This is a genomic window from Nonomuraea insulae, from assembly GCF_042656245.1.
The window spans coordinates 82,920-139,206 of record NZ_JBHSPA010000023.1; the positions used below are offsets into that span (position 1 = coordinate 82,920).

Below are 56,287 nucleotides of genomic sequence, written 5' to 3' on the forward strand. Positions count from 1 at the left end.
CTCGGTGTGCTGGCCAGGGTGCCTTAACAGCCGGGTCATGTGGGTCCTCTAGCATCTCCCCGGAGCTGGGAGGAGTCATCGTGCTCGAAGTGCTGGGGGTCGATCACTGGGGTGAGGAGGCGTATCTGGCGCTGGTCGGCGGCAGTCCGCTCACGGAGAACGAGCTGGCCACGCTGACCACCGTCGAGCCTGACGTGCTCGGCAAGGTGTTACAACGGCTGGAGGACCGCGGGCTGATCAGCCGCGTGCCCGGCCAGCCGGTACGCTACGCCGCCCTGCCCCCCGAACCCGCCATCGAGGTGTTGCTGCTGGCCCGCGAACGCGACATCGAACGCGTCCGCGCGCTGGCGCAGCACCTGGGCGAGCGGCATCGCAGGGAACCTTCCGGGCGGGACGCGGCCGAACTGGTCGAGGTGATCTCGGGGCCCGACGCCGTGGCCCGGTGCGGCCGGCAGTTGTTGCGGCGGGCCAAGGACGCCATCCGGGGCATCGACGCGCCACCCTACTCGCACACCAACGAGGGCGGCCGGATCTCCTCCGCCGCCAACATCACCGACCGCGACATCAGGCGGCGCTTCATCCACGAGCGCGGCATGTTGCGGATGGACGGGAAGGCCGAACTGCTCGAGCACGGCGTGGCCGACGGGGAGGAGGTGCGGATCTTCCCGAACGTGCCGATGAAGATGATCCTCTCCGACGACGACCTCGGGCTGATCCCGCTGCGGGCGACGCCCAGGGTGCTCGACTCGTGCATCCTGGTGCATCCCTCCTCCCTGCTGGACGCCTTGTCCACGCTGTTCGAGATGTTGTGGGCGCAGGCGCAGCCCTTCGCGGTCGTCTCCGCCCTCTCCGAGGAGCCGGGCGACGACCCGCCGCTCAGCGATGTCGAGCGGCGGATCGTCTCCCTGCTCGCGCACGGGCTGTCGGACGAGGCGATCGCCCGGCAGCTCGGCATCGGCTACCGGACCGTGCAGCGCCGGATTCAGGAGCTGATGGCCCGGTTGTCCGCGACGAGCCGGTTCCAGGCGGGTGTGCTGGCGGCTCGCCGCAGATGGTGGTCCTAGTCCTTGGTCAGCAGGACGTCCTTGACCGCCGTTGTCGCCGCCGCTGACGCGGGCGGACGCGGTGACCGGGCGGTAGCCCTCCATGATCACCGCGATCTTCACCGGGCCGTGATCTTCACCGGACCGCGCTCCAGCCAGGCCTCGTACCGGCCGTCGGCCCCCGTCACGACCGTCTGCCCGCCGCGGCCGTACTCCACTCGCACCGACATCCCCGCCAGCGGCCCACCGGGGCCGTACTCCACTCGTACCGACGCCCCCGCCAGCGGCCCGCCGGGGCCGCTCACCGTGCCGGTGACGCGGGCCCAGGACCTGGGCGGCCGCACCTTCATCGTCACCGGCACGGGCTCGGCCTGGTGCGGGGAGTCCGTCACGAGCGTCACCGCCCCCGTGTACGCGCTGAGCATGCTCGTCGTACGCCGCCCCGCGTCGAGAGTCACGGTGACCTTGGCGCTCTGCCCGGCCCGCAACTCCGTCTTGGACGCCCTGGCCGACCGGCTCGCAGCTCCGTCCTGGACGCCCTGTCCGACAACCACGGCACGTCGGCGTACGGCTGGTCGTAGCCGGGCAGCCACCTGGCCGTGACGACCGGCACCCCCGTCGTCGCGACCATGCCGGTCGTAGCCGGACAGCCACCTGACCGTGACGACCGGCACCCCGTCGTCGCGACCATGCCGGTCGTAGCCGGACAGCCACCTGGCCGTGACGACCGGCACCTCCGTCGTCGCGACCGTGCCGCCGACCACGGAGAAGCCGGTGGCCCCCGCCGCGCCCGTCAGCGCGACGTCGGCGTTGGGCAGCGGGCTCCAGGAGTTCGACGCCGGGTCGCAGGCGAAGCACTCGTTGGTGACGCTCCGAGGCCGAGACTGAAGCCGGCCGAGACCAGCAACTTGCCGTTGGCCACCGCGTACGCGGAGCCCACCAGGTCCAGCGGCAGGTCGGCGACCAGGCGTTGACCTTCGGGTCGCAGGGCGTTGGCCTTCGGGTCGCAGGCGTTGGCCTTCAGGTCGCAGGCGTAGGCGCCGGTCGAGGTGGCGGCCCCGTCCGTGCCGCCCGCGCAGTAGAGCCTGCCGTCGATCCCGCCGCAGGACACCCGGGAGACACCATCAGACCCACGCCACCGGGACCCACGCCATGGAACAGCAACGACCCCATGGCGCATCAGCACCATGGGGTCACCGCCTACACAGCACGCGACGCATCACGGGAGCTCGAACCCCTCGAACCCGCGGCGCGCGTACAGCACGGCACACCACTTCCGGGCATGCCCGAACCACGGCATCACCGCCCCATGGCACACTCACCACGGGGCCGGGACACCCACACCATGAACGCCGGGATCAGTCCCGGTGCAGCTTGCGGTAGGTCACCCGGTGCGGACGCGCCGCATCGGCCCCCAGCCGCTCGATCTTGTTCTTCTCGTAGTCGGCGAAGTTGCCCTCGAACCAGAACCAGTTCGACCCTTCCTCCCACGCCAGGATGTGCGTGGCGATGCGGTCGAGGAACCACCGGTCGTGCGAGGTGATCACCGCGCAGCCCGGGAAGTCGAGCAGCGCGTTCTCCAGCGACGACAGCGTCTCGGTGTCGAGGTCGTTGGTCGGCTCGTCCAGCAGCAGCACGTTGCCGCCCTGCTTGAGCGTGAGCGCCAGGTTGAGCCGGTTGCGCTCGCCGCCCGACAACACCCCGGCCTTCTTCTGCTGGTCGGGCCCCTTGAACCCGAACGCCGCGATGTACGCCCGCGACGGCATCTCCACGTTGCCGACCTTGATGTGGTCGAGCCCGTCGGAGACGACCTCCCAGACGTTCTTCTTGGGGTCGATGCCGCCACGGCTCTGGTCCGCGTAGGAGATCTTGACCGTGTCACCGACCGTGATCGAACCGGTGTCGGGTGTCTCGCTACCAGTGATCATGCGGAACAGTGTGGTCTTGCCGACGCCGTTGGGGCCGATGATGCCGACGATGCCGTTGCGCGGCAGGTCGAACGTCAGCCCCTCCATCAGCAGCCGGTCTCCGAACCCCTTGGTCAACACCTCGGACCTGATCACCGTGGTGCCCAGACGCGGGCCCGGCGGGATCTGGATCTCGTCGAAGTCGAGCTTGCGATGCTTGTCGGCCTCGGCCGCCATCTCCTCATAACGCTGGAGGCGAGCCTTGCTCTTGGTCTGGCGGGCCTTCGGATTGGACCGGACCCACTCCAACTCGTCCTCGAGGCGCCGCTTCCGCTTGACGTCCTTCTGCCCGTCGACCTTGAGGCGCTGCGCCTTGGCCTCCAGGTAGGTGGAGTAGTTGCCCTCGTACGCGTATGCCCGGCCCCGGTCGAGCTCCAGGATCCAGCCGGCGACGTTGTCAAGGAAGTAGCGGTCGTGGGTGACGGCCAGGACCGTGCCGGCGTACTTCTCCAGGTACTGCTCCAGCCACTGCACGCTCTCCGCGTCGAGGTGGTTGGTGGGCTCGTCGAGGAGCAACAGGTCAGGCCCCTCAAGCAGCAGCTTGCACAACGCGACCCGGCGGCGCTCACCACCGGACAACGTGGTCACGTCGGCGTCGGGCGGGGGGCAACGCAGGGCGTCCATGGCCTGCTCAAGCTGACTGTCAAGCTCCCAGGCGTTGCGGTGCTCCAACTGGTCCTGCAGCTTGCCCATCTCCTCCAGCAAATCATCGCTGTAGTCGGTGGCCATCTGCTCGGCGATGTCGTTGTAGCGCTGGAGCATCGCCATCGTCTCGGCGACACCCTCCTGCACGTTGCCGAGGACGGTCTTCTCCTCGTTGAGCGGCGGCTCCTGCTGGAGCATGCCGACCGAGAAGCCCGGCATGAGCTTGGCCTCACCATTGGACGGCTGGTCCAGGCCGGCCATCATCCGAAGCAGCGTCGACTTCCCGGTGCCGTTCGGCCCCAGGACACCGATCTTGGCTCCGGGCAGGAACGACAGCGTGACGTCGTCAAGGACAACCTTGTCGCCATGCGCCTTGCGCACGCGCTGCAGCGTGTAGATGTACTCCGGCATGCCTCTAGCTTAGGGGCTCCCAACCCAGGCTTCCGCCGCTCTCCGCGAGTACGCCCTGGGACCCGACGTCTGCGCACACCAGACACGCCCCCCTCTGCGGGCCTCACAACACCCCCACCAGCAGCCCAACAGCAGCGACCCCACAACCACCCGATCTCCTCGGCAAACCCGCCCACCTCCCCCTGAACCTCCACCCGAGCTCAGCGCACACCACCGGGAGCTCAGCACCACCACCGGAGCTCAGCACCACCACCGGAGCTCAGCGCACACCACCGGGAGCTCAGCACCACCGGAGCTCAGCGCACACCATCCGAGCTCAGCGCACTCACGCCGGCCCGACACACTCCACTTCACACAGGCCCGCCACACTTCATCCGAGCTCAACACGTTCCACGCGGACTCGACGCACTCACGCTTGCCCGACACACTCCACTTCACACGAGCCCAACACACTCCACGCGGACTCGACCCACTCACACTGGCCCTGTTTACTCATGCCAGCCCGACACAACTCCACGCAGGCCCTGCGCACTCCACGCGAGCCCGACGCGGAGACGGAAGATGGGAGAGGGGAGAGGGGAGGCTCAGGCGGTGGTGTCGTTTGGGAGGGAGGGGGGCGGCGGCTGGACGGCGGGAATGCACACACGGTCCCGCCCCAGTTCTTTCGCCCGATAAAGCGCCAGATCCGCAGCCGTCAGCAAATCAATCAGATCGTCACCATGCACGTTCATCAACGCCACACCAGCCGAGATGGTGACCCTGACCAGGGTGTCATCAACAGGGACAGCCATGTGCCCGATGCGGACGCGCAGCCGTTCGGCCACCCGCCGGGCCTCGTCGATATCGGCTCCCGGCAGCAGGACGACGAACTCCTCACCTCCGAACCGCCCCACCACGTCGTAGTCACGTAGCTGGCTGCGCAACATCGACGCCACCCCGACCAGTACCTGATCACCGACCAGATGGCCGTGAGCGTCGTTGACGCGTTTGAAGTGGTCGATGTCGATGATCAGCAACGCCAGCGTGTCACCGGTGCGGCGGGCCCGGACGATCTCGGTGTCGGCCTCGCGCTGCCAGGCGGCCGCGTTGAGCAACCCGGTCTTGGCATCGGTACGGGCCGCGGCTTGGAGCTGAGCATGCAGAAGGCTGCGCTGCAGCAGCACCACGGGCGGCAACGTGAGAACCAGCAGGCCCAGGTTGAGACCGCAGCAGATGGACACCGTGATGCCGAGGCACAGTTCGACGATGTCCAGCAGCACGCTCTCCCTGTCCCACAGAACTCCCCGCCAGGTGATGTCGGGATCGGCGGTGTGGGCGGCGATGGCGATGAGCGCGATGTTGAGCAGGGAGAACAGTACGGCGGCCGCCACCGCGATGAGGATCGGCGGACCGCTCCCCCGAGACAAAACCCCAGGATCGTCCACAAACCGGTGAAACACCACCGAAGCCGTGCAACCAGCCAGCCCAATAGCGGCCGAGCTGAACACCCGGCGATACAGCACCGTCGCCCGTACACGTACCTGAAGCAGAAACTGCAGCACAATGGGTGCGAAAAGGGCATAAACCGGCGGCAAGAGCAACGCCACCGGCAACCACCAAGCCGACAACAGGTCTCGCGACACTCCGGCGGGCATGCCCAGGCGCCTGCTCGCCTCGATGCACACCGCACCACACCCCATGAGGGCGCCGAACGTCAGCACGTCCCGCCACTGAAGAACGGTGGACGCCCCGAACATGATGATCGCAACAACGTCAAGAGCGACAATCGCGCACAAGTAGACCACGAGTGGACGACGTTGCCCTAGCAATGGCCAGCGATCGGCCAGAGTTGACACACCGTCGCGTGACTTGATCAGGACGTGACTGGTCACCGCCATCTCGTCTCCTCCCTGACTAACGATGTGTAACACAATAATTGCGGAGTGTGCGTTGCGCGATGGGAACCGATACGTTGGCAATGACCACACCTGCTCACTCCACGAGCGGGCCGTCATGAAGCCGTGCTGGAAAGGAGCAGCCATGGTGCGGGGCGTGACCTGGACCTGACAGATGCTCTAGCCATCTGACGCGGGCAACACACCATCGGCCGCCCCTCGGGGTGTCAACGGGACCCGGCCGATGCCCCCTCCCCCCTCTCCCCCATCCCAACCGTCCCCTGCGCCTTTCCCCCCACCACACACCCCACCCCCACCGCTGCTGCGCAGACATCCACCAGCCCGACATCCACCGGGCCGATATCCACCGGACACGCATTCACTGAGCAGGCGTCGCAACCGGCACAGCGTCCACCAGGCAGGCATTCACCGGGCAGCATTCACCGGGCAAGCGCCGCACCAGGCACGCATCCACCAGGCACCCATTCACCGGGCAAGCGTGCAATCGGCACGGCGTCCACCAGGCACCCCTTCACAGGGCAGGCATTCACCGGGCAGGCGTCGGCAGCCAACTCGGCAGGCTTCGCCACCGCGCCGGATGGCCTGTCTCGGTTAGGGTCGCCTCTCCGCCAGAGCCCCCCCTCCATATGGACCGCCCGTCCCCGCCAGAGCCACCCCCCTCCGCTAGGGTCGCCTCTCTCCGCCAGACCCCCACCTCCACATGGACCACCCCTCCCCGCCAGAACCCCCTCTCCGCTACGGCCACCCCTCTTCGCCGGGGGCGCCTCTCTCCGCTACGGCGACCCCCTCCGCTCGGGTCGCCTCTCTCCTGCGATGACGGCATCGCCACGGACAGGCGAAGCCCCTCGCCAGCGCCACCAGGGCGCATCGCCAAACGCCTGCAACCATCCGTCCAGCCAGCGAAGCTGACCCGGCCCCACCCACGTGACGGCCCCACGCCATGCAGCCGGAGATGCCGTATCTGCGGCCGGCGAAGCGGCCACGCCGATGCACGCGCACCTGCTTGACCTGGCCTGCCATGCGGCCAGCGAAGTCGGCCCGGCCTCACCCACGTGATGGCCTACGCCCGGACGATGTGCACGTTACTGGGATCGGGGATGTGGAAGCGCGCGGAGGGCACCGCATTAGTGGTCGGTGCCCCCTGCGGCCAGGGCCGTCTACATCTGCCCGTTGCTACGCTGCGGCGAACTCCTCCATCCTCGACTGCTCTCCGTCGCCGCCCTCTTCATCGGCACCCGCCTCGCGTCCCTTGCCATCGTCCTCGGCACCCAGGATGCGAACCGTGTCATCGCCTGACCTGAATGTGCGCACGGCGCCGGCCCCTGACTCCAACGTGCGCCGGGCACCGTCCCCCGGCCTCGACCCTGACGCACGCGCGGTGCCGCCCTCCGACCCCGATGCACGCACCGCGCCGCCCTCCGACCCCGATGCACGCACCGCGCCGCCCTCCGACTCCGACGCACGCACCGCGCCACCGCCCGACCCCAGCGAGCGGGTGGCTCCCTCGTCTGACCAGGGTGTGTGGGCAGCGTCCTCGTCCATCCCCGAGGTGCGCACCGTTTCGGACTCGGATCCCAGCGCGCCTACGGCCTCCTCCTCCGGCCCTGATGTGCGGGCCCCGCCTCCCGAGCTCAGCGTGCGTACGGCGCCGTCCGACCCCAACGTGCGTACGGCGCCGTCGTCCGGTCCCAGCGTGCGTACGGCGCCGTCGTGCGGTCCCAGCGTGCGGACGGCGCCGTCGTCCGGTCCCTGAACTCGGACGGCGCCGTCGTCCGAGTTCAGGGGGCGTACGGTGCTCTCGTCCAGGCCCAGAGGGCGCATCGGGTCGGGGTCGGCGGCGAAGGGGTGGAGGGTGCTTTCGTCGCCGCGTCCCGGGCGGCCCAGGGAGCGCTGGGAGCGGGGGCCCATTGCCCAGTCGCGGGTCTCCTCGTCCAGTCGGTCGCGCATCTCCCTGCTCATCGAGCCGACACCGCCGCCCCGTTCCGGCTTGGTGAAGGCGCCGGTGCCCCAGCGCAGGTCGTGCCCCACCGCGCTGGCCTCGATTTCCGGCATGAAGCGGCGATCCCCCTCGGCGCCGAACTCGCGGATGCGCAGTTTGCCCGACACCACCACGGGGTTGCCCGCCCGTACGGAGGCTGCGACGTTTTCTCCCAACGCGCGCCAGCAGCGGACCGTGAAGCAGACCTTCTCACCGTCCACCCATTGGCCCGTCTTCTTGTCGAAGTAGCGGTGCGAGGTGAGCACCCTCAGCGAGGTGACCTTGACGCCCTCGTCGAAACTGTATTGCCTCGGCTCTGCCGCGACGTTGCCGGTGAGCGTGATGTAGATGTCGTTCATCCCGTGCCTCCCCTATGGCGGGCGGACTGCCCGCGATCTGGGAACACGGTGCCGTGGGAGGGCGGGGGCGGGGGCGACCGAACGCGGTTCTGTGGACGAGGGGTGCGGGGGTGGGGGTGCCTGTGGACGAAGGGGCGGGGGAAGCGGGAGATGCGGCGCGATGCCTGGGGGCAAGGAAATGGTTTAGGGCGCAGAGATGTGATTGCCTCTGGGCGAGGGTTGGGCGAAGTGGTGCGAGGTCTGGGGGCAAGGAAATGGTTTAGGGCGCAGAGATGTGATTGCCGCTGGGCGAGGGTTGGGCGAAGTGGTGCGAGGTCTGGGGGGCGTTCCGCTCGCAGCCCGATCTGGCGGTGAAGGGCGTCCGCGCGCAACCCCGATCTGGTGGCGGGGATGCGTACAGCCCCGATCTGGTGGCGGGAAGCGTGCAGCCTCAGGCTGGTGGCGAGGAGGCGTGCAGTCCCAGGCTGGTGGCGAGGAGGCGTGCAGCCCCAGGCTGGTGGCGAGGAGGCGTGCAGCCCCAGGCTGGTGGCGAGGAGGCGTGCAGCCCCAGGCTGGTAGCGAGGAGGCGTGCAGCCCCAGGCTGGCGGCGGGGAGGAGAGTGCAGCCCTGAGCTGGCGGTGGGCGGGCCGTGTTGGCGGCCCGCCCAGCAGCTCGACGGTATCGGGTCAAACGGACAAATCCCTCATGGCCGTGTAGAAGGCATGGTGACGCCCCAGCTCCCGCTCCACAGGCTCCACCACCATCGTCGCCGACACGGCCGCCACCCTGCGCCGCATCTCCCGCTCAAGCCGTTCCCGCTCCCGCGAAGCCCCCAGCTCCACGAAGTTCCGGGAGGCGATGCCGGACAACGCCCCGAGCCCCAGTACAGAAGCCATCATCAGGCCCACCCACGGCAACGTCGCGCTGTCGCCCAGCAGTTCGAGCGCGGGTGGCAACTGCCCGGGCATGAGCAGGCCGACCGCCAGCCAGGCCAGCCCGGCCACGAAGGCGACCACCAGGAAGTACTGCCACACCTTGAGCACTCGCCACCAGCCGGGCACCCGGTCGAGCTGCGGCGCCACCTCCGTGAGGTCCTCGGTCAGGGCTTGCGGGAGCTGGCTGGAGCGGGATCTGGCGGCCTGGTGAACGGCGGTGCGCCACACCGGGTGCATCCCCATGGAGAGCCCGTCGGTCAGCGCCTGCACAGCGTTGGTGACCTCGGCCGACTGGGCGCTCACCGAGGTGGTCGCGATGCCGCGGATCTCCTTCCCCACGTCCTCCAGCCGGAGGCTCTTGAGCGGGTCGGTACGGAACTTCCCGATCCACCTCGGGTACGGCCACCCGACCCATCGGCTGGACCGCTCCGCGTAGACGTTCTCCATGGCCTCACCCACGGCCGGTACGCCCACCGCGTCACACAACGCGTCCGTCAGCCCCATTCGGCGAGCGTCGTCGACCGTGGACGGCGCGGACAGCGCCTCCCCCATCGGCATGGCCTGGCTGAGTTTCTGCTCCAGCCGGTGCAGGTCCGCCTCGATCTTCTGGATGGCGGCCCGCCGCCGGCCGACCGCGGTCGAGATGACGCTCTTGAGGCTTTCGATGCCCCGGCCGGTGACCGCGGAGGTCGGTACGACGCTGGGATGCTCCACGCCTTCCCTGCGCAGCAAGTCGTTGAGGTCGATGACCAGCTCGGCCAGCTCCTCGGCGGTGAGCCGGTCGGCCTGGTTGAGCGCGAACACGGTCACCGCGTCGTGCCCGGCCAGCTCGGTCACGTAGCGCCGGTGCGTGGAGGCGTCGGCGTACTTCTGCGGGTCGAGTACCCACACCACCAGGTCGGCCAGCCCGATGAGGCGGTCGGCCTCGGTGTCGGTGAGCGCCCTGATCGAGTCGTGGTCGGGCAGGTCGAGCAGGATGAGCCCGTGGAGCTGGCTGTCGCCCTTGTCGAGCGCGCTGGCGCGCGAGAAGCGGTGCCGGTGGTGGATCTGCAGCCAGTCGAGCAGCGGCGCGGCGCCCTCCAGCCCCCACACACAGGCGTGGGTACGGGCGGTGGTCGGCCTGCGTACGCCGGTCGGCGACAGCTCAAGCCCGGAGATGGCGTTGAACAGCGACGACTTGCCGCTTCCCGTGCCGCCCGCGAGGGCGACCACGGTGTGCTCGGACGACAGCTTGAGCCGGTCGCCCGCCCGCAGCAGCAGCGCACCGGCGTCGTTGAGCAGCTTCTTGTCCAGCCGCCCCGGGCCCAGCTCCACCACCTTGGTGAGCGCGGACAACCGCGGAGCGAGCCCTGGTCTGTTGGTCGTGGTGGTCGTGGTGGTCATCGAGCGACCTCGAGGTTGTACGTTGCCTGATAGAGCCGGGTCGCGACGGACTCGTCGGGAATGCCGGCGGAGTCGAGCGCTTGCACGTAACGCATGGCTTCCTCGTCGAACAACATGCCGATCCTGGCCCGCAGGTCGCTGAGCGCCTTGGAGCCGATGCCGCGCAGCGACTCGGCGCCGAGCAGGGCGTTGACCAGCCGATGTGGCACGCCTTCGCCGTTGGAGCCGCTGAACATGGCGACCATGAAGATCAACGCGAGCGAGTCGGGGTCGAACGAGACCAGCTTCGACACCGACCGTTTGGCCACACCCTCCGTGCGCACCAGCTCGCTGAGATGCTCCTGCCAGGACGCGATGGCCCGGCCGGTGTGCCGTACGAGATCACCGGACGGCCTGTCGAGGTTCTCCCCGAACTTGGCGCCCAGCTCCGAACGGTGCCGCCAGCGCGCCACCACCTCCTCGGAGGCCCGGTTGGCGGCGGCCACGATGACCGATTCGAGCCCGGTGCGTATCGCCGCCTTGAACGCCAGCACGCGCTCCGGCGCCTGCTTGGCCGCCCGCCCGCGCCTGCGCAGTTGCAGCGAGCGCATGAGATCGCCGGAGCCGGTGAAGTCCTGCCAGCGGGCGAGCACCTCGCCGTGCAGCAGGGAGCCGTTCTTCGACGACTTGTCGATCTCGTTGAGCGCGCTCAGGAAGGCCGCCTCGACGTCGCCGCGCAGCTCCGCCCTGAACGCGACCTGCGCCTCCAGGTGCCTGGCCAGCGCGGGTACGCGCGTGCGGAAGCTGTTGAGCACGCCGTTCAGCGTCTCGCGAACGGCCTGCGCCCGCCGCCCCTCGTCCACCGACAACTCGGCCAGCCACATCCGCAGGTCGGTGACCTCGCTGTCGGGCAGCCGTCCGTCGCCCACCTTCGCCTCGTGGATGACGAACCTGTCGATGTCGCCCAGCCCGTACTCGGTCAGCATCCGTGCGAAGTGCTTCAGCACCACGTCCGCGGACTTCTGCTGCACCCGCGACAGCACGATCGCCAGGCGGGCGCCGCGCTCCTTGGCCAGGCGCAGCAGGTTCCAGGCGGGGGCGTCGGCGTAGCGGGCCGCCGTGGTCACGAAGATCCAAAGGTCGGCGGCGTCGAGCATGCGGTGCGCGATCTCGTGGTGCTCCTCGACCACCGAGTCGATGTCGGGGGTGTCGAGCAGCGCGACGCCCTGCGGGAGCTTCTCGGTCGCGACGATGACCAGGCTGCGCATCCCGGCCTCGGGGGTCGCCTTGTCGAGGCGTTCCAGCCCGCCGAGCAGCTCGCCCTCAGCGAACCACTTGTGGTCCTCCGGGTGGCAGGCCAGCACCGGAGTGCCGGTGGTCGGGCGGCGTACACCTGTACGCGAGACGTTCTTCTCGGCCAGGCTGTTGACCAGGGTGGACTTGCCCGCGCCCGTCGAGCCCGCGATCACGATCAGGGCCGGGGCGGCGCTGGTCCTGACCCGGGGCAGAACGTAGTCCTCAAGCTGAGCCAGCAGTTCGGCCTGCGCCTGCCTGGCCTCGTCCGAGCCGGGCAGGTCCAGCCCGAACCGCAGGTCGGCGATGCTTTCACGGAGGGTGTTGAGCGCGGTCATGAGCGCCTCGGCCGCTTCGGCAGGCAACTCCTCCAGCCGCTCACCCGCTCCCGCTGCCTCACCGCTTTCGCCCGCACCTTGCGACCCATCGGAAATGCCCGACGTCGCGGCGACAGGCTCATCGGTGTCGCCGTCATCGGCGTCGTCCTCATCGACGCCGTCTCCTGCCGCCTCGTCGCCTGCCGCCTCGTCGCCTACGCCGCCTGCGGGCTCGCCACCATCGCCCACGACCCCGCCGACGTCCCCGCCACCATCGGCCACAGATCCGCCGACGTCGGCCACGGTCTCGCTTTCCGCCGCGAACTCACCGACGCCCGTTGCCATCTCGCCGCCATCTGCTGCGGCGTCGTCGGCATCCACCTCGAACTCGCCGGTACGAGCTGCGGATTCACCGGTACGGGTTGCGGGCTCGTCGGTACGGGCTGCGGGCTCGTCGACATCCGATGCGAATTCGCCGGCATCCGGTGAGAACTCACCGGTAGCGGGCGCGGACTCACCGGCAGCAACAGCGAATGCATCGAAAGTGTCAGCGGCGCTGCTGCTGGTGTCAGTGGCGTCTGCGATCTCAGCGTCGTCCAGGATGTCAGCGGAGTCTGCGGCTTGAGCGTCGTCCAGGATGTCAGTGACGCCTGCGACTTCAGCGTCACCCAGGGCGTCAGCAGCCTCAGTGTCGCCCAGGATGTCAGCCGGGCCTGTGGCCTCAGCGTCGCCGATGTCAGCCGGGCCTGTGGCCTCAGCGTCGCCCAGAATGTCGGTGACGCCTGCGGCTTCAGCGTCGCCCAGGACGTCAGCGGGGCCTGTGGCCTCGGCGTCGCCCAGGACGTCAGCGCTGTCCGCCGGCTTACCGCCGCTTACGTCTCCTGCCCTTTCCGCGCTTGCGGCAGGCTCCACGGGGGTCGGCTCGTCGTGGGATTTCAAGGCTTGAGGCTCTGTGGTGCCTGCCTCGGCAACCGGCTCATCCTCGGCAGGCGGGCCCGGGCGGGCTCCGGGGCCGCCGAGGGAGGCGGGCCTGACGAAGAGGGAGGGCCGCTCGGCCGAGGGCTCCGCCTCCTCGAAGCCGGGCGGTCGCCGGAAAGCCGAGGGTCGTCGCTCAGCCGAGGGTCGTCGCTCAGGCGAGGGTCGTCCCTCAGGCGAGGGTCGTCCCTCAGGCGAGGGTCGTCCCTCAGTTGAAGGGCGTTCCTCAGTCGCGGGGCGTCCCTCAGTCGCGGGTCGACGCAGCGCGGCCGGCTTCTCGAAGAGTGAGGGCCTCCGCGCCGGGGTCTCCTCGGGAGCCTCACGGGTAGCGGAGTCGCCACGGAACCACTGACCAGCACGCTCGTCACCAGACTCACCGGTGGCTGCTCCGTCTCGAGCCCCACGGCCGCCCAGCGACTCCCGCCGCCCGAAGGGCGTGTCTCCGGCTTCGCGACCGCCCAGCCCCGCCCGAGCTTCACGGGCATCCGGCCGAAGCCGCCGTGGCAAGGGCGCCGAGCCCTGGCGGCCCGACACTTCCTGCCGCTCCGAGGCACCATCCCGAGCCGCAGCCTCGTCATCCGACACGTCCGAGGCGCCCGACACGCCCGAGGCGCCCGAATCGCCCGACGCGTCCCAGGCGCCTGACACGCCCGAGGTGCCCGACAGATCTGACACGCCCGAAACGTCCGAGGCACTCGGCGGATCCGAGACGCCCGAAACGTCCGAGGTGCCCGGCGGATCCGAGGGGCCCGGCGTGGCCGGGGTGCCTCGGGCGCCTGGGGTGCCGTCGTCGCGGGCCTCGTCGAGGTCCTCGTCCGTCACCGGGCGGAAGCTCAACGTCTGCTCCCCAGGTGACTCGTCATCCATGGCCGTGTTCACGGCAAGCGCTCCGCTCGAACCATCTCGACCTCCTGGCCGACCCTCACGACGTCGCCGACGATGACGATCGCCGGCGGCCGTATCCCGGCCGCGGACACGCGGTCGGCCACGGTGGACAGCGAAGCGGTGACCGCCCGCTGGGTCGGAAGAGTACCGTCCTGTACCACCATTACGGGAGTCTCCGGGGCACGTCCGTCGCGAACGAGTGCCTCGGCCACCTTCGCCAGCCGCTCGACGGCCATCATCAGCACCAGCGTGCCCTGGGAACGCGCCAGCGCGGGCCAGTCGACGGTGGACTTGGGGTCGTCGGGCGCCACGTGCACGGAGATGACGTGGAACTCCTGACTCACCCCCCGGTGCGTCACCGGGACGCCGGCGGCGGCGGGGACCGCGACGGCGCTGGTCAGGCCGGGGACGACGAGCACGGGGATGCCTGCCTCGGCGCAGGCGATCATCTCCTCGCCGCCGCGGCCGAACACGAAGGAGTCGCCGCCCTTGAGCCGGACCACGAACTTGCCCTGCCTGGCGCGGTCCACGAGCAGCTCGTTGATCGTCTCCTGGGACAACGCGCGGCCGTAGGGGACCTTGGCGGCGTCGATCAGCTCGACGTCGGGGGTGAGCTCGTCGAGCAGGGCCCGGGGCGCGAGGCGGTCGGCGACCACCACGTCGGCCTGGGCGAGGAGCTGCCGCCCGCGCACCGTGATCAGGCCGGGGTCGCCGGGGCCGCCGCCGACGAGGGCCACGCCGACCGGCTTGGTGCGGTTGCGCCGGGCGTCGACGGTGCCGTCACGCAGCGCCTCGACGATCGCGTCCCTGATGCCGGCGGCTCTTCGCGGGTCGCCGCCGGCGGTGACGGCCACGCTGATCTCGTCGACCCGGCCACTGGCCGGTGTCCAGGCGGCGGAGGAGTCCTTGTCGTCGGCGCGCACGCACCACACCCGTTTGGCCTCCGCCTCGGCGGCGACCGCCGTGTTGACGGACCTGTGGTCGGTGCAGGCCTGCACGAGCCAGGCCCCGTCGCAGTCGCCGACCTCGTAGGGCCTGGCGTGCCAGGTGATCCGGCCCGCGGCGATCAGGTCGTCGAGGGCGGGTGTGACGGACGGCGACACAACGGTGATTTCCGCACCGGCCTCAAGCAGCGCGGGAACGCGTCGCTGGGCGACGCGGCCGCCGCCAACGACGAGGACCCGGCGGCCGGAAAGCCGCAGGCCGAGGAGGTAGGGACCCATGGGGGGAATCTCCCGTTCGCGAAGGTTGTGTTAAGAGGTAAACCTACCGGCTTCGAATGCGTCATTTGCTGCGCCCGGGTTAACGGCCGTCGAGAAGAGGCTGCCGGGGATCCCAGCGAGGCCCGCCCTCATCGTCTTTACGGCGTCTGGCCATCGCTGACAAGGCTTCAAGGATAACCCGGTTTCCGAGGTAGGCGGTGATGTCCGCGTGATCGTAGGGCGGCGCCACCTCGACCACCTCCATCCCGGCCACCGGCATTTCATAGCAGATCCGGCGTACCGCATCGAGGAGTTGCCGGGCCGTGAGGCCGCCGGGCTCGGGCGTGCCGGTGCCCGGGGCATGGCCGGGGTCGCAGACGTCGATGTCCACGGACAGGAAGATCTGGTCGCACTCGTCGAGCGCGATCCCGAACGACTCCGTCAGGCATTCGTCGAGCCCGCGGGCCACGATCTCGGTCATCTCGTAGGAACGCATGTTCTGGGCGGCCATCCAGCCGAGCGTCTCCGGCTCCGGCCAGTAGCCGCGCAGCCCGAGCTGGAGGAACCGGTCGCCGCGGACGGCCCCCGACTCGATGAGCCTGCGCATGGGCTGGCCGTGGCCGTACAGGTGGCCGAAGGCGATGTCGCCGGTGTCGGCGTGCGCGTCGAAGTGGATCATCGAGGTACGCCCGGCCGCGTACGCCCGGGAGGTCCCCCGCGCGTCCGGCAGTGCCACGGTGTGGTCACCCCCCAGGACCAGCGGGATCGCGCCCGAGGCCGCCACCCGGTGCACCGCGTCCTCGATCGCCGTCAGCGAGCCCTCGACGTCGCCCGAGTAGCACTCGACGTCACCGGCGTCGAGCACCCGCAGGTCGCGCAGGGCGTCCACGCGCAGCGCCAGGCTGGGCCTGGAGCCGTCGTGCGGCAGGTAGCAGGCCTGGCGCAGCGCCATCGGGCCGAACCTGGCGCCCGGCCGGTTCGACGTGCCGCCGTCGAACGGGGCGCCGATGATCACCACGTCGGCGTCCTCGTAGGTGGCCTGGTCGTTGACGTCGCAGCGGTCTACGCCGAGAAACGTGATGTCAGGGCCGTACATCGGACCATAACGAGACACTGTTCGCACCTCCAGTGCCTCCATCATCACACGGGCTTTTCCGTCACTCCCGCCGAATCGAACGTCGCCACGTCGTGCAGCACGCGTACGGCCGCGCACACCATCGGATGCGCCAGCAGCCCGCCCGTGCCCTCGCCGAGCCGCAGTTCCAGGTCCACCAGCGGGCGCAGCCCGAGGTGGGCGAGCGCGGTGGCGTGGCCGGGCTCGGCCGAGCGGTGGCCCGCCACGCAGTGGTCGATGGCGGCGGGGTCGAGCGCGGCTGCCACCAGGGCGGCGGCGCCGGCGATGACGCCGTCGAGGATCACCGGCACGCGCACCGCCGCGCCGTGCAGGATGAAGCCGGCGAGTGCCGCGTGCTCGAACCCGCCGACGGCGGCCAGGGCCCGCAGCGCCTCGCTGGGCGAGGAGGAGGCGTCGGTGAGGGCGTTCGCCCGCAGGGCCTCGCGGACGATGCCGACCTTGCGCACGTACATCTCGTCGTCGGTGCCCGTGCCCCTCCCGGTCACCTCCGCCGGGTCCTTGCCGGTGAAGGCGGAGATCAGCGCGGCGGAGGCGGTGGTGTTGGCGATGCCCATGTCGCCGGTGATCAGGCAGCGCGCGCCCTCGGCCACCAGGCCCCTGGCCACCGCGATGCCCGCCTCCAGCGCCCTGACGGCCTGGTCGACGGTCATGGCGGGGCCCGTGGACAGGTCGGCGGTGCCGTACGCGATCTTGTGTTTGATCAGGTTCGGCGCGTCGGGCAGGTCGGCGGCGACGCCCACGTCCACCACGGTCACCGACGCGCCGGCCTGGGCGGCGAAGGCGTTGGCGACCGCGCCGCCGGCCAGGAAGTTGGCGACCATCTGCACCGTGACCTCTTGCGGCCACGGGCTGACGCCGCGCGCGTGCACGCCGTGGTCGCCTGCGAAGATGGCCAGGGCCGCGGGCTCCGGCATGGGCGGCGGGCTGGAGCCGGCCGCGCCCGCGAGGCGTACCGCGATGTCCTCAAGCGCGCCGAGCGAACCGCGGGGCTTGGTGAGGCGATCCTGGTGGGCGCGGGCCTCGGCGATCGCCAGCGGGTCGGCCGGGCGGATCGCGGCGAGTGTCTCAGCGAGCACGACAAACCTCCACTGTCTCAACGAGCACGATAAACCTGCACAGTCTCAACGAACACGGCAAATCCGCGCTGTCTCGACGAGCACACGAATCTGCACTTATGGAACGAGCTGGAGCGCTTCCTCGTAGCGGTCGATCACGACGTCCGCCAGGATCTCGCAGTCGCCGATCACCTCGGCGCAGCGGATGTCGAGATCGGGGTGCCCCGCGCCGTACGCCAGCGCCTGCGCCCACACCCGCTCCAGCATGCCACCCGCGAACAACAGGTACGGCACCACGATCACCCGCTTGGCCCCCAGCCGCCGGCAACGCTCCAGCCCACCGGGCACCCCGGGCGGGGTGACCGACACGAAGGCGGTCTCGACGGTCATGAAGTCGTAGGCGTGCATCTCCCAGAACAGCCGGGAGACCCGGTGCACCTCGGCGTTGGCGGTGGCGTCCGTGGAGCCCTCGCCGACCAGGACGACGGCGGTCTCCCCCGGCTCGACGTGCGCGTGGAGGTCGTCGGACGGCAGCGCGTCCACGGCGCGGAGCCGGGGCCTGGCGCCCACCAGTTCGAGCGCGCGCGGCTTGGAGATCTCGGCGGCGGCCTCGTTGAGCCGCTCGGCCAGCAGCTTCAGCACGCGGGGGTCGGGGCCCAAGGGGCGGCCGTAGTCGTACATCAGCGTGGGGTGCCGCTGCTGCTCCAGCGCCAGCGCGGCGGGGAAGTCCTCGCCGACCCTGCTGAGGCTCAGCGGCAGCGCCACCAGCCGGTGGTGGCCCCTGGCGACCAGGGAGGCGACGGAGTCACTCAGCCGGGGCGTGGCCCGCTCCAGGTAACCCCCAGACACGTCGGCGCCCGTCTGGTCGAGGCGGCAGCGGAGGCGGTGAACGAACCTGCCGAACTCCGCGGCGTAGGCGTCATCCTGTGAGCCCTGCCCGATCAGCAGGAGCGGCGGCTTCATTGTGAGGGATTCTCCGGTGCACTAGACAAAGTCACGCGAGGATAACCGATGGGCACCGGTAGGGAACAGGTCACGTTGTGTGCGCGGGCGTCGCATGCACCACGAAGACGGGGTCAGAGGCGGTCAGACGGTGTGAGCCGTCGGGGTCGAGCGCCAGCTTGGAGGCCAGGATCTGGCTGCCCTCTCCGCGGTAACCGTGCTCGCGCAGCCGGTCGAGCACGGCCGAGACCTGTTCGACCTTGCTCAGCACGCACACGAGCGCACGCGGGCGGCGGGCGACACAGGCCATCACCACGTCGAGGCCGCCGCCGCCCACGTAGACGGCGTCGGGGTCGGGCAGCGGTTCGAGGGCCGGCGGGGCCTGACCCCTGGTCAGAGCCACCTTCACGCCGTGTTCGAGCACGCTGGCGCGCAACTTGGCGCAGCGTTCCTCGTCGCGCTCGACGGCCACGACGGCCGCGCCGAGCCTGGCGCATTCGACGGCGATCTGGCCGGTGCCCGCGCCCACGTCCCAGACCAGGTCGCCGAGCCGGGGGCCCAGTTTGGCCAGCACGTACGCCCTGACCTCCGCGGGCAGCCCGTCCTCGGACGGGAGCGCCCATTCGGACGGCCCCGGCTGGGCCCCGGCCACCCAGCCCGGCTCCTTGGGCCGGTGCAGCGGGTCGATGACGAGGACCACGTCGGGGTCCTTCCACGGCCTGGTGGTGGCCTCGCCCATGCGGCTGTGCGTGACCCGCTCGTCCGGCCCGCCGAGGTCCTCGCACACGATCAGCGCGCGCGGCGTCGTGGGCGCCAGTTCCCTGGCGATCTCGCCGGGGCCGACGCCGGGGGCGACGATCAGCGCGACCTTGGGGTGGGCGCGGCAGGCGTTGACGGCCCGGTCGAGCTGGGCAGGGCCGGAAGGGGCGACGACCAGGGCGTCCTCCCAGTTGAGCCCGGCGCAGGCGAAGGCGCGGCTGACCAGCGAGATGGCCGGCAACACGTCCGGTTTGAGGCCGTGGGCCCTTAACGTGCGTACGACGCCGAAGAAGCCGGGATCACCCTCCGTGACCACCACCGCGGGGCCTTCGCCGTGTTCGAGGTGACCGTCGATGGTCTCCAGCAGCGCGCCGTCGGCCGCGATCTCCGCGGTCAGCTTGAGCCGCCCCAGAAGGGCCTGCGGCGCCACGACGAGCCGGGCTTCGTGCAGCCTGTCCACCGCCTTGGCCGTGAGCTCGGATCCGTCCCAGCCGACCACCGTGATCATTACGCCTCACCGTCCTCACCTCAAGGGTGACGGCTGCGGAGGGGTTTCACAAAGGGTGAGAGGGTCAGTCCGGTGTGCCCTCAGGCCAGGTCGGACGGGATGAGGCTGTAGACGACCAGGTTCTCGCCGCCGAGCGAGGCCCGGGCGACGCCCTCGCGGACGAAGCCCGCCTTCTCGGCCACCCGCTGGGAGGCGGAGTTGGCGGGGGCTGCGCGCAACTGGATCCGGCTGAAGCCCTGGCGCTCGAACAACCAGCGGGCGATGGCCAGCACGGCCTCGCCCGCGTACCCCCTGCCCCTGACCCAGGGGGCGGTCATGTAGCCGATCTCGGCGGTGCGGTTGTTCCAGTCGATGTCGCGCAGGTCCACGTTCACGGCGAAGCGGCCGGTGGCCAGTTCCTCGGCCGTCCAGGTGATGCCGGCGCCCCTGATCCGCAGCCGCTCGGCGTGGTCGATGAAGGCCCGCGCGTGCTGCTCGTTGTAGTCGCGCGGCACGCCCGTCCTGGCCTGGGTGAGCGGATCGGCCGCGGCGGCGGCCAGATCGCCGACGTCGGCGGGGGAAGGCGGGCGCAGCAGCAGCCGCGGCGTGCGCAGCTCGGTCCTGGGCAGGGCGCTGGAGGGCAGGCGGTCGTCCTCGCGCAGCAGGCCGAAGAGGACCAGGTCGTGCGGCCCGTCCTCTTCCAGCACGGCGGAGCGCAGCATGCCTTCCCAGGTGAAGCCCGCTTTCTGGGCGACGCGGAGCGAGGCGGCGTTGTCCAGGTTGGCGGTCAGGTCGATCCTGCGCAGCCGCGTGGTCTCGAACGTCCAGGCGGTGAGCGCGCGCACGGCCTCCGTGGCGAAGCCGCGGCCACGGTAGAGGGGGTGCACGCCGTACCCGACCTCGGTCGTGCCCGCGCTCCACGAGGTCTTGAACAGGCTGATCGCGCCCACGACGGGCCCGTCGGACTCGGTCATCGCCAGATGCACGCCCTGGCCGGTGCGGCGCAACTCGTGCACGCCGCTCGCCAGCCACGGGGCGATGCCGGACGGCTTGGCGGGCGCGCCGGGCGGCAGGAACCGTACGCCGGACTCCACGATCGAGCGGATCCTGGGCGCGTCCTGGGGGCCGAACTGGCGCAGCGTAAGCCGCGCCGTGGCGATGCTCACGTCGGGATCGAACACCCTCGGCAGGCTACACAGGGGCGATGTTTGCCCACGAAAGCGGGGGTAGGGGCGCATTGAGAGGAGTGAGGGAACTATGGAACGTGGGAGCGACAAGCACAACCCCCGTCTGGACGATCAGCAGAAGCACGAGACCGAGGGCCTGATACGCGGCGGCGGCACCACGCACGCCGAGGAGTGGAAGCAGCCCGAGGCCATGCCGGCGTCCGGCGAGGAGTCGTTGCGGTCGTACCCGCCCGGTCACGAACCCGGCGTCCCGGAAGGCATCACGCAGCGGGGCGTGGACGTCCGCAGCGACCTCGCGAAATGGCTGAGCGACGCCCACTGGCCCGCGTCCAAGGAGGAGCTGATCCGGCACGCGGAGCGCGTGGACGCGCCGGACCAGGTGTCGGACCTGCTGGAGTCCCTCCCTGAGCGCCGCTACGCCAACGTGGCGGAGATGGCCAAGGCCCTCGGGCTCGGCGTGGAGAAGCGGAGGTGGTGAACGGTGCGGCTCGACTTCATCCGGCCCCTGTACGAGCGGAGCGGCCCGTACGCGTCGGTCTACCTGGGCGCGCTCACCAGGCCCGAGCGCGGAACCCACTGGCACAGCGTGCGCGACCGGCTCGACCACCATGTCGACAAGGCCACCATGGAAGCGCTGGAGGAGGAGGCCCTGCGGGCCGCGGCCGGGCGGGCGCTGTTCGCCACGCACGGTGACGTGGTGCTGGCCGAGTCGCTCGCCGAGGCTCCGTACGAGCTGGCCGTGTGGACGCCGTTGCCGCACATCACGCCGCTGCTGCTGCGGCGCGGCGAGAACGTGCCGCACCTGCGGGTGATCGTGGACCACGCGGGGGCGGAGCTGACCATGTTCGGGGGCGGCTCGCCGCGTACGGCCATCGTGGAGGCCGCCTCGTGGCCGCTGCAGAAGACCGCGCAGGGCGGCTGGTCGCAGAAGCGGTACGAGCGCGCGGTGGACGAGACGTGGGAGAAGAACGCGGTGGCCGTGGCTCATGAGATCGATGAGCAGGTACGCCGGGTCGGCGCGGAGCTGATCCTGGTGGCGGGCGAGCCGAAGTCGCGCTCCTACCTGCTGCACCATCTCGGCACCAAGTCCGCCGACCGGGTCACGATGGTCGAGCACGGCAGCCGCGAGGACCACGGCCAGTTCGAGGAGGACGTGGAGCGGGCCCTCGACGACTGGCTCGGCCGCAAACGCGCGGAGCTGCTCGAACGGCACCAGGAGTCCGCGGGTCCCACCGGGACGGCCAGGGTCTCGCATGCCCTGCGCGAGGGCCGCGTGCACGCGCTGCTGATGCCCGGCGAAGTGCCCAAGCCGGTCTGGATCGGCGGGGGCGGCACGCAACTGGCCACCGACCAGGGCGAGTTGCGCCGATGGGGCGTGAGCGAGCCGGTTCAGGAGCGCTCGGACTCGGCCCTGGTCAGGGCGGCGGCGATGACGGACGCGGAGTTGTGGTTCACCGACGCGGTGACGGACGTGGCGGCCGTGCTCAGGTACTGATGATCACTTCGAGGGTGCGGGGGCCGTGCACGCCCTCGACCCGGTTCAGCTCGATGTCGCTGGTGGCCGAGGGGCCGCTGATCCAGGTGAGGGGACGGGCCGGGTCGAGCCGGGCGATCGCCTCGGGGACGCCCGCCACGATCTGGTCGGCCCGCACCACGCACAGGTGGTAGTCGGGGACCAGCGTCTGGGACCGCGTGCCCTGTCCTGGGCCGTGGTCGAGGACGATGGTGCCCGTCTCGGCGATGGCCACGGCGCAGTTCGTGACCACGCCGTCGGCCGTCTTCAGGTCGCTCCAGCCGCCCGGCCGGTCGAAGCCGTCGGGGACGATCATGTGGCGCTCCCCGAGGCACTCGTCGATCTTGTCAGGCACCTCGGCCGCCGGAATGACGTGCACGATCGCCCGGTAGTCGTCGACCCGCTCGGCGAACAGCTCCACCAGGTCATCCCCCTGGCGTCCCCGCCGGTAGTCCCTGGGGATCTCCACGTCGCCGGCGCCGGCGACGGCCTTGCCGATCCTGGCGAGGATCTCCTCACGCGCGCTCATTACGCTCCCACCAGTCCCTGAACGATTCTTCCGGAATTTCGGGAATGTCCCTGGTGTCGGTCCACGCCGACAGCGGGCCCGGCAGCCGCTTGGGCACCAGCTTGCGCAGGCGGGAGGCCGCGCGCTGCGCCTTGGCCAGCCGCTCGTGGTCGTTGAGTATCCAGCCGGCGACCTTCATGCCGGCCTTCTCCGCCGCCGCGTGCGGGGCCTTGGCCCGCAGGTCCACCAGGACCTCCGGGATGTCGATGGCCACCGGGCAGACCTCATAGCAGGCGCCGCAGAGGCTGGAGGCGAACGGCAGCGAGGCGTCCAGTTCGGAGGACATGCCCCTGAGCTGCGGGGTGAGAATCGCGCCGATCGGGCCGGGGTAGACCGAGCCGTACGCGTGGCCGCCCGCGCGCTCGTACACCGGGCACACGTTCAGGCAGGCCGAGCAGCGGATGCAGCGCAGCGCCTGGCGGCCCACCTCGTCGGCGAGCACGTCGGTGCGGCCGTTGTCGAGCAGCACCAGGTGGAACTCCTGGCCCTCGACGGCGCCCGTCCACATGCTCGTATAGGGATTCATCCGCTCGCCCGTGGAGCTTCTCGGCAGGAGCTGGAGGAAGACCTCCATATCCCGCCAGGAGGGGACCAGCTTCTCGATCCCGACGACGCTGATGAGGGTCTCGGGCAGGGTCAGGCACATGCGGCCGTTGCCCTCGGACTCCAGCACCACCAGCGTGCCGGTCTCGGCCACCATGAAGTTGGCGCCGGAGATCGCGACCTTGCTCCTGAGGAAGCGCTCGCGCAGGTGGAGCCGGGCGGCCTCGGCCAGGGCGGGCGGGTCGTCGGTCAGGTCGGGCGACACCCCTGGCATCTTGTCGAGGAAGATCTCGCGGATCTCCGACCTGTTTCGATGGATCGCGGGGACCAGGATGTGGCTGGGGAAGTCGTCGCCGAGCTGCACGATCAGCTCGGCCAGGTCCGTCTCGTACGCGGTGATGCCGTGCTCGGCCAGCGCCTGGTTGAGCTCGATCTCCTGGGTGACCATCGACTTGACCTTGACCACCTCGGTCTCGCCGGTGGCCTTGACCAGGTCCGTCACGATGCGGTTGGCCTCGGCGGCGTCCCTGGCCCAGTGCACGGTGCCGCCCGCGGCGCTCACGGCCGCTTCGAGCTGGATCAGGTAGCTGTCGAGGTGGTGGAGCGTGTGGTCCTTGATCGCCTTGCCGGCCGCGCGGAGCTCCTGCCAGTCGGGCAGCTCGCCGACGACGTTGGCCCGTTTGCCGCGAATGGTCTGCGTGGCCTTGCGGAGGTTGAAGCGAAGCTGAGAGTCATGTACCGCTTTACTAGCATTTTCCGGGAAATTTCCTGGCATCCCGAGGAATGTCGCGCTCATTGGGCCTTCTCCGTCGATGCGAGGATCTCGGCCAGGTGCATGGTCCTGACGCCGGTCTTCTGACGGCTCAGGGTGCCGCCGATGTGCATCAGGCAGGAGTTGTCCGCCGCGCAGAGCACCTCCGCACCGGTGTGCAGGATGTTGCGGGTCTTGTCCGCGCCCATCGCGGCCGAGATCGCCGGGTTCTTGACCGAGAACGTGCCGCCGAAGCCGCAGCACTCCTCGGAGCCGGGCAGCGGCACCAGCTCCAGGCCGCGTACGTGCTGGAGCAGCCGGGTGGGCCGGTCGCCCAGGTGCAGCCCGCGCAGCGAGTGACACGTCGGGTGATAAGTCACCCGGTGCGGGAAATATGCGCCTACGTCCTCGACTTTCAGGACGTCGAGCAGGAACTCCGACAGCTCGAACACCTTCGGCACGACCTCCGCGATCGCCGCCGCCCCCCTGCTGCCCGGCTTGGCCAGCTTCGGGTACTGCTCGCGCACCATGGCCGCGCACGACCCCGACGGCGCCACGACGGCGTCGTATCCGGCGAACACCTCGGTGAAGTGCCGGGCCAGCCGCACGCCCTCCTCGCGGTAGCCGGTGTTGACGTGCATCTGACCGCAGCAGGTCTGGGCGGCGGGGAACTCCACGTCGCAGCCGAGCCTGCGCAGGAGCGACACGACCGCCTTGCCGGTGCCGGGGAAGAGCGTGTCGTTCACACATGTGATGAACAGGGCGACTCGCACGATCCTCCTTCCAAGGTATGGTCTGACCACAGTATGGTCAGACCATAGCGAACCATATCCTTCCCCGCCAGGAGGCTTCGTTGGACGGCACCGGCTGGCGTCCCGTCAAGCGAACGCGGACGTTCGAGGACGTGATCGCTCAGATCGAGCGGCGCATCACCGAGGACGGCCTCACCGTGGGCGACCGGCTGCCCGCCGAACGCCAGCTCGCCGAGCAACTCGGCGTCAGCCGCTCCTCGGTACGCGAGGCCATGCGCGTGCTGGAGACCCTCGGCGTCGTCTCCTCCCAGGTGGGCCGGGGCCCGGACGCGGGGGCCGTGCTCACCTCGCGCCCCGACTCGGCGCTGACGGACGTGCTCCGGCTGCACCTGGGCCTGGCCAGCCTGGAGATGCGCGAGGTCATCGACACCCGGCACATGATCGAGCAGTGGGCCGCCTCGCACGCCGCCACCGCCCGCGCCGACGTCTCCGCGCTGGCCGCCGCCCTGACCGGGATGGACCAGGCGACGTCGGCCGAGGAGTTCGTCGAGCACGACACGGCCTTCCACTGCGCGATCGCGGACGCGTCGGGCAACCGGCTCATCTCCGCCATCATGCGCTCGCTACGGGACTCGATGCGGAGGTATTCGGTCGAAGCGGTGCAACGCCTGGGTGACACGTCGATTCTGCGCGCGGACCACGTACGCATCCTGGAGGCCATCGAGCGGGGCGAGGCGGACGAGGCCGCACAGGCCGTCTCGGAGCATCTGGCGCACGCCTATCCCTCGCTCTTCGACTGACCGCCTCACTCCCGCTGGTCCGCCTCCCTGCAGTTCGCCGCGGAACACGCCACCATGCCCGCCAGGCGCTGGTCCAGCCGCTCCACCAGCTCCGGATCGGCGCTCTCCACCAGGTTGCGCAACTGGTAGGGGTCGGTGTTCAGGTCATAGAGCTGCAGCTCCCCCGTCTCGTAGCGCACATACGTGTACTGCTCGGTGCGCAACGCCCGATAGGCGGGCACGGGAGTCTGAGCGGCCGACGACCGGTCGGCCGGGCGGGTGAACTCGACCAGCACCTGTTTACGCCACTGTGAAGGCGGTTTCCCGCGCAGCAGCGGCACCAGCGAGCGGCCCTCCGCGAACGTCGGCACCGTGGCCCCGCCCAGTTCCGCGAACGTCGGCGCCAGGTCGATCGTGGCCCCCATCTGCGTGATCGCCGAGGCGGCCTTGATCCCGGGACCCCGGACGACGAGCGGGACCTTGATCGCCTCCTCGAACGGGGTGGTCTTGCCCTGCTTGAGCCGGTGCGTCCCGAGGTGGAAGCCGTTGTCCGAGGTGAAGAAGATGTAGGTGTTGTCGAGCTTGCCGGCCTGTTGCAGGGCCTGGACCACCGACCCGACGAGGTCGTCCACGCCGAGCATGGCCCGCAGCCTGGCGCGGTAGCGCTCGTCGATGCCGTCGATGGCCGTGGGCGGGATCGGCGGGCGGGTGCGCAGCCAGAGCGGCTCGTCGGAGACGTCGGCCTGGTTGAACGACGGCGTGCGCGGCGCCATGGCCAGCGGGAACGCGTCGGCGTGCCGGACGGCGGGGTTGGCCGGATTGTGCGGCCCGATCGGGGCCAGGTAGAGGAAGAACGGCTGCTGGGAGCCGGTGATGAAGTCACTCGCCTTGCGGGCCATCACGTCGGACAGGTAGGCCTGCTCGGACCAGCCGTAGTCGTACAGGCTGCCGTTCTCGTTGAGGCGGTAGCCGTACTCCGAGTACAGGTCGCGCACCGGCACGTCCCACTCGTTCCAGCCGGGCGGCACGAACGTCTCCTGCGCCGACGTGCCCGGATAGTGGTTGAGGAACTTGCCCATGAGCGCCGTGCGGTAGCCGGACTGCTGCATCCAGGTGCCGATCGTGGAGCGTTCCAGGCCGAGCGCGTGGAAGCGGTCGAAGCCTCCCTCGGGCGCGGTGTTGGTCAGCACGCCGTGGCTGTGAACGTGCTGGGAGCGCAGGATCGACGCCCTCGACGGGCAGCACCAGGAGTTCGTCACGAAGAAGCGGTCGAACGAGGCGCCCTGGTGCACGAGGTGCTGAGTGATGTTCGGGAAGTTCGGCAGGGTGCCGGCTTCCAGGTCATCGGCCATGATGAGGACGATGTTCGGCCGGGAATCACCCTCGGCCATGGTGGGGCCGGCCAGCGGCAGGAGCAGCAGCAGGCAGGCGAGGCGACAGAGACGCTTGACCACAGAGTGTGACTTCCCCGGAGGATCCTCCATTGACACACAGAGCGGCCGCAGCCGTAATAGAACTTAATTCCGGAGGTGTCTCATGAAGCTCGGTCTGAACCTCGGCTACTGGCAGCGCAACGCCGATGACGCGACAGAATCGGTCCTGGCGGCCGAGCGGCTCGGCTACGACTCGGTGTGGACCGCCGAGGCGTACGGCAGCGACGTCTTCACGCCGCTCGCCTGGTACGGCGCGCGTACGACCCGCATCAAACTGGGCACCTCGATCGCCCAGATCTCGGCCAGGCCGCCGGTCACGACGGCGATGACGGCCATGACGCTCGACCATCTCACCGGCGGCCGGTTACTGCTCGGCGTCGGCGCCTCGGGGCCGCAGGTCGTGGAGGGCTGGTACGGTCAGCCGTTCGCCAGGCCGCTGGCCAGGACCCGCGAGTACGTCGAGATCATGCGCAAGGTGTGGCGCCGCGAGGAGCCGGTCACCGGCGACGGCCCCCACTACCCGCTGCCGCTGCCCGGCGAGCTGGGCAAACCGCTCAAGCTCATCACCCATCCGCTGCGATCCGACATCCCCGTCTATCTCGGGGCGGAGGGGCCCAAGAACGTCGCGCTGGCCGCCGAGGTGGGGCAGGGCTGGCTGCCGCTGTTCGCCTTCCCCGAGAAGATCGAGGAGATGTACGGCGAGTCGCTGGCGGGCGCCCAGGAGGGCTTCGACATCGCCGCCATGGTGATGGTGATGATCTCCGACGACGTCAGGTCCGCGCTGGACGTCGTGAAGACGATGCTGACGTTGTACATCGGCGGCATGGGCGCCAAGCAGCGCAACTTCCACGCCGACATCATCGGCCGGATGGGGTACGCCGAGGCCGCCGAGCACATCCAGGCGCTCTACCTGGCGGGACGCAGGGACGAGGCGTTCCGGGCGATCCCGGACGAACTGGCCGACGGCATCTCGCTCGTCGGCCCGCCCGCCCGGATCAAGGAACGCCTGGAGCTGTGGCATCGCAGCCCGGTGACAAGCCTGCTGGTGATGGGGCCGCGGGACGAGCCGTCGCTGAAGCTCGTCCGCGACCTCGTCCTGAACTGATCGAGGTCCTGGACTGATCGAGGCTAGTCGGGGCGGGGCGCCGGGTCGGTGGTGACCGAGCGGAGGAGCGGGCGGCTCAGCGCGCCCGCTCCGACCACCCCCGCGAAGCCCGCCACCACGCAGCCCGCCAGCGTGACCACGCCCACCACGTTGACGCCGCCGATCATGAACGGCATCGCGCAGAACGCCCCCACCAGGATCGCCCCGCCGCCCATCACCGCCAGCGGGATGAGCGTCTCGGCCCGGCGGGCCCGGTCGAGCACCTTCAGCGGCGTGCCCGCCAGGCGCAGCAGCCCGTACGTCTGCCGCCGGTCCAGCACCGACGACATGGCCGTGATCCCCGAGCTGGCGATGGCCACCAGGAACGACACCGACAACACCACGATCGTGCCCACGCGGACGTCGGCCAGGATCTGGATGCCGAAGCGCTGGTCGTCGGTCTCCGTGGTGGGCGTGCGGCCGGGGACGAGCCCGGTGAGCGCGGTGCGCGCCCGGTCCACGACGGCCACGTCGGCCGAGCTGCCCAGCGCCGCGACCACGACGTTCTTCACCGGTTCGACCGAGGCCGTCACCCCGGCCTCGCGCAGCCGCACATGGGCCTGCTCCACCGTCTTCGCCACCTGCCCGGCGGGAGCGGTGAGGCGGAGCTGGGGCGGCCCGGCGGCGTCGCCGTCGAACGCCGCCGGGCTGAGCAGGCCGAGGAAGCCCGCCACGAAGCCGGTCAGCGCCACACCGCTCACTGTGCGCCAGGCCGAGCGCGGGTCGTCCACGAGCCGACGGCCGGCGAGCAGCCTGGCGGTCCCGCGCGAGGTCCGCGCCGTGATCCGGCCGATCATGCCGACCACCCACGGCCCGGCCAGGTTGACGCACAGGAAGGCCAGGGCGAGCGCCACCGCGACGATCGCGATGCTGGTGCCCCTGGTCAGCATCGGGAACGCGGCCAGCACCGCCAGCAGGGCGAGCACCCGTACGAACCGCATGGCGGGCGGCGTCTCCCGCTTGGCCACACCGAGCGGGCTCACCACGACCCGCCGCAGCCCGGCCACCGCCGACAGGCCCACCAGCAGCGGCACCGCGACCAGCACCCCCGCCAGGATCAGCGGGCCGGGGAACAGGTCACCCGCGAACCACCCCCCGCCCTGCATCTCGATCCCGGCCAGCAGCGGCACGGCCAGGGCGAAGGCGAGCGCCCCCGTGAGCGCGCCGGCCAGCGCGACCATCACCGCCTCTGTCACGGTCATGGCCACGACCTGCCCCGGCGTCGCGCCGATCAGCCGCAGCGCGGCCAGCCGCCGGTCCCGCCTGGCCACCGTGAGCCTGGCCGCCGCGCCGCCGAACACCAGCAGCGGCACCGCCATGAGCACACTGGCGACGAGCGAGAGCATCTGGTACGCCTCCGCGTCCTCGCTCGGCTTCCCGGCCAGGCTCGCGACCTTGACCGGCGGCTTGCCGACGATCCAGTCGTCGCTGCGCTTCGCGGTCATCGCCGGGGCGTCCGGCTCGTGGCCGACGACCGCGACCAGTTCGTCCGGATACACGAGCGCGTCGTCGCCGAGCACGCCCTTCGGGTCCGGGTAGCGGGCGGCCAGCTCGGCGGCGGGCAGGTCCTTGGCCAGCTCGGCCAGGGCCGGGGACAGCCACACCTCGCCCGGGGCGGGGAAGCGGGGCAGGCCGGGCGGCGGGGCCGGGGCCTTCCCGACGGCGGCCAGGTCGATGACGGTGATGGCCTGGTCGCGTACGAAGTCGAAGCGGGACGCCTCGATGGCCACCGCGCCGGACGCGGCCGGGACCGGATTGCGCCAGGCGCCGCGCTCGGCCCTGGCCTGGAAGGCGGAGTTCGCCGCCACCGCGAACAGCAGCAGCGCCGTGGCCACGGCGACGGCCCCCAGCGTGAGCCAGGCGCCCAGCATCCCCTTGCGGCCGCCGCCTTTGAGCAGCCGCCAGGTCAGGTCGATGTTCACGCCAGCGCCCCCGTCGTCAGCAGGCGGCCGTCGCGGACCTCCACCGTGCGGTCGCACCAGGCGGCCACGTTCGGGTCGTGGGTGACGACGATCAGGCAGGCGCCGTTGTGCCTGGTCGCCTCCACCAGCAGCCGCATCGTCTCCTGCCCGGTCTGCTGATCGAGCGCCCCCGTCGGCTCGTCGGCGAAGACCACGGCCGGCTTGCTCACCAGCGCCCTGGCGATGGCCACCCGCTGCGCCTGGCCGCCGGACAGCTCCCCCGGCCGCCTGCTCTCCATGGAGTGCAGGCCGAGGGGCGCGAACCACTCGCGCGCCTGCCGTACCGCCTGGGCCCTCGGCACCCCGCCCAGCATGAGCGGGAGCGCCACGTTCTCCTCGGCGGGCAGTTCGGGCAGGAGCTGGCCGAACTGGAAGACGAACCCGAAGCGGGTACGCCGCAGCGCGCTGCGCTGCCGCTCGCCCATGGCGTCGATGCGCTGCCCGAGCAGGTGCACCTCGCCCCCGTCCGGCTTCATGATCCCGGCCAGGCAGTGAAGCAGGGTCGACTTGCCGGAACCACTCGGGCCCATGATCGCCACGGCTTCGCCGGCCCGTACCGCGATGTCCACGCCGCCGAGGGCGACCGTCTGCCCGAACCGTTTGGCCAGGGCTCGTCCAACAAGCACGTCGTTCATGGCGTCAAGGCTCCCGCCGGAGAGGGGCCCCGCGGATCGGCCGTGCGTCCATATCGTCCTCGGCCGAACGGCTGATCCTTAGAGTTGGGTCGTGACTATTCGGGTTCTCATCGCCGACGACCAGCAACTGGTACGCACCGGCTTCCAGATGATTTTGGACGCGCAACCGGACATGGAGGTCGTGGCCGCGGTCGCGGACGGGGCCGAGGCCGTGTCGGAGGCCAGGCGGCTGCGGCCGGACGTGTGCCTGCTCGACATCAGGATGCCCAAGCTCGACGGGCTGGAGGTGACCCGCGTGCTGGCGGGCCCCGGCGTGGAGAACCCGCAGCGGGTGGTCATCGTCACCACGTTCGACCTGGACGAGTACGTCTACGGAGCCCTGCGCTCCGGCGCCACCGGCTTCCTGCTCAAGGACAGCGGGCCCACGCTGCTGATCGAGGCCGTCAGGGCCGCCGCGGCGGGCGACGCGCTGGTGTCGCCGTCGGTGACCGTACGGCTGCTGCAACACCTCACCCAGCCCCGCAGGACCGCGCTCCCCGCGAACGACCCGCTGACCGATCGCGAGCTGGACGTCGTACGGCTGGTGGCCAGGGGGCGGTCCAACCAGGAGGTGGCCGCGGAGCTGTTCGTGTCGCTCTCGACGGTGAAAACGCACCTCGGCAGCATCTTCGCCAAGCTCGGTGTCCGCAATCGAGTTGAAATCGCAGCTTGGGCGTGGGAATCCGGCGTGGTGAGCTGATTAACAGCGGGGCTCCCGGGATACAAGTGAATCAGAACCTCAGCGCATGGCCCGGGGGGAGAACAACGTGCGCTACACCCAGGCATCGGCCGCCAGAGCCGCCTCTGCCGTCTACATGACCCTGACCGCCCAGGTCCTCTCCCTCGCCGCCCTCGTGGCCTTCGAACTGGCCCGCGGGCGCGCCCTCGCCGTCCAGCTCGCCGCGTTCGGCGGCCGGCCCGAGGGGGCCGACGCGGAGGCCGTGGTGGGCGCGGTGACCGTGTTCGCGGTGCTGATCCTGCTGGTGGCGGGCACCACGATCGCGGTCGCGGCCGCCTACGTGACCTGGCTCGTGCGGGCCAGGCAGGCCAACGACCGCTCCGCCGCGACCGGCCCGGTGGCCGCCGCCTGGCTGCTGCCCGGCGTCAACCTGATCGCCCCGGCCGTGCTGGTCGACGAGGTATGGCGCGGCACCCGGCCGCCCGCGGGCCGCCGCGGGCGGTGGCTGACGCTGCTGGCGGGGTGGTGGGTGAGCTGGCTGGCCACGCTCGCGCTGGTCACCATCCGGCTCCCGCTGGGCTCCTCGGAAGGCGACCTGACGGGCGTGGGGATGCCCGAGCTGCTCGGCTCCCTGGTGGCGGCGCTGCTGTGCGGGGCGACGGTGCGCGAGCTGACCCGGCTCCAGCGGGCCGCCCGCTCGGCCCGCGCTCCCGAGCCCGGCACCGTCCACACCTTCTCCCCCGAACCACCCCACGTGGCCCCGGGCTCGACACCACTCGGGCGGACGAGCTGAGGGTGATCCGGAATACCCGTTCCATCACATGGGACGAACGCGAGCGCGTAAAGTTATGAGACATGCACAAAGAGTCGTCATCCCTCCCCCCGCGGCATGGGCGGGTGCGGGCCGCATCGTCTAAATTGATGGTCATGGACTGTGAGGAGCCGATCGACCTCGAGGCTGTACGGCGACGCTTTCCGTGGGTGGGGATTGCCAGCATCGATGAGCCTGACCTCTCATCCCGCTATCGCGAGATCATGGCCGAGGCCCGCCGCGACCGGATGATCGTCGAGGCCATCGACTCCGTCCGGCGCAGTGCATGAGATCACTCCTCTGCGATTCCGGCCCGCTGATCGCCACTTTCAACGATCGCGACAAAGAGTTCTCCCGGTGCAGCCGGTTGCTGGCCGAATGGCCGGGCCGGCTCGTCATTCCCGAGCCCGTACTCGGCGAGGTATGCGGGTTTCTGCGCAACAACGTACGCAACGGCCCCACGCTGGAAGTGCAGTTTCTTGAAGCCGTGAGTTCCTCTACGGGCGATGTCGAGATCGTCTCTCCTGTGCACGAGGATCGCGTCCGGGCGATCGAGTTGTCCAAGCGGCTCATGTCGGGACCGTTGGGCTATGTGGACGGCATCGTGCTGGCGATGGCCGAGCGGCTGAAGATCTCGGACATTGCGACGGTCGACTACAAGTTTCTGGGCATGGCGGGCCCAGTGAGCCGGCTCAGGCCGCTCAGCTGGGTCCTCCAGGAGGGTTGATCTAGGCCGCCGTGGGCCCTGAGCTGCCGGGGCTGGCGTGCCAGAGGCGGCGGGGTGGGTTCGTGGTGATGGCCGGACCGAGGTCGGAGTAGGGCGAGAGGCGGAAGCCGTTGGCGTACTCGATCTTGCGGCCCCCGACCCCCGCCAGTTCCTCCGATGCCCGGTCGACGACGGCGCGGACCGCGTCGAGGCCCTGGGAGCGCCGCAGCGCGTCGAGGTCGGCCAGGTTCCAGCAGTCCACCGCCCGCATCGACACCGCCCGTGTCCCCGTGCGCCGGATCACCCCCCTGGCCAGCATCAGCCACGAGCCGAACACGGTCGACGCGCACCGCCCCTGCACCGACTCGAAGAACGTCAGGTCGATCGGCCCCGTCGAGTCGTCGAGCGTGGCGAAGATGACGCGCTGACCCGAGCGCACGGCCGGCGTCTGGGTCGCCACCTTGACCCCCGCCACCAGGATCTCCGCCCCGTTGCGCTGGGCGAGAAGATCTCTGGAACGTACCACTCCGAGGGCGTCGAGCAGTTCGTCGTGGAAGCTGATGATGTGCCGGCTGACGTCGATGCCGAGGATCTCCAGCTCGGCCTCGACCATCTCCGTCTCCGTCATCTCGGGCAGCTCCCCCGGCGGCAGGTGCTCGCCGAACCCCAGCGGCAACTGCACCGCCGGAGGAGCCGCGTTCTGGGCGGACAGGTCGAGGTGCGAGCTGTAGCGCCTGGACTTGCGCGGGCCGGCCCGCACGCCGATCGACGAGGCCCGGTCGAGCGCGCCCACCTGGGCGATCAGGTCGCGGCGGGTCAGCTCGCCCGGACGCCAGCGGGGCCCGCCCGGGTGCAGGTCGTGCAGCGCGTCGAGGCCGCCGACCTGGACGATCCGCTCGATCGTGGGCCGCGAGGGCCTGGCGCGGTCCCAGAAGTCGGCCAGCGACGTGTACGGCTGCCCCGCCACCATCCGCTCGACCTCCGCCTCGCTCACCCCCTTGATCGCCGAGAACGGCACGCGCAGCGCGTACCCCTTGCCGATGTCCCCGGCCCTGAACTCCCTGCGCGGCGGCCGGGCGCCCGCCAGCGCCGCCGGGCGGACGCGCACCTGGACGCGCGGCCCGAGCCGCTCCACCCGCCAGTCCTCGCCCGACTTGTTGATGTCCAGCGGCAGGATCTTCACCCCGCACTGCCTGGCCTCGTCGATGATGACGCGCGGCGGGTACATGCCGGGCTCGTGCGTGAGCACCCCGGCGAAGAACGCCGCCGCGTGGTGCCGCTTGAGCCAGGCCGACTGGTAGGTGGGCAGCGCGAACGCCGCCGCGTGCGCCTTGCAGAACCCGAACGCCCCGAACGCGTCCAGCACCTGCCAGGCCCGGTCCACGGCCGTGTCGTCGAACCCGTTGGCCCTGGCCATGGGGATGAACGTCTTGCGCACCCGCTCGCGCCCCTCGGGCGTGCTGAGCGTGCGCCGCAACATCTCGGCGTAGGACAGGTCGCGCCCGGTCATCACCGAGATGATCTTCAGCACCTGCTCGTGGAACACCACGACGCCGTGCGTCTCCTTCAGCGCCTCCCGGAGCCTCTCGTGCGGATAGTACGGCTGCCGCCACCCGTGCCTGGCCTCCAGGTAGGGGGTGACCATGTCGGAGTTGACCGGCCCCGGCCTGAACAGCGAGATGTCCACGATCAGGTCGTGCATCCTGCGCGGCTCCAGCTTGGCCACCAGCTCCCGCTGTCCCGGCGACTCGATCTGGAAGCAGCCGAGGGTGCGGGAGGAGCAGATCATGTCGTAGGTCTCCTGGTCGTCGTGCGGCACGTACTGGACGGAGGGGTCGTCGCCCTCCTGGGTGTCCAGCTCGACCACGACGTCGTCCACACGCTTGATCTCGCTCAGCGCGTACGCCAGCGCGGACTGCATCCGCACGCCCAGCACGTCGAGCTTGAGCAGCCCGGCCTCCTCCACGTCGTCCTTGTCGAACTGCGACATCGGGAACTCCAGCAGGCTGCGCTCCACCGGCGTGCGGTCCCGCAGGCCCGCGTTGCCGACCAGCACGCCGCACGGGTGCAGCGCGATGTGCCTGGGCAGGCCGTCGAGCTTCTCCGCCAGCCGGAACACCCGGTCGAGCCCGGCCTCGCCGAGCCGGCTCTCGCGCAGTTCGGGCAGGTCGTCCAGGGATGCGGTGATCTGCCTGGCCCTGATGTGCGGGAACGCCTTCGCGATCGCGTCGATCTCGTGCGGCGGCAGGCCCATCGCCCCGGCGACGTCGCGGATGGCGCTGCGCGCCCGGTAAGTCTCCATCATGGACACGCAGGCCACGCGGGACTCGCCGTAGCGCTCGAAGATGGCCTGGTAGCAGTCGAGGCGGCGGGCGGACTCCACGTCCACGTCGATGTCGGGCAGCCCGATGCGGCCCTCCGACAGGAAGCGCTCCATGAGCAGGCCGTGCTCGATCGGGTTCACCTCGCCGATGCCGATGAGGTAGTTGACCAGGCTGCCAGCGCCCGAGCCGCGGATGGCGCAGCGGATGCCCATGCCGCGGATCATGTCGGTGATGCCGGCGACGGCTATGAAATATCCGGACAGGCGCTTGCGCTCGATGACGGCCAGCTCGTCCCGGAGACGCTCCCTGGCCTCGCCGGAGCGGTCGAGGCCGCGCCTGACCAGCCCGTCCTCGACGCGGTGGCGCAGCAGCGGCACCGGGTCGCGGCCGACCTCCGGCAGGTTCAGGGCGGGCGGGTCGTTGCGCAGCGCGAGCAGGTCGAGCGGGTCCATGGCGCACGCCTCGGCCAGCCGCCTGGTGGTGTACAGCAGCCGGGCCACCCGCTCCTGGTCCCCCGCGCACACCTTGGCCGCCACCTGCCGCATCTCCTTGGTGCTCTTGAGGTAGGCGTGGGAGGTCGTGCGGTCGAGGTGGCGCGGGTGCAGCGGGACGAGCTGGCGGGCCGCGTCGAGCACGTCGCCCACCTGGTGGTCGGCCGGGTCGAGGTAGCGGGCCGCGTTGGTCAGGATCGCGGGCACGCCCATGGACTCGGCCAGGCCGAGCATGCGCACGGCCGTGGTGGCGTCGCGGAAGCCGTACTGGTCGACCAGCTCGACCACCACGCCGGGCACCGTGTCGCGCCACAGGCCCAGCAGCGTCCTGGCGTGCTCGTCGCGCCGCTCGGCCACCGCGCGGCCCACGTCGGACCTGGGGCCGAGCAGCACCACGAGGCCGTCCTCGGCCCCGAACCCGTGCTCGCCGGGCCCGCCCGCCCACTCGGCGAGCAGTTCGCGGGTCACCTTGGGCGACCCGCGTTCGCCGATGTGGTGGGCGGCCGTGACCAGGCGGCACAGGCGGGACCAGCCCTTGGCGCGGGACAACACCGTGATCCGGTCCTCGGCGTTCGGGCCGGTACGGGGACGCGGCGCGCGGATGCCCGGCACCGGCGTGAAGGCCGAGGCGGGCACGTCGAGCGCCAGGTTCACGCCGAGCACCGGCGCGATCCCGGCCTCCGCGCACGCCTGGACGTGCTTGACCGCGCCGTAGAGCCCGTCGCGGTCGGTCAGCGCCAGAATGTCCATCCCGTGCTCCACCGCCCGGTTCACCAGCGCTCGTGGGAAGGCGGTGCCGTAACGCATGGAGTAGGCGGAGCTCACGTCGAGGTGCGGGAACGGGGGCGCCATCAGTCCCACGCCCTCAGCAGCAGCCAGCCGTTGCTGGCGGTGTCGTAACGCAGCTCGTAGGAGCCCGGCTCGCGGCCGGGGCTGGCCTCCACCCGCCAGAACTGGCGCTCACCCGGATCGCCCTCACTGGTCTTCCACCACTCGCGTGCGACCACCCAGTGGTCGAGGACGCGGCGGACGAGATAGAGCCGGTCACGCCAGACGAACTGGGTCGGCTCCCCGTCCCGGGTCCACACCTCTATCGGATCGCCATAGAGTCTGCTCAAGACGCTTCTCCCCGCGGCTCTGGTTCGTTTGCTGAGCCACCCGGGGGAAGGCGGGCGCTACGACTCGAACATATGTTCTCTCGGCCCCAAACGCAAGTCGCCCGCCTGTCTCACGAGAGGGTTGGCGCCGATCGAGTTGCGGATGCTGAAGGCCACGCTGCCTGCGCGGTAACGATCGTCGGACGACTCCACCGGCCTGCCCTCATGGGTGGTCGTCACCCGTCTCTGGCGCAGCAGCGGGCTGCCGCGGCGCACTCCCAGCAGGCCCGCGTCCCTGGTCCCCGCGGGGACCGCGTCGATGAGGTGCTCACCGTAGGCGAACACGAGGCCGATGGACTCGTACAGCGCCTCGGTGACGGACTCGCAGCCGGCGGGGAGCCTCTCGACGGCGGGGGCCACCCAGCCCGCGTACACGGTGCGTTCCAGGAGGACGGGCTCGTCCTCCAGTGAGCGCAGGCGCAGCACCTCCAGCACCTCCTCGGAGGCGAGCCTGGCGGACTCGGCGCCGCTCGCGGGGCGGCGGCGCGAGGTGATCACCTGGCCGCCGAAGCGGTAGCCGTTCGCGCGGGCCCACTGGGCGAAGCTGTGCAGTTCGGCGAAGCTCTGGCTGCGGGTCCTGCCGAGCACGATGCGCCTGGCGCCCTGACGGGAGCCGACCAGGCCCTCGGCGGCCAGCACCGCCATCGCCTGGCGTACGGTGCCGCGGGCCGCCCCGAAGCGTCCTGCCAGCTCCGCCTCGCTGGGGAGCTGGGAACCGACCGGATGGGCGCCGGCGATGATCTCGCTTCGCAGCTCATCAGCGATCCGTTCATAGCGGGCGACCATCCCCGACCCTTCCCATTCACGAAAGAGCAACATTTATGCGACTTACTAGTGCTCGCTTGTTTGTACAAGTTCCCCTACGTTCTTGCCACACCCCCTGGAAAGTGGAGGCGTCGTGTTCACACCTCGCGCCCGTGCGGCAGGCGTTGTCGCAGTCCTGACCGTAGTCACCGCGGCGTGCGGCGCCGCCCCGAGCACCCAGCAGACCACCCAAGCCTCGCAAGGCGGCGCGAACGCGGCCACCGCCACCTCCGCGGCCGACTTCGGCGGGCTCGACAAGCTCGTCGAGGCGGCCAAGAAGGAGGGGAGCCTGCACGTCATCGCCCTGCCGCCCGACTGGGCCAACTACGGCGAGATCATCGAGAAGTTCCAGGCCAAGTACGGCATCAAGATCGAGAGCGAGACCCCCGACGCGGCCAGCGCCGACGAGATCAACGCCGTCAAGACGCGCAAGGGCCAGGACCGCGCCCCCGACGTGCTCGACCTCGGCCAGTCGTTCGCGATCAGCGGGGCCAAGGAGGGACTGTTCGCGCCGTACAAGGTGCAGACGTTCGACAAGATCCCCGAGGGGCAGAAGGATGCCACCGGGCTCTGGGTCAACGACTACGGCGGCTACGTGTCCATCGGTTGCGACGCCAAGCAGATCAAGGCCTGCCCGACGAGCTTCGCCGACCTGCTCAAACCCGAGTACAAGGGGCAGGTCGCGATGAACGGCAACCCGATCAAGTCCGGCTCGGCCTTCGCCGGCGTGTACGCGGCCTCCATCGCCAGCGGCGGCTCCTTCGACGACATCCAGCCCGGCATCGAGTTCTTCAAGAAGCTCAAGACGGCGGGCAACTACAACCCGGTCGAGACCACGCCCGCGACCATCGAGAAGGGCGAGACCAAGATCAGCATCGACTGGGACTACAACAACGCCGCCTACGCGCCCCAGATGGCCGCCAAGGGCCTGGACTGGAAGGTGAACGTGCCCACCGACGGCGCGTACTTCCAGATGTACGCCCAGGCCGTCAACAAGGACGCCCCGCACCCGGCCGCCGCCCGCCTGTGGCAGGAGTACCTCTACAGCGCCGAGGGCCAGAACCTCTTCCTCAAGGGCTTCGCCCGGCCCGTCCTGCTGCCCTCGATGACCACCGACGGCACCGTGGACAAGGCGCTGGCCGACAAGCTGCCCTCGGTCGAGGGCACGCCCAAGTTCCCGACGACCGAGCAGGTCGACGCCGCCAAGGCCAAGCTGGCCGCCGGCTGGGACGCTGCGATCTCGGGATGACCCGCACCCGTTCGAGGGGCTGGCTCAGCGCGCTGCCGCTGCTGGCGTTCTTCGCGCTCGTGTTCGGCGTCCCCGCCGTCGCCCTGGTGGCGGGGGCGTTCACGGCGCAGGGGCGGCCGAGCCTGGCCAACCTGTCGCAGAGCCTGCAGGGCGGCTACCTCAACGCCATGATCGGCAGCGTCAAGCTGTCGGCCGTGGTGGCGCTGCTGGGGGCCGTCCTGGGCACCTTCCTGGCCCACGCCGTCGTCACCTCCCGCTCCACACTGCTGCGCGAGGCCGTGCTGACCGCCTCCGGCGTGCTGGCCAACTTCGGCGGGGTGCCGCTGGCGTTCTTCTGGATCGCCACGCTCGGCAACTCCGGCGTGATCAGCGGCCTGGTGGGGCTGCCCTCCGGTTCCCTGTACACCTTCTGGGGGCTGGCCGTGGTCTACCTGTACTTCTCGATCCCGCTCATGGTGCTGGTCATGGCCCCCGCGCTGGACGGGCTGCGGCCGCAGTGGCGCGAGGCGGCGGCCAACAACGGGGCCACCGCCTGGCACTACTGGCGCTTCGTCGCGCTGCCGGTGCTGACCCCGGCCATGCTGGGCGGGGTGGTGCTGCTGTTCGGCTCGTCCTTCTCCGCGTACGCCACCGCCAACGCCATGGTCGGCACCGTCGTGCCCCTCGTCACGCTGAAGATCGCCAGCGCGCTGACCGGTGACGTGCTGGTCGGCTACGAGAACATCGCGCTCGCGCTCAGCCTCGACATGGTCGTGGTGGCCGGGCTGGTGATGGCGATCTACCTGCCGCTGCAGAGGAGGACCTCCCGATGGTTGCACTGACCGGACTGGAGCGGGTCTCCGGCGCTCCCCGCCGGCCGCCACGGGCCTGGCGAGGCCTGGTGTTCCTGCTGGCCGGGGCCTACTTCCTGATCCCGCTGGGCACCTCGCTCTGGTACACGATCCACACGCCGGCCACCGGGGTGTCGTTCGCCGCCTACGGCGAACTGCTCACGGCCGACGGCTTCGTCCGCTCGCTCTCGCTCTCCCTCGGACTGGCCGCGGCCACGATCGTGCTGGTCCTGCTGCTGGCCTTGCCGGCGATGCTGGCCGTACGGCTCTTCGCGCCGCGGCTGGGGGCGGTGATGGAGGTGCTGTGCACGTTGCCGCTGGTGGTGCCGCCGATCACGTTCGTGGCGGGGATCGGCACGTCGCTGCGCACCGGGACCGAGGTGCTGGCGCCGACGCCGTTCTGGGGCACGCTGATCGCGGTGCAGGATCCGGCGTTCCCCGTGGTGCTGGTGCTGGCGTACGTGGTGCTGGTGCTGCCGTTCGTCTACCGGTCGCTGGATGCCGGGCTGCGGACGATGGACGTGCGGACCTTGGTGGAGGCGGCCCGCAATCTGGGGGCTTCGTGGCCGTACGTGCTGGTGCGGGTGATCGTGCCCAACCTGCGCTCGGCGCTGGCCAGCGCGTCGTTCCTGACGCTGGCGCTGGTGCTGGGCGAGTACACGGTGGCCAGTTTGCTGGGGTATGAGCCGTTCGCGGTGTGGATCGTGACCGTCTCGGGCTCCAAGGGGCAACTCTCGGTCGCCGTGTCGATCCTCAGCCTGCTGCTCATCTGGCTGCTGCTGCTCGCCGTGTCCACCGTGTTCAGTAGGGAGAAGAGGAAATGACGGCGTCGGTGGAGTTTCGTGCGCTGCGGCGCACGTACGGCAGGACTGTCGCGCTCGACGGCCTGGACCTGATCGTCGCGCCCGGCGAGTTCGTCGCCCTGCTGGGCCCCTCCGGCTGCGGCAAGACGACGGCGCTGCGCTGCGTGGCCGGGTTCGAGCGGCCGGACTCCGGGGCGGTGCTGGTGGACGGCAAGGACGTCACCGACGTCCCGGCCAACAAGCGGGACGCGGGCATGGTCTTCCAGTCCTACTCCCTCTTCCCCAACCTGAACGCCCGCGACAACGTCGCCTTCGGCCTGCGCGTACGCAAGGTGCCGGTGGCCACCAGGCGGACGAAGGCGGACGAACTCCTCGAACTCGTCGGCCTGCCCGCGCACGCCGACCGCTACCCGCACCAGCTCTCCGGCGGCCAGCAGCAGCGCGTCGCGCTGGCCCGCGCGCTCGCCCTGGAGCCGCGCGTCCTGCTCCTGGACGAGCCGTTGTCCGCGCTGGACGCCAAGGTACGCGTGACGCTGCGCGAGGAGATCCGCCGCCTCCAGCTCGACCTGGGCATCACCACCATCTTCGTCACCCACGACCAGGAGGAGGCCCTGTCGATCGCCGACCGGGTCGCGGTGCTGCGCGACGGGCGGCTGGAGCAGGCCGGGGCCCCCGCCGAGGTGTACGACCGCCCCGCCACGCCGTTCGTGGCCGAGTTCGTCGGCACCATGAACCACCTGGCCGGGCGTGTCTCCGGCGACCAGGTCACCGTGCTCGGCCAGCTCCTCCCGGTGGACGGCCCCGTTCCCGCGGACCCGTCCGTGGACGTGCTGATCCGCCCTGAGGCCGTCCAGGTCGTCCCATCTCCCGACGGGCCTGCCGAGGTGCTGGTCGCCTCGTTCCGTGGCTCCTCCGTGCGGCTCAGGCTCGCGGTGGAGGGCGGGGAGGTGATCGCCGACGTGCCGGGCCACGAGGCCGCGCGGCTCGGCCCCGGGGCGCGCGTCACGGTGCGCCTGGTGGAGCGGCCCGTCCTGGTGGCGGCCCGCACGGTCACGGTCCCCGCCCCTGTCGTGGCGGCCGATGCGGTCTGACCCCGCCGCCGTCCTGCTCGACATGGACGGCACCCTGGTGGACACCGAGGGGCTGTGGTGGCAGGCGGTCGCCGCCGTCGCGGGGCGGCCCCTGTCCTCGGACGACGTCCCGCACGTCCACGGCCGCACGATCGAGGACGTGGCCGCCTACCTCGGTGAGCCCCGGCTCGCCGCCAGCCTCACCGCCGCCTTCGCCGACCGGGTCTCCCGCGACCTGACGATCGTCCCCGGGGCCCCGGAACTCCTGTCCGCCCTGGCCGCCACCGTCATCCCCACGGCCCTGGTCAGCGCCTCTCCCCGGAGCATCGTGGAGCTGGTGCTGCCCCGCCTGGGGCACACGTTCGACCTGGTGATCGCGAACGAGGACACGAAACGGGGCAAGCCGTGGCCCGATCCGTACCTGGAGGCGGCCCGGCGGCTCGGTGTCGCGCCTTCGCGGTGCGTGGCCGTCGAGGACAGCCCGACGGGGATCGCGGCGGCCAGGGCGGCGGGGTGCCGCGTGCTGGTGGTGAGACCGGAGCATGGGCTGCCGTCGCTGGACGGCCTGCGCAGATCCTTTCGGGAGCGTGTCCGCCCGTGAGACCTGCGGTGGGATGCCTTGTGTAGGTAAGCTTGCCCGGCGTGAGCGGTGAAACCTCCCACATCGGGCGCTACAGGCTACTTAGCGTGCTGGGGCGGGGCGGGATGGGCACGGTCCATCTCGCCGAGGACGCCACTGGGCAACGGGTCGCGGTAAAAGTGATCAACCCCGAGCTCAGCCAGCACGAGCAGTTCCGCATGCGATTTCGCAGGGAGGCAGACGCCGCACAACGAGTACGCAGGTTCTGTACGGCCGCCGTGATCGAGGCCGCCCTCCAGGGCGACCAGCTCTACGTCGTCACCGAATACGTGCCAGGGCCCAACCTCGACGAGGCCGTACGCCAGTCCGGGCCCCTGCGCGGCTCCAGCCTCGACGCGCTGGCCGTCAGCGTGGCCACCGCGCTCACCGCCATCCACGGCGCCGGCGTCGTGCACAGGGACCTCAAGCCGTCGAACGTGCTCCTGTCCCCCGTCGGTCCCCGGGTGATCGACTTCGGCATCGCGCGGGCGCTCGACACGCTCGGCGGCGTCACGGGCACCGGCGAGATCGTCGGCACGCCCCGGTACATGGCCCCCGAGGTGCTGCGCGGCGATCCGGTCTCGCCGGCCTGCGACGTGTTCTCGTGGGGCTGCCTGGTGGCGTTCGCGGCCAGCGGACGGGCGCCGTTCGCCGGGGAGACGCTGCCGGCCATCGTTTACCAGGTGCTCAACACCGAGCCCGACCTCAACGTCGTCGAACCCGGTCTGCGCGAGCTGGTCGCCGCGGCGCTGCGCAAGGACCCGGCCGCGCGGCCCACCGCGCAGCAGCTGCTCGACCAGCTCGTGGGGCGGGCGGCGGTGCCCGAGCACACGGCGCGGACCGTACAGGCGGCCTGGCAGCAGTCCACGGCCTCCTACACGCTCGCCCCCGCGGCGAGGAAGCCGCATCGGGGCAGGCTGTACGCGGGGCTCGCGGCCGCCGCGGCGGTCGTCCTCGCGGCGAGCGTGGGCGCCTGGGCGCTGTTCTCGCCGAGCGGGCCGCCCGACGACCTCGGCGTGCTCTACCAGGAGGACTTCACGCAGACCTCCGGCGGCTGGAGCGGCACGTACGACCCCGACGGGCAGGGGAGCTACGGATACCGTACGGACGGGACATACGGGATCGACGTCGAGAAGGGGTATGAGGAGGAGTGGGCCAGGGCGCCCGCCCCCTTCCTGATGCACACACCGACGAACACGCCCGACCCGTCGGCCTCGCCCACGCCGATGTTGCCCTCGTCCGTGCTCATCGCCGCCACCGTCGCGGTCAAGAGGTCCATCGGCACCGGCGACTACGGCATCTACTGCCACAACTCCGAGGACGACAAGTCCTGGTACGAGTTCGCGCTCGACACGACGGGCAAGGCCAGGATCCGGCGCATCGTGGACGGGTCGGGCGGGACGATCGCCCAGCCCGTGCAGGTGGATGACCTGTCCGGCAAGACCGCGCGGGTGGTGGCGCTGTGCGAGCAGTCCGGGAAGACGGTGCGGCTGACGATGTGGGTGAACGGGCAGCGGGTGCACCAGGTGGATGATCCGAACGGGCTCGGCAGTGGGTCGCTCGGGTTGTTCGCGCGTGCGGCCAAGGATGGCAGGTCGGCGTTGAAGACGACGTGGGACGACTTCGAGCTGCGGGGCCAGAAGGATCCCTGACGGCCGGCCCCGGCGCTCCGACCTTTCGCACGACTCCGGCCGTTCGGACCACTCCGGCTGCTCATAGGACTCCGGCGCGGGCTGCGGCCAGGGCGGCGTCGGCGGCTCGGTCGGCGTCGCGGTCGGTCACCGGCTCGTGGGCGACGAACAGCCGGTAGTAGACGGGGGCGACCGCCACCCTGATCACCTCTCGTACGTCCACGACGTCGGGCAGCTCACCGCGGACGATCGCCCGGCGCACCACCTCGGCCGACTGCTCGTGCCTGGCCACGAAGAACTCGTGCAGTGCCCGGGCGGCGGCTGGATTCTGCATGGCGGCCGCCACGAACGCCGACGACACCGGACCCAGCTCGGGATCGTCGAAGCCGCCGCGGACGAGCTGGACGATTCCCCTCAGATCACCCTCGATCGAGCCCGTGTCGGGAATGGGCCACGGCTCATCCCTGGCCAGTTCGAGAGCGTCGGAGATGAGCCCTTCGACGTTGCCCCAGCGCCGGTAGACGGTCGTCTTGTGCACGCCTGACCGCTCGGCGACGTTCTCCACCGTCAGACCCGGATAGCCGCGTTCGAGCAGCTCCGCGAGCGTAGCCTGGCGTACGGCGTCACGGACCCGCGCGCTCCGCCCGCCGGGACGCTTGCCGGATTCCTTCGTTTCCAAAGTCTACTCCAGTTGCATTAACTCTCCCCGCATGACATCCTAACGCTACAACGGTTGCGATTGGAGTTCCATCTCGACCGGCATTCACACAGATGTTCATCGGGGGACAAGCACATGTTGACCATGATCGAAGAGGGAGCACCCTACGGCATCGCGACCGCACCGGACGGGGCCTTGTGGTTCACGCTCGTCCACCAAGGTCGCGTCGGCAGGGTCGTGCCCGGCGAAAAGCCCGTGATCCACCAGCTCGACCCGGCCGACGGGCTGCCCACGGTGATCACGCCTGGGCCTGACGGAGCCATGTGGTTCACCGAGTGGAAGGGCGGCCGGGTCGTCCGCATCACCGCCGACGGGCAGCGCACCGTCCATGAGACGAGCTCTCCGTACGGGATCGTCGCCGGGCCGGATGGGGCGATGTGGTTCACCCAGATGGAGACCGGGCGGATCGGGCGGATCGGGGCCGATGGGGTGGTGACCGAGTTCGAGGTGCCGGTGGAGGGCGGCATGCCGTCGTTCATCACGGCGGGGCCCGACGACGGCCTCTGGTTCACGCTCAACCAGGGCAACGCCATCGGGCGCATCTCGTTGTCGGGCGAGGTGAGCGTCCACCCCCTCCCCACGGAGGGCGCCGCGCCGGTGGGGATCACGCTGGGCCCCGACCAGGCCCTCTGGTTCGTGGAGATCGGCGCCGGTCAGATCGGCCGGATCGACGTCAAGGGAACGATCACCGAATACCCCCTTCCCGATCGGGCCGCGCGCCCCCACGCGATCACCACGGGCCCGGACGGCGCCCTCTGGTTCACGGAGTGGGCCGCCAACCGCCTCGGCCGCATCACCACCGACGGCGTCATCGACGAGCACCCGCTCCCTGCCCTGCCGAGCGACGAGGCAAAGGCCGAACCACACGGCCTGACCGTCGGACCTGACGGCGCCATCTGGGTAGCCCTGGAAGCAGGCGCCCTGGCCCGCATCGGCTGACCCCACAGACCGACCACGCTCGGTCGTCCGTGCTTTGCTGGCGTTTGCGGGTCCGGCTGAACCAGCGGATCCGGCTGAACCGGCTGAACCGGCTGAACCAGCGGGACCAGCGGGACCAGCGGGACCACATCATGCAGTCGGAGGTGCTGTCCGCGACAATGCGACCGGATCAACGTGAAGAAATCGCCGATGTCGAAGCGCTACGCGCCCGCCTCAGGCACGTCTACTGGATCGGTGGCGGCACCGGTGGGGGCAAGTCGACCATCGCCCGTCGCCTGGCGGCCCGGCACGGTCTACGCCTGTACGACACCGACGAGGTGATGTCGGATCACGCCCGCCGAAGCACCCGCGAGGACGCCCCGCACCTGAGCGAGTTCATGGCCATGGACATGGACGAGCGGTGGCTGAACCGATCTCCGGAGACCATGCTGGAGACCTTCCACTGGTACAGGGGCGAGGGCTTCGGTCTGATCGTTGAAGATCTCCTCCGTCTTCCGGCGCAACCCGGGGTGGTCGTCGAGGGGTTCCGGCTGCTGCCACATCTCGTGAGGCCCCTTCTCGCCACGCCCGGCCACGCCGTCTGGCTGCTGCCGACGCATGACTTCCGCCTGGCCGCGTTCGGCAGCCGGGGCTCGATGTGGAAGATCGCCGAGAAGACCAGCGATCCGGAGAGGGCACTGCGCAACCTGCTCGAACGCGACCAGATGTTCACCCAGCGTCTCCGCGACGACGTGCGGGAGCTCGAACTCGGTGCCATCGGGGTCGACACCACGATGACCGAGGACGACCTGGCCGAGAGGGTGACGACATTGCTCGGGCTCTGAACCAGGGCTCCCGCCGGTCCGCGCCTGGTGACCCACACCCGAACGATCGGCCCGCGCCTGGTGACCCACAGCCGAACCATCGACCCGCCTCCTGGGCGACCCGCACCCGAACCATCGACCCGCCTCCTGGGCGACCCACACCCGAACCATCGACCCGCGTCCGGTGACCTGCAGCCGAATGAAGTGGACGCGTGAAACTCCCGCCCCGGGTGGCATCGCCTGCCGGGACGGGGGTTGACTATGGGCATGCATGCCATCATCGTCTCCGCCCCAGGCGGCCCAGAGGTTCTCGAATACGTCGAGCGGCCCGATCCGGCACCCGGTGAGGGTGAGATCGTGGTCGATGTCGCCGCCAGCGGGGTCAACTTCATCGACATCTACCATCGCTCCGGCGCGTACCCGCTCAATCTGCCCACCCCGATCGGCTCCGAGGCCGCTGGGACAGTGTCGGCGGTCGGCGCGGGGGTGGAAGGCGTCGCCGTGGGTGACGTCGTCGCGTGGGCGAGCGTGCTCGGGAGCTACACCGAGAAGGCCGTGGTTCCGGCCGATCGGGTGGTGCCGGTGCCGGAGGCCGTGCCGGCCGAGGTGGCGGCGGCGGCGATGTTGCAGGGGATGACGGCGCACTACCTGACGCACTCCACGTACGAGGTCAAGCAGGGCGATCAGGCGCTCGTCCACGCGGGGGCGGGCGGCATGGGGCAACTGCTGATCCAGCTCGCCAAGCTCAGGGGCGCCAAGGTGTACAGCACGGTCTCCACCAGCGAGAAGGAGAAGCTGGCCCGGGAGGCGGGGGCCGACGAGGTGCTGCGCTACGAGGACTTCGCGCAGGCGCTGCGGGGCAAGATCGATGTGGTGTACGACGGCGTCGGCAAGGCCACCTTCGACGGCGGGCTGGAGGCGCTGCGCCCGCGCGGCCTCATGGCCCTGTACGGCGCCGCCAGCGGCCCGGTGCCTCCGATCGATCCCCAGACGCTCAACAAGCAGGGCTCGCTCTTCCTCACCAGGCCCACGCTCGTCCACTACGTCGCCGAGCGGAAGGAGTTGTTGCAGCGCGCCTCCGACCTGTTCGGCTGGATCGCCGCCGGTCAGCTCTCGATCAACGTCTCGCACCGCTACCCGCTGGCGGAGGCGCGGCAGGCCCACGAGGACCTGGCGGCCCGCCGTACGACAGGAAAGCTGCTCCTCATACCGTGACGTGCACGGACATCGCCGGATCGATCTGGTCGTTCGCCGCCGTGGTCGCGCTGCTCACGCTCACGCCCGGCCTCGACACGGCCCTTATCCTGCGTACGTCCCTGCTGGCCGGGCGCCGTCCGGCCTGGGGGGTGACGCTGGGCATCCAGCTCGGCACGCTGACCTGGGGTGTGCTCACCGCGGCGGGCCTGTCGGCGCTGCTGGCGGCCTCGGAACTGGCCTACGACGTGCTGCGGTGGGCCGGGGCGGCGTACCTGGTGTGGATGGGGTTGCGCATGGTCCTGGCCAGGAGCGCCCCGCAGGACCTTCCGGAGCGGCAGGAGGTGCGGTTCTGGAAGGGGTTCCGGCGCGGGCTGGTCACGAACCTGCTCAATCCCAAGGTGGGGGCGTTCTACGTGGCCATGTTGCCGCAGTTCATCCCCGTGGCGGCGCCGCATGCGGTCATGGGGCTGGCGCTGGCCGGGGTGCACGTGGTGGAGGGCCTGGTGTGGAGTGCGGTGCTGATCGGGGCCGCGTCGTTGATGAGCGGGGTGCTGCGCTCGGCGGCGGTGCGGCGGGTTCTCGATCGGCTGACCGGAGTGGTGATCGTCGGGTTCGGGGTGCGGCTCGCCGTCAGCGACTGAACCGACAACCATCCGGGTGGCGGCTCGCCGTCAGCGACTGAACCAACGACCGTCCGGGCTGCGGCTCGCCATCAGCAACTGAACGACAACCGTCCAGGGTGCGGCTCGCCGTCAGCGACTGAACCGGCGGCCCGCACCCGTGTACGGGCGTTCCGCGGGCTCAGCGTGGGAAGCCTTTGGGCCAGCCGAGCAGGCGGGCGCCCAGGACGGCCGTTTCCAGGGTGAAGCGCTGGGTCGGGTCGTCCGGGGAGAAGCCGGTCAGGCGGCGGATGCGTTCCAGCCGGTACGTGACCGCCCGCGCGCTCACCCCCAGCCGCCGGGCCGCGGCCGTCTGGTTGCCGTGTGAGGCGAAGATGGCCTCCAGCGTCTCCAGCAGCGGCTCGTGACCGCCCCTCGCCTCCAGGAGCGGGTTCAGCACACTGGTCACCAGGTCCTCGATGGCGCTCCTGTCGCGCAGCAGTACGGGAAAGACCAGCAGGTCGGCGGCCTTGACGACGTCGAGCGTGAGGCCGAGCCCGTCGGCCAGCTCCAGGGCCTGGGCCGCCTCCCGGTAGGAGGCCACCACTCCCCCTGGCCCCCGCTGGGCACGCCCCACCCCGACGCGCCAGCCGGACGGGAAGCGGGTGCGTACGTGATGGGTGAACTCCCCCACGGCGGCCGTCAGGGTGGCGGGGGCCACGCAGACCAGGAGGCTGTCTCGTACGGCCACCAGCACGTTGTGCGAGCCGAACCTGGCGATCAGGTCCCGCTCGATCCGGTCCTGGTCACCGTCGCGCAGGCCGCGGGCCACGGCGACCACGTACGACTCGGCCAGCCGGAGCCCGAAGTGCTCGGCCCGCTCCGCCAGCCGTTCGGCCCGTCCCTGGAGCAGGTCGTCCACGAACTCCCTGCGCGCGTTCTCCTCCTGGCGCAGGGCGGCGAGCTGCGCCTGTTCGTACCCCTCCATGAGCGCCGACACCGCCATGCGCAGCGCGGGCAGCACCGCGGGCAGGCCCTCGCCGGCGGCGAGGGCGGTGTCCACCAGGGATCGCAGCGGCACTCCCAGCTCGGCGGCCCTGGTCCCGGCGGCGCGGTAGGCGTCCAGTGACTCGCGGCTGAATAATCGGCCCGTCGCCGCGTGTTCGGCCAGCCGCTGCCGATGCCCGTCCAGCAGGTCGGCGGGCAGTTCGGAGATGGCCATCAGACTCCTACGTCACGCCTGTCGAAGGCGAGCAGCGCGGTGAGCGCGAGCACGGCCGTCGCCCCCGCCAGGACAAGATAGTCCCCGACCGGCAAACCCTCATAGATCGGCCTGCCCTCGGTGTAGTAGTGGAACGGCGAGACCCACTTCAGCCAGGCGATCGCCTCCATGGAACGTCCCACCGTGACGACCGCGTACCCGGCGACCACCCACACCCCCACCACGGCCGAGGCGACGAGCCTGCGCCCGGTGGCGGCTCCGACGGCCAGGGCCACGGTGCCGAAGAACAGCCCGAGCAGGAAGACGCCGGTGTGCCCCGCGAGGATCCGGCCGAACGGCACCCCGGCATCCATGACCGCGACCATCCCCGCGGTGACCAGCAGCGTCACGACGGAGAGCAGCAGCATGGAAAGGGCCAGCCCGGCGAACTTGTCGAGCACCAGCCGCCGCCGGTCCACCGGCAGCGTGACGACGAGTTCGAGCGTGCCGCTCTCTTCAGGCCCGGCCAGCGCCCGGTTGGCCATCAGCGTCGCGCACGCGACGAAGAGCATGGGGACGAAGAGCTGGTAGACGACCGACTGCAGGTAGCCGGCGCCGGAGGTCAGGTCGTCCAGACCGCCCATGAGGTCGCGCATCGGGCCGGGGAACTTGGCCAGCATCGCCGGCCCGTACACCTCCGGGTTCTCCTTCACGCTGCCGTAGATGAGCAGGTAGAACGCGATGAAGGCACTGATGCCGGTGGTCCACCAGATGAGCGACCGCCGGCTGTCACGCAGGCTTCTGGCGATCATCGGGACGCCTCCTCGTCGCTGTAGTACGTCAGGAAGATCTCCTCCAGGTCGGGCTCCGCGCTGACGAGGTGCACGACGGTGAACCGGGCCGCGGCCTTGATCAGCGCGTCCGGCCGGCCGTCGATCGTGCAGCGCACGCCGGCCCCCTCCACGCGCAGGTCGCGTACGCCGGGCAGCCCCTCGAACGCGGCGCGCGGCACGGGCGACTCGAAGTGCAGCTCGACCCGGCGCACCGCCTTCTCGCGCAGCACCGCGACGTTCTCCACGGCCACCAGGCGGCCGGCGCGGACGATGCCGACGCGGTCGGAGACGCTCTCCACCTCGGCCAGGACGTGCGAGGACATGAGGACCGTGCGCCCTGACGTGCGCACCTCGCGGACGAGCGCGAGGAACTCCTGCTGCACCAGCGGGTCCAGCCCCATGGTCGGTTCGTCCAGGATGACGAACTCCGGTTCGTGCATGAACGCCTGGATCAGCCCGATCTTCTGCTTGTTGCCCTTGGAGAGCTTGCGCATCGGCACCGACAGGTCGGCGTCGAAGCGGTCGGCCAGGGCCTCGACGCGGGACATGGGCACGCCGCCGCGTATCCGGCCCAGGAAGCGCAGGTAGTCGATGGCCCTGTCGCGGCTCTCCAGGACCAGGTCGCCTGGCAGGTAGCCGATTCTCGCGCGGACCGCGGGCTCGCGCGGACCGCCTCCGAGCACGCGTACCAAGCCGCGGGTGGGCCTGATCACGTCGAGCAGGAGCCGGATCGTCGTGGTCTTGCCCGCGCCGTTGGGACCGAGGTAGCCGAAGATCTCGCCCGGCTGAATGTCGAGCGTGAGATCCTCCAGCCCCCGGCGTTTGCCGTAGTACTTCGTCAGCCCTTCGGCCTGCACCACTGCTGTCATGGCCGCATCGTCCCGCCGGGCCGGCCCGCGCGTCACCGGGCGGTTTCGGCAGCTTGCTCCCCGCCTCGCTTCCGGATCCCGGCAAAGCGCAGGTCAAACATCATCCGAGGTGACACGGGTAGGGGGCGAAGGAAGTCTGAAGAACGGAGACGTGTCATGAGCCGCATCGCAGAATGGCTGAAGAAGGCCGAGAATCTGGCCAGAGGGCACTCCAAGCAGACCGACCAGGTGCTCGACCGTGCCGAGGAGTTCGTGAAGGAACGCACCGGGCACAAGTACGACGAACAGATCACCAAGGGCGTGGACTCCGTGCAACGCCGCTACGGCGGTGGGGGCCAGGAGCAGCAACAACAACAGCAGCAGCAGCCGCCGCCGCCCCAGACCCCGGAGGAGCAGGAGCGGCGCACACCGCCGCAGGGCTGAGGCTCAGAGGCGGGCGTCCTGGAGGACCTTGCCCGCGTCCCGCTCGAACGACGCCCTGGCCCCGAGCGTGAGCAGGCCGCCCACGACCATGGGGACCACCAGGATGTACATGCCGGTCAGCAGCGAGCCGAACTCGTCCGAGGCGATGCCGACGACCAGCGAGCCGAACGCGGCGCCGGCCGTGAGGAGCAGCTGCAGGACGGCGAAACCGAGCCCGCGCGAGGCGGCCGGCACCACGTCGGCCAGGCATGCCGTCATGTTCGGGATCGCGATCGACATCAGCGAGCAGGCGATCAGCACCAGGACCGTCAGCGCGCCGACCGACTCCGTGGACAGCGCGACGGCCAGCACCACGGAGCCGGCCGTGATGCCGCCGCCGCCCGCCAGCAGCCGGCCGCCCTTGCGGGTGCCGTGCCACTTCCTGCCCAGCCACGAGCCGACCAGGGTGCCGGTCAGCGTGCCCGCGATGGTGATCAGGCCGCTGAGCGACCCGGCCGCGCCCACGCCGACGCCGTAGCCGCGCACCATGAGCGTGGGCAGCCAGTAGAAGATGCCGGCCAGGCCGAGGCTGAGGAGGGCCAGGCCGACGCAGACGAAGATCAGCGTCGGGATGGCCACCACCTGGCGGAACTGCCGCCAGAACGGCGGCTTGACCTGGGCTTCCGTCGTGGCGGGCGGCGTCTCGCCGGCGGCCACCAGCCGGTCCAGCTCGCCGCGGCGCGGCTCGCGCAGGAACCAGACGAGCAGCGCCGTGAGCACGCCGGGCACGACCATGACGAGGAACGCCGTACGCCACCCGAACGCCTCCGCCAGCACCCCGCCGAGCAGGGTTCCGACGCCGCCCAGGTACGTGGTGACGCGCGTGAGCCCGTACGCCTTGGCGCGGCTGGTGGGCGGGTAGTAGTCGGCGAGCAGGCTGCCGGCGGCCGGGTTGTCGATGTTCTCGGCCGCCGCCAGGAGCACCCGCATCAGGTAGAAGAGCGCGAAGCCGGTGGCCAGGCCGGAGCCCAGGGTGGCGATGGCCCAGCAGAAGACGACGACCGCGATGATGCGCGTACGGCTGAAGCGGTCCGCCAGGTAGCCGGCGGGCAGCGCCACGAGGGCGGCGGCCAGGGCGGCGGCCGTCGGGATGGAGCCGGCCGCGGTGTCGCTGAATCCCCATTCCCGCTGGATGAGCGGGAGCACTCCGGACAGGAGGTTGTGCTCGATCCGGTCCACCAGTCCGACGATGAACAGCACCACCAGGGGTGCCCAGCCGAATGGCGCTCGAGACTGCGCGTCAATGGTGCCCGTACGTGGCGAACCGAACGTCCCGACCATGCCCACCCTTTCCGTAGGGGAATCTAGAATTACGTTCTAGGGGAATGTTCTAGCCACTGTGGCAGAAGTCACAGCGTTCGTAAATGGGTGGTTACAGCGAAATTTCCCGCTATTCCGCTCCGATACGGTGATCGCATGGTCAAGGGGGCACTACTCGTCGCGGGCACCACGTCGGACGCGGGCAAGAGCGTGGTCACGGCCGGGATCTGCCGCTGGCTGGCCCGCCGGGGCGTGCGGGTCGCGCCGTTCAAGGCCCAGAACATGTCGCTCAACTCGTACGTCACCGCCGACGGGGCCGAGATCGGCCGGGCCCAGGCCGTGCAGGCGCAGGCCGCCGGCCTCGAACCCGTCGCCGACATGAACCCGATCCTCCTCAAGCCGGGCAGCGACCGCCGCAGCCAGGTCGTGCTCATGGGCAGGCCGGTGGCGGACGTGGACGCCATGGAGTACGGGGCGCTGAAGGACCTGCTGCGCGCCACGGCGCTGGAGGCGCTCGGGCGGCTGCGGAAGCAGTACGACGTGGTGGTGTGCGAGGGGGCGGGCAGCCCGGCCGAGATCAACCTGCGTCGCGGGGACATCGCGAACATGGGCCTGGCCAGGGCGGCGAACCTGCCCGTGATCGTGGTCGGCGACATCGACAGGGGCGGGGTGTTCGCCGCCTTCTACGGCACGGTGGGCCTCCTCGACGATGCCGACCAATCCCACATTTCCGGATTTGTCGTGAACAAGTTCCGCGGTGCGAAGGAACTGCTGGAACCCGGCCTCGACCAGCTCCGACGGCTGACCGGGCGGGAGGTGTACGGGGTGCTCCCCTGGCTCGACGGGCTCTGGATGGACGTCGAGGACTCGCTCGACCTGGACAGCCGCCGGATCCCGGTACGCGGGCCGCACGGCAGGCAGACCCTGCGGGTGGCGGTCGTACGGCTGCCGCGCATCTCGAACTTCACCGACGTGGACGCGCTGGCCGCCGAGCCGGGGGTCGTGGTGCGTTTCGTGAGCGATCCGGCCGAACTCGACGACGCCGACCTGGTGGTGCTGCCCGGCTCCCGCGCCACGGTCACCGACCTCGCCTGGCTCCGCGAGCGCGGCCTGGCGGCGGCGATCCGTGCGCGGACGGGGCCCGTTCTCGGGATCTGCGGCGGGTTCCAGATGCTCGGGCGCGAGATCGTGGACGACGTCGAGTCGAGGGCCGGCCGGGTCGAGGGGCTCGAGATGTTGCCGGTACGGGTCACGTTCGGGCCGGACAAGCGGCTGGCCAGGCCCGAGGGGATGGCGTACGGGCAGGCGGTGCGGGCGTACGAGATCCACCACGGGGTGGCGTCGGTGGAAGGCGGCGAGCCCTTCCTGGACGGCTGCCGGGCCGGGAACGTCTGGGGCACCACCTGGCACGGGGCCCTGGAGAACGACGGCTTCCGCCGCGCCTTCCTGGCCGACGTGGCCACGCGGGCCGGGCGCGCCTTCGTCCCCGACCCCGCGACCGACTTCGCCAAGCTGCGGGAGGAACGGCTCGACGCGCTGGGAGACCTGGTGGAACAGCACATGGACACGGACGCGCTGCTCGGCCTCATCCGGCACGGCCCACCGCGCGGCCTGCCCACCCTGCCACCGGGAGCGCCGGCCGCCTAGGGGGTGCGGGCCAGGCGCTGGGCGCTGATCCAGGAGTCGATCTGCTCCCAGTGGTCGTACAACCAGCGAATCCGCTCCTCCCTGGCCGTGGGCACCTGGTCGGCGGGCACCCGCCACCACTTCGCGGTGATGTGAGCGCTCAGGGGCAGCTTGCGCCAGACATCCCCCATCGTGATCAGATCGTCGAGCCCCGTGTGCGCCACGAAGATGACATCGGCGGAAGGGCACGCCTCGATGGCCGCGATGGCCCCGTTCGGGCGGGGCGGGAGCAGGTGGTCCATGCCGCGCGCCCGCTTCGCCTCCTCGGCCAGCCCCTTCTCCTCCAGCCGCCTGATCGCCAGCCGCCGCCGGCGCGGGGTGAAGTTGCCGCCCTCGGGGAAGATCACCAGGGCGTCCTGGTCCTCCATCGTCGCGGAGAGGCGGCGGATCTCGTCGATGATGCGGGTCTGTCCGGACTTGCGGGGGACGAACGCGTTCGGCAGCCGGTTGATGACCACGTCGAGCGAGGGGTCGTACTGGAGGGCGGCCTTCATGACGATGCGCGGCCGCCGCTGGTAGCCGGCCAGGAGGTGATAGATCAGCAAGAAGGAGTCGCCTGGTCCCGCGTGCCGGGACAACACGATGATCGGGCGGGTCAGCCGGGCAGAACGTTCGTCCGCCGTCAGCTCCGGCTCCTCGATGTCCATGGTCAGCCGGAAGATCCGCACCGCGGCCGCGTACACCTTCTGCAGGAACCACCGGATCAGCCCGTAGTGCCGCTCCTGACGCCGGGCCCCGCCCGCCACCCACAACCACAGGCAGGCCATCAGCACGGCCGACTCCAGCGTCAGCCACACCACCCCGAACCAGACGAACCTGGCACCCCTGCGCTGCGGCGGAGGCAGCCGAAGAGACGCGGCGGCCGTGACGACGAGCCAGAACGGCAACGTCACCAGCATGAACACGGTCGCCACGATGACCAGAGGAGCCAGGACGAGTCTGCGGAAAATTCGTGGTGGAAGCACCGTGGCCTCCCTCGATGATGTGCTTTCATCCTGCCCTGTTCCGCAGGTAGCGGGAAGACGCCACGTACGCCCGCTCGATCGAGGCCGAGATCTGCGACACGTCGCGATAGCGCAGCGGGGAGACCGCCTCGGTCACCCCCGCGGGCAACACGTGCACCTCGACCCCCGGCGGCAGCGTGGCCAGGTCCTCGGCGAACCGGTGCCGCCTGGCGATCTCGAACGCCACCATGCCCACCTCCCAGAATCGCCTGGGCGGGGAGAGCGGCCGCTCGATCCTGCCGACGTGCAGCACGTAGACGCGCTTGGCCCCGAGCAGCACGGCCCGCCCGATCGGGATGCTGTGCACCAGCCCGCCGTCGTAGAAGTGCTCGCCGCCGATCACCACGGGCGGCAGCAGCCCCGGCACCGCGCACGAGGCCAGCACCGCCTCCACCAGCGGCCCGCCGGTGAACCAGTGGGCCGCCGCGCGCTCGACCGAGGCCGCCACGCACTGGAAGGGCACCTCCAGCTCCTCGATCCGCTCGACCCGCACGGTCTCGCTCAGAACGCCGCGCAACGGGCCGTTCGGGTGCAGGTGGGTGCGCGTCTTGGCCAGCGTGGACAGCCGGGTCACCCAGGAGCCGGCGAAGGCCGTGCGGACGATGTCGGACCG

At 70.6% G+C, this 56,287-nt stretch carries 52 protein-coding genes (2 of these 52 only partly in view); 23 read left to right on the forward strand and 29 right to left on the reverse strand.

The window, feature by feature from the left end; genetic code table 11:
- Together ACFPZ3_RS18010 and ACFPZ3_RS18015 are read left to right on the forward strand one after the other, a co-directional pair.
- Positions 1-27 carry the 3' end of a hypothetical protein gene (locus ACFPZ3_RS18010; protein ID WP_379515275.1) on the forward strand. Its footprint begins 375 nt before the window's first position, so only the last 27 of its 402 coding nucleotides appear in the window; its start codon lies beyond the left edge, outside the window; it ends in the stop codon at positions 25-27.
- A gap of 53 nt (positions 28-80) precedes the next feature.
- On the forward strand, positions 81-1,064 hold the full coding sequence (locus ACFPZ3_RS18015) for a helix-turn-helix domain-containing protein (protein WP_379515276.1): 984 nt from the start codon (positions 81-83) through the stop codon (positions 1,062-1,064).
- A 98-nt stretch (positions 1,065-1,162) separates the two neighbouring features.
- Here ACFPZ3_RS18015 and ACFPZ3_RS18020 read toward each other — a convergent pair whose 3' ends face one another.
- From ACFPZ3_RS18020 to ACFPZ3_RS18050, 7 genes are all read right to left on the reverse strand, one after another.
- The gene (locus tag ACFPZ3_RS18020; RefSeq protein ID WP_379515277.1) at positions 1,163-1,807 is read right to left on the reverse strand and encodes a hypothetical protein; all 645 of its coding nucleotides are present in this window, start codon (positions 1,805-1,807) and stop codon (positions 1,163-1,165) included.
- Positions 1,808-1,836: 29 nt separating this feature from the next.
- Positions 1,837-2,154 (reverse strand): Kelch repeat-containing protein, encoded by a 318-nt coding sequence (locus tag ACFPZ3_RS18025; RefSeq protein ID WP_379515278.1) that lies wholly within the window; start codon positions 2,152-2,154, stop codon positions 1,837-1,839.
- Positions 2,155-2,401: 247 nt separating this feature from the next.
- Positions 2,402-4,066 carry an energy-dependent translational throttle protein EttA gene (ettA, locus tag ACFPZ3_RS18030; protein WP_379515279.1) on the reverse strand — a complete coding sequence of 555 codons (1,665 nt, stop codon included), beginning with the start codon at positions 4,064-4,066 and terminating at the stop codon, positions 2,402-2,404.
- A 584-nt stretch (positions 4,067-4,650) separates the two neighbouring features.
- Positions 4,651-5,943: a sensor domain-containing diguanylate cyclase gene (locus ACFPZ3_RS18035; RefSeq protein WP_379515280.1), complete on the reverse strand. Its 1,293-nt coding sequence runs from the start codon at positions 5,941-5,943 to the stop codon at positions 4,651-4,653.
- A gap of 1,191 nt (positions 5,944-7,134) precedes the next feature.
- Positions 7,135-8,298: a single-stranded DNA-binding protein gene (locus ACFPZ3_RS18040; protein ID WP_379515281.1), complete on the reverse strand. Its 1,164-nt coding sequence runs from the start codon at positions 8,296-8,298 to the stop codon at positions 7,135-7,137.
- 665 nt (positions 8,299-8,963) lie between these two features.
- Complete coding sequence (locus tag ACFPZ3_RS18045; protein WP_379515282.1) at positions 8,964-10,595, reverse strand: YfjP family GTPase; 1,632 nt, start codon at positions 10,593-10,595, stop codon at positions 8,964-8,966.
- Positions 10,592-12,232, reverse strand: coding sequence for a dynamin family protein (locus ACFPZ3_RS18050; RefSeq protein WP_379515283.1), 1,641 nt, complete (start codon positions 12,230-12,232; stop codon positions 10,592-10,594). Before ACFPZ3_RS18050 ends, ACFPZ3_RS18045 begins: the two co-directional genes overlap by 4 nt.
- Before the next feature lie 51 nt (positions 12,233-12,283).
- Here ACFPZ3_RS18050 and ACFPZ3_RS18055 point away from each other — a divergent pair, with 51 nt between their 5' ends.
- Complete coding sequence (locus tag ACFPZ3_RS18055) at positions 12,284-12,673, forward strand: hypothetical protein (protein WP_379515284.1); 390 nt, start codon at positions 12,284-12,286, stop codon at positions 12,671-12,673.
- A gap of 1,361 nt (positions 12,674-14,034) precedes the next feature.
- Here ACFPZ3_RS18055 and cobA read toward each other — a convergent pair.
- The 6 genes from cobA to ACFPZ3_RS18085 form a co-directional block, all read right to left on the reverse strand.
- On the reverse strand, positions 14,035-15,267 hold the full coding sequence (gene cobA / locus ACFPZ3_RS18060) for a uroporphyrinogen-III C-methyltransferase (RefSeq protein WP_379515285.1): 1,233 nt from the start codon (positions 15,265-15,267) through the stop codon (positions 14,035-14,037).
- A 79-nt stretch (positions 15,268-15,346) separates the two neighbouring features.
- Complete coding sequence (gene speB, locus ACFPZ3_RS18065) at positions 15,347-16,360, reverse strand: agmatinase (protein ID WP_379515286.1); 1,014 nt, start codon at positions 16,358-16,360, stop codon at positions 15,347-15,349.
- A 26-nt stretch (positions 16,361-16,386) separates the two neighbouring features.
- Positions 16,387-17,457 carry a nicotinate-nucleotide--dimethylbenzimidazole phosphoribosyltransferase gene (cobT, locus tag ACFPZ3_RS18070; protein ID WP_379515287.1) on the reverse strand — a complete coding sequence of 357 codons (1,071 nt, stop codon included), beginning with the start codon at positions 17,455-17,457 and terminating at the stop codon, positions 16,387-16,389.
- A 96-nt stretch (positions 17,458-17,553) separates the two neighbouring features.
- Entirely contained in the window at positions 17,554-18,399 is an 846-nt protein-coding gene (locus ACFPZ3_RS18075) for a sirohydrochlorin chelatase (protein WP_379515288.1), read from the reverse strand.
- A 70-nt stretch (positions 18,400-18,469) separates the two neighbouring features.
- Entirely contained in the window at positions 18,470-19,645 is a 1,176-nt protein-coding gene (locus ACFPZ3_RS18080; protein ID WP_379515289.1) for a bifunctional cobalt-precorrin-7 (C(5))-methyltransferase/cobalt-precorrin-6B (C(15))-methyltransferase, read from the reverse strand.
- Between the two features lie 80 nt (positions 19,646-19,725).
- Positions 19,726-20,805, reverse strand: coding sequence for a GNAT family N-acetyltransferase (locus tag ACFPZ3_RS18085; protein WP_379515290.1), 1,080 nt, complete (start codon positions 20,803-20,805; stop codon positions 19,726-19,728).
- A 76-nt stretch (positions 20,806-20,881) separates the two neighbouring features.
- Here ACFPZ3_RS18085 and ACFPZ3_RS18090 point away from each other — a divergent pair, with 76 nt between their 5' ends.
- Positions 20,882-21,289, forward strand: a complete 408-nt coding sequence (locus tag ACFPZ3_RS18090) for a DUF2795 domain-containing protein (RefSeq protein ID WP_379515291.1) — start codon at positions 20,882-20,884, stop codon at positions 21,287-21,289.
- Positions 21,290-21,292: 3 nt separating this feature from the next.
- On the forward strand, positions 21,293-22,306 hold the full coding sequence (locus tag ACFPZ3_RS18095; protein WP_379515292.1) for a baeRF2 domain-containing protein: 1,014 nt from the start codon (positions 21,293-21,295) through the stop codon (positions 22,304-22,306).
- Here the strand turns inward: ACFPZ3_RS18095 and ACFPZ3_RS18100 are convergent.
- Genes ACFPZ3_RS18100 through ACFPZ3_RS18110 form a run of 3 tightly spaced genes read right to left on the reverse strand, consistent with a single transcriptional unit; the run spans position 22,296 to position 24,959 of the window.
- Positions 22,296-22,853, reverse strand: coding sequence for a LutC/YkgG family protein (locus ACFPZ3_RS18100; protein ID WP_379515293.1), 558 nt, complete (start codon positions 22,851-22,853; stop codon positions 22,296-22,298). The genes ACFPZ3_RS18095 and ACFPZ3_RS18100 overlap by 11 nt on opposite strands.
- Positions 22,840-24,231 carry a lactate utilization protein B gene (locus ACFPZ3_RS18105; protein WP_379515294.1) on the reverse strand — a complete coding sequence of 464 codons (1,392 nt, stop codon included), beginning with the start codon at positions 24,229-24,231 and terminating at the stop codon, positions 22,840-22,842. The genes ACFPZ3_RS18100 and ACFPZ3_RS18105 overlap by 14 nt, the downstream gene beginning before the upstream one ends.
- Positions 24,228-24,959 carry a (Fe-S)-binding protein gene (locus ACFPZ3_RS18110; RefSeq protein ID WP_379515295.1) on the reverse strand — a complete coding sequence of 244 codons (732 nt, stop codon included), beginning with the start codon at positions 24,957-24,959 and terminating at the stop codon, positions 24,228-24,230. Before ACFPZ3_RS18110 ends, ACFPZ3_RS18105 begins: the two co-directional genes overlap by 4 nt.
- An 80-nt stretch (positions 24,960-25,039) precedes the next feature.
- On the opposite strand from ACFPZ3_RS18110, the gene ACFPZ3_RS18115 reads away from it, so the two are divergent.
- The gene (locus tag ACFPZ3_RS18115) at positions 25,040-25,738 is read left to right on the forward strand and encodes a FadR/GntR family transcriptional regulator (protein WP_379515296.1); all 699 of its coding nucleotides are present in this window, start codon (positions 25,040-25,042) and stop codon (positions 25,736-25,738) included.
- Between the two features lie 5 nt (positions 25,739-25,743).
- On the opposite strand, the gene ACFPZ3_RS18120 is transcribed toward ACFPZ3_RS18115, so the two are convergent.
- Positions 25,744-27,171 (reverse strand): sulfatase family protein, encoded by a 1,428-nt coding sequence (locus ACFPZ3_RS18120; RefSeq protein WP_379515297.1) that lies wholly within the window; start codon positions 27,169-27,171, stop codon positions 25,744-25,746.
- An 82-nt stretch (positions 27,172-27,253) separates the two neighbouring features.
- Here ACFPZ3_RS18120 and ACFPZ3_RS18125 point away from each other — a divergent pair, with 82 nt between their 5' ends.
- The gene (locus ACFPZ3_RS18125) at positions 27,254-28,255 is read left to right on the forward strand and encodes an LLM class F420-dependent oxidoreductase (protein ID WP_379515298.1); all 1,002 of its coding nucleotides are present in this window, start codon (positions 27,254-27,256) and stop codon (positions 28,253-28,255) included.
- Between the two features lie 23 nt (positions 28,256-28,278).
- Here ACFPZ3_RS18125 and ACFPZ3_RS18130 read toward each other — a convergent pair whose 3' ends face one another.
- Both ACFPZ3_RS18130 and ACFPZ3_RS18135 read right to left on the reverse strand, forming a co-directional pair.
- A complete protein-coding gene (locus ACFPZ3_RS18130; RefSeq protein ID WP_379515299.1) occupies positions 28,279-30,216 on the reverse strand; it encodes an FtsX-like permease family protein in 1,938 nt (645 codons plus the stop codon).
- Positions 30,213-30,890 carry an ABC transporter ATP-binding protein gene (locus ACFPZ3_RS18135; RefSeq protein WP_379515300.1) on the reverse strand — a complete coding sequence of 226 codons (678 nt, stop codon included), beginning with the start codon at positions 30,888-30,890 and terminating at the stop codon, positions 30,213-30,215. Before ACFPZ3_RS18135 ends, ACFPZ3_RS18130 begins: the two co-directional genes overlap by 4 nt.
- A 91-nt stretch (positions 30,891-30,981) precedes the next feature.
- Here ACFPZ3_RS18135 and ACFPZ3_RS18140 point away from each other — a divergent pair, with 91 nt between their 5' ends.
- The 4 genes from ACFPZ3_RS18140 to ACFPZ3_RS18155 all read left to right on the forward strand — a co-directional run bounded on the left by ACFPZ3_RS18140 (position 30,982) and on the right by ACFPZ3_RS18155 (position 33,146).
- Positions 30,982-31,629 carry a response regulator gene (locus ACFPZ3_RS18140; RefSeq protein WP_379515301.1) on the forward strand — a complete coding sequence of 216 codons (648 nt, stop codon included), beginning with the start codon at positions 30,982-30,984 and terminating at the stop codon, positions 31,627-31,629.
- Between the two features lie 46 nt (positions 31,630-31,675).
- Positions 31,676-32,401: a DUF4328 domain-containing protein gene (locus ACFPZ3_RS18145; protein ID WP_379515302.1), complete on the forward strand. Its 726-nt coding sequence runs from the start codon at positions 31,676-31,678 to the stop codon at positions 32,399-32,401.
- A 134-nt stretch (positions 32,402-32,535) separates the two neighbouring features.
- A complete protein-coding gene (locus tag ACFPZ3_RS18150; RefSeq protein ID WP_379515303.1) occupies positions 32,536-32,709 on the forward strand; it encodes a hypothetical protein in 174 nt (57 codons plus the stop codon).
- On the forward strand, positions 32,706-33,146 hold the full coding sequence (locus ACFPZ3_RS18155; protein WP_379515304.1) for a type II toxin-antitoxin system VapC family toxin: 441 nt from the start codon (positions 32,706-32,708) through the stop codon (positions 33,144-33,146). Before ACFPZ3_RS18150 ends, ACFPZ3_RS18155 begins: the two co-directional genes overlap by 4 nt.
- A gap of 1 nt (position 33,147) precedes the next feature.
- Here the strand turns inward: ACFPZ3_RS18155 and ACFPZ3_RS18160 are convergent, their stop codons facing one another.
- Genes ACFPZ3_RS18160 through ACFPZ3_RS18170 form a run of 3 tightly spaced genes read right to left on the reverse strand, consistent with a single transcriptional unit; the run spans position 33,148 to position 37,883 of the window.
- Positions 33,148-36,792, reverse strand: coding sequence for a DNA polymerase III subunit alpha (locus ACFPZ3_RS18160; RefSeq protein WP_379515305.1), 3,645 nt, complete (start codon positions 36,790-36,792; stop codon positions 33,148-33,150).
- A complete protein-coding gene (locus ACFPZ3_RS18165; protein WP_379515306.1) occupies positions 36,792-37,058 on the reverse strand; it encodes a DUF6504 family protein in 267 nt (88 codons plus the stop codon). Before ACFPZ3_RS18165 ends, ACFPZ3_RS18160 begins: the two co-directional genes overlap by 1 nt.
- Before the next feature lie 57 nt (positions 37,059-37,115).
- Complete coding sequence (locus tag ACFPZ3_RS18170) at positions 37,116-37,883, reverse strand: GntR family transcriptional regulator (RefSeq protein ID WP_379515307.1); 768 nt, start codon at positions 37,881-37,883, stop codon at positions 37,116-37,118.
- Between the two features lie 112 nt (positions 37,884-37,995).
- On the opposite strand from ACFPZ3_RS18170, the gene ACFPZ3_RS18175 reads away from it, so the two are divergent.
- The 6 genes from ACFPZ3_RS18175 to ACFPZ3_RS18200 are packed head-to-tail and all read left to right on the forward strand — an operon-like array spanning position 37,996 to position 44,124.
- Positions 37,996-39,150: an ABC transporter substrate-binding protein gene (locus ACFPZ3_RS18175; RefSeq protein ID WP_379515308.1), complete on the forward strand. Its 1,155-nt coding sequence runs from the start codon at positions 37,996-37,998 to the stop codon at positions 39,148-39,150.
- Positions 39,147-39,971 (forward strand): ABC transporter permease, encoded by an 825-nt coding sequence (locus ACFPZ3_RS18180; protein ID WP_379515309.1) that lies wholly within the window; start codon positions 39,147-39,149, stop codon positions 39,969-39,971. The genes ACFPZ3_RS18175 and ACFPZ3_RS18180 overlap by 4 nt, the downstream gene beginning before the upstream one ends.
- Entirely contained in the window at positions 39,959-40,804 is an 846-nt protein-coding gene (locus ACFPZ3_RS18185) for an ABC transporter permease (protein WP_379515310.1), read from the forward strand. Before ACFPZ3_RS18180 ends, ACFPZ3_RS18185 begins: the two co-directional genes overlap by 13 nt.
- Positions 40,801-41,874 (forward strand): ABC transporter ATP-binding protein, encoded by a 1,074-nt coding sequence (locus ACFPZ3_RS18190; RefSeq protein WP_379515311.1) that lies wholly within the window; start codon positions 40,801-40,803, stop codon positions 41,872-41,874. The genes ACFPZ3_RS18185 and ACFPZ3_RS18190 overlap by 4 nt, the downstream gene beginning before the upstream one ends.
- Entirely contained in the window at positions 41,864-42,454 is a 591-nt protein-coding gene (locus ACFPZ3_RS18195) for an HAD family hydrolase (protein ID WP_379515312.1), read from the forward strand. The genes ACFPZ3_RS18190 and ACFPZ3_RS18195 overlap by 11 nt, the downstream gene beginning before the upstream one ends.
- 41 nt (positions 42,455-42,495) lie before the next feature.
- The gene (locus tag ACFPZ3_RS18200; RefSeq protein WP_379515313.1) at positions 42,496-44,124 is read left to right on the forward strand and encodes a serine/threonine-protein kinase; all 1,629 of its coding nucleotides are present in this window, start codon (positions 42,496-42,498) and stop codon (positions 44,122-44,124) included.
- Between the two features lie 61 nt (positions 44,125-44,185).
- Here ACFPZ3_RS18200 and ACFPZ3_RS18205 read toward each other — a convergent pair whose 3' ends face one another.
- Complete coding sequence (locus tag ACFPZ3_RS18205) at positions 44,186-44,782, reverse strand: TetR/AcrR family transcriptional regulator (protein WP_379515314.1); 597 nt, start codon at positions 44,780-44,782, stop codon at positions 44,186-44,188.
- 123 nt (positions 44,783-44,905) lie between these two features.
- Between ACFPZ3_RS18205 and ACFPZ3_RS18210 the strand changes: the two genes are divergently transcribed.
- The 4 genes from ACFPZ3_RS18210 to ACFPZ3_RS18225 all read left to right on the forward strand — a co-directional run bounded on the left by ACFPZ3_RS18210 (position 44,906) and on the right by ACFPZ3_RS18225 (position 48,401).
- Positions 44,906-45,760: a Vgb family protein gene (locus ACFPZ3_RS18210; protein ID WP_379515738.1), complete on the forward strand. Its 855-nt coding sequence runs from the start codon at positions 44,906-44,908 to the stop codon at positions 45,758-45,760.
- Between the two features lie 44 nt (positions 45,761-45,804).
- Entirely contained in the window at positions 45,805-46,584 is a 780-nt protein-coding gene (locus ACFPZ3_RS18215) for a shikimate kinase (protein ID WP_379515315.1), read from the forward strand.
- 246 nt (positions 46,585-46,830) lie between these two features.
- Positions 46,831-47,778: a quinone oxidoreductase family protein gene (locus tag ACFPZ3_RS18220; protein ID WP_379515316.1), complete on the forward strand. Its 948-nt coding sequence runs from the start codon at positions 46,831-46,833 to the stop codon at positions 47,776-47,778.
- Entirely contained in the window at positions 47,775-48,401 is a 627-nt protein-coding gene (locus ACFPZ3_RS18225) for a LysE family translocator (RefSeq protein WP_379515317.1), read from the forward strand. The genes ACFPZ3_RS18220 and ACFPZ3_RS18225 overlap by 4 nt, the downstream gene beginning before the upstream one ends.
- Positions 48,402-48,561: 160 nt before the next feature.
- Here the strand turns inward: ACFPZ3_RS18225 and ACFPZ3_RS18230 are convergent, their stop codons facing one another.
- From ACFPZ3_RS18230 to ACFPZ3_RS18240, 3 genes are read right to left on the reverse strand one after another with little or no spacing between them, the layout of a single operon-like run.
- Complete coding sequence (locus ACFPZ3_RS18230; RefSeq protein WP_379515318.1) at positions 48,562-49,581, reverse strand: PucR family transcriptional regulator; 1,020 nt, start codon at positions 49,579-49,581, stop codon at positions 48,562-48,564.
- Positions 49,581-50,372: an ABC transporter permease gene (locus ACFPZ3_RS18235; protein WP_379515319.1), complete on the reverse strand. Its 792-nt coding sequence runs from the start codon at positions 50,370-50,372 to the stop codon at positions 49,581-49,583. Before ACFPZ3_RS18235 ends, ACFPZ3_RS18230 begins: the two co-directional genes overlap by 1 nt.
- Complete coding sequence (locus tag ACFPZ3_RS18240) at positions 50,369-51,262, reverse strand: ABC transporter ATP-binding protein (RefSeq protein ID WP_379515320.1); 894 nt, start codon at positions 51,260-51,262, stop codon at positions 50,369-50,371. Before ACFPZ3_RS18240 ends, ACFPZ3_RS18235 begins: the two co-directional genes overlap by 4 nt.
- Positions 51,263-51,418: 156 nt before the next feature.
- Between ACFPZ3_RS18240 and ACFPZ3_RS18245 the strand changes: the two genes are divergently transcribed.
- Positions 51,419-51,685, forward strand: coding sequence for an antitoxin (locus ACFPZ3_RS18245; RefSeq protein WP_379515321.1), 267 nt, complete (start codon positions 51,419-51,421; stop codon positions 51,683-51,685).
- Between the two features lie 3 nt (positions 51,686-51,688).
- Here the strand turns inward: ACFPZ3_RS18245 and ACFPZ3_RS18250 are convergent, their stop codons facing one another.
- Positions 51,689-53,005, reverse strand: a complete 1,317-nt coding sequence (locus ACFPZ3_RS18250; RefSeq protein WP_379515322.1) for an MFS transporter — start codon at positions 53,003-53,005, stop codon at positions 51,689-51,691.
- A 135-nt stretch (positions 53,006-53,140) separates the two neighbouring features.
- On the opposite strand from ACFPZ3_RS18250, the gene ACFPZ3_RS18255 reads away from it, so the two are divergent.
- Complete coding sequence (locus tag ACFPZ3_RS18255) at positions 53,141-54,631, forward strand: cobyric acid synthase (RefSeq protein ID WP_379515323.1); 1,491 nt, start codon at positions 53,141-53,143, stop codon at positions 54,629-54,631.
- On the opposite strand, the gene ACFPZ3_RS18260 is transcribed toward ACFPZ3_RS18255, so the two are convergent.
- Together ACFPZ3_RS18260 and ACFPZ3_RS18265 are read right to left on the reverse strand one after the other, a co-directional pair.
- Entirely contained in the window at positions 54,628-55,635 is a 1,008-nt protein-coding gene (locus ACFPZ3_RS18260) for a 1-acyl-sn-glycerol-3-phosphate acyltransferase (RefSeq protein ID WP_379515324.1), read from the reverse strand. The genes ACFPZ3_RS18255 and ACFPZ3_RS18260 overlap by 4 nt on opposite strands.
- A gap of 25 nt (positions 55,636-55,660) precedes the next feature.
- Positions 55,661-56,287: the 3' portion of a patatin-like phospholipase family protein gene (locus ACFPZ3_RS18265; protein WP_379515325.1), read on the reverse strand. 186 nt of this gene lie beyond the right edge of the window; 627 of the gene's 813 nt are visible here — the last part of the coding sequence; its start codon lies beyond the right edge, outside the window; it ends in the stop codon at positions 55,661-55,663.

Coding starts and splice junctions, on each gene's coding strand:
- ettA (WP_379515279.1), bottom strand. CDS start 4,066: ATGCCGGAGTACATCTACACGCTGCAGCGCGTGCGCAAGGCGCATGGC.
- ACFPZ3_RS18035 (WP_379515280.1), bottom strand. CDS start 5,943: ATGGCGGTGACCAGTCACGTCCTGATCAAGTCACGCGACGGTGTGTCA.
- ACFPZ3_RS18040 (WP_379515281.1), bottom strand. CDS start 8,298: ATGAACGACATCTACATCACGCTCACCGGCAACGTCGCGGCAGAGCCG.
- ACFPZ3_RS18045 (WP_379515282.1), bottom strand. CDS start 10,595: ATGACCACCACGACCACCACGACCAACAGACCAGGGCTCGCTCCGCGG.
- cobA (WP_379515285.1), bottom strand. CDS start 15,267: ATGGGTCCCTACCTCCTCGGCCTGCGGCTTTCCGGCCGCCGGGTCCTC.
- ACFPZ3_RS18075 (WP_379515288.1), bottom strand. CDS start 18,399: ATGAAGCCGCCGCTCCTGCTGATCGGGCAGGGCTCACAGGATGACGCC.
- ACFPZ3_RS18080 (WP_379515289.1), bottom strand. CDS start 19,645: ATGATCACGGTGGTCGGCTGGGACGGATCCGAGCTCACGGCCAAGGCG.
- ACFPZ3_RS18090 (WP_379515291.1), top strand. CDS start 20,882: ATGGAACGTGGGAGCGACAAGCACAACCCCCGTCTGGACGATCAGCAG.
- ACFPZ3_RS18100 (WP_379515293.1), bottom strand. CDS start 22,853: ATGAGCGCGCGTGAGGAGATCCTCGCCAGGATCGGCAAGGCCGTCGCC.
- ACFPZ3_RS18105 (WP_379515294.1), bottom strand. CDS start 24,231: ATGAGCGCGACATTCCTCGGGATGCCAGGAAATTTCCCGGAAAATGCT.
- ACFPZ3_RS18125 (WP_379515298.1), top strand. CDS start 27,254: ATGAAGCTCGGTCTGAACCTCGGCTACTGGCAGCGCAACGCCGATGAC.
- ACFPZ3_RS18135 (WP_379515300.1), bottom strand. CDS start 30,890: ATGAACGACGTGCTTGTTGGACGAGCCCTGGCCAAACGGTTCGGGCAG.
- ACFPZ3_RS18145 (WP_379515302.1), top strand. CDS start 31,676: ATGGCCCGGGGGGAGAACAACGTGCGCTACACCCAGGCATCGGCCGCC.
- ACFPZ3_RS18150 (WP_379515303.1), top strand. CDS start 32,536: ATGGACTGTGAGGAGCCGATCGACCTCGAGGCTGTACGGCGACGCTTT.
- ACFPZ3_RS18155 (WP_379515304.1), top strand. CDS start 32,706: ATGAGATCACTCCTCTGCGATTCCGGCCCGCTGATCGCCACTTTCAAC.
- ACFPZ3_RS18160 (WP_379515305.1), bottom strand. CDS start 36,792: ATGGCGCCCCCGTTCCCGCACCTCGACGTGAGCTCCGCCTACTCCATG.
- ACFPZ3_RS18170 (WP_379515307.1), bottom strand. CDS start 37,883: ATGGTCGCCCGCTATGAACGGATCGCTGATGAGCTGCGAAGCGAGATC.
- ACFPZ3_RS18180 (WP_379515309.1), top strand. CDS start 39,147: ATGACCCGCACCCGTTCGAGGGGCTGGCTCAGCGCGCTGCCGCTGCTG.
- ACFPZ3_RS18185 (WP_379515310.1), top strand. CDS start 39,959: ATGGTTGCACTGACCGGACTGGAGCGGGTCTCCGGCGCTCCCCGCCGG.
- ACFPZ3_RS18190 (WP_379515311.1), top strand. CDS start 40,801: ATGACGGCGTCGGTGGAGTTTCGTGCGCTGCGGCGCACGTACGGCAGG.
- ACFPZ3_RS18195 (WP_379515312.1), top strand. CDS start 41,864: ATGCGGTCTGACCCCGCCGCCGTCCTGCTCGACATGGACGGCACCCTG.
- ACFPZ3_RS18210 (WP_379515738.1), top strand. CDS start 44,906: ATGATCGAAGAGGGAGCACCCTACGGCATCGCGACCGCACCGGACGGG.
- ACFPZ3_RS18220 (WP_379515316.1), top strand. CDS start 46,831: ATGCATGCCATCATCGTCTCCGCCCCAGGCGGCCCAGAGGTTCTCGAA.
- ACFPZ3_RS18230 (WP_379515318.1), bottom strand. CDS start 49,581: ATGGCCATCTCCGAACTGCCCGCCGACCTGCTGGACGGGCATCGGCAG.
- ACFPZ3_RS18235 (WP_379515319.1), bottom strand. CDS start 50,372: ATGATCGCCAGAAGCCTGCGTGACAGCCGGCGGTCGCTCATCTGGTGG.
- ACFPZ3_RS18240 (WP_379515320.1), bottom strand. CDS start 51,262: ATGACAGCAGTGGTGCAGGCCGAAGGGCTGACGAAGTACTACGGCAAA.
- ACFPZ3_RS18245 (WP_379515321.1), top strand. CDS start 51,419: ATGAGCCGCATCGCAGAATGGCTGAAGAAGGCCGAGAATCTGGCCAGA.
- ACFPZ3_RS18250 (WP_379515322.1), bottom strand. CDS start 53,005: ATGGTCGGGACGTTCGGTTCGCCACGTACGGGCACCATTGACGCGCAG.
- ACFPZ3_RS18255 (WP_379515323.1), top strand. CDS start 53,141: ATGGTCAAGGGGGCACTACTCGTCGCGGGCACCACGTCGGACGCGGGC.